The following is a 57,671-nucleotide window of genomic DNA, read 5'->3' on the forward strand; positions in this document are numbered from 1 at the left end:
GGTCCAGATCTGCAGCCGGGTGCCGTTGGCCGAGGACTTGCCGGTGGCGTCCAGGCACTTGCCCGAACCGGTGTTGACCAGTTCGCCGTTGCTGTACGTCCACTGCTGGGCGGCGGTGCCGTTGCAGTCGTAGAGCTGCACCTGGGCGCCGCTGGCGGTCGAGCCGCCGGTGACGTCCATGCACTTGCCCAGGGCCCGCAGGGAGTTGTCGGAGTTGCCGACGGTCCAGCTCTGGGCGGACGTGCCGTTGCAGTCGTAGAGCTGGATGGCGGTGCCGTTGGCGGTCGATGCGGCGGCCACGTCGACGCACTTGCCGCCGAGGCCGGTGATCGGGCCGGCGGTCGCGGCCGCCGCCTGGGTGGTGCCGAGCAGGCCGAAGGTGCCGGCGAAGCCCACGGCCGTGACCGCCGTGAGGAGTGTGGAACGCCGTCTCATGTGGGGGATCCTTAGCGCCTAGGGGAGTTGGTCCAGTCCAATGGGGGCGCGTGAGTTGGATAACACCGCCCCTCCCCCGCCGTCAACGCCCCCCGGGCCCACGGATCGCGCCGAGGGCGTACGGAGCGCGCTGGGCGTACGGCTCGTCGGCACGCGGAAGGGCCGGCGCCGGTAGGGGTCCGGCGCCGGCCCTGGTACGGCCGGCCGGGCGCCGCGCGCCCGGCCCATCCCCGAGGATCAGGCTCCTCGAAGGTCAGGCCCCTTGAGGATCAGGCCTCTCGAGGATCAGGCGCTGAGCAGCGCGATCTCCTCGGCGGTGAGGGTCAGGTCGGTCGCGGCGGCCGAGTCCTGGATGGTCGCCGGGCGGCTGGAGCCCGGGATCGGGATCACGACCGGGGACAGGGCCAGCATCCAGGCCAGGCACACCTGCTGCGGGCTGACCCCGTGCGCCTGCGCGACCTGCGCGAACGCGGAGTGGCTGCTGCCCAGCCGGTCGGCGTTGGTGATGCCGCCGAGCGGGCTCCAGGGCAGGAAGGCGATGCCCAGCTCGTCGCACAGGTCCAGCTCCGGCTTGCTGGACAGGAAGGCCGGGGAGAACTGGTTCTGCACCGACACCAGCCGGCCGCCCAGGATCTCGTTGGCCTGCCGGATCTGCTCGGGGTTGGCGTTCGAGACGCCGGCCATGCGGATCTTGCCCTCGTCCAGCAGCTCGGCGATCGCGCCGACGGACTCGGCGTACGGCACGGCCGGGTCGGGCCGGTGGAACTGGTACAGCCCGATCGCCTCCACCCCGAGCCGCTTCAGCGACGCCTCGCACGCCTCCTTGAGGTACTCCGGGCGGCCGTTCTGCGTCCAGGAGCCGTCTCCGGGGCGCAGGTGGCCGCCCTTGGTGGCGACCAGGACCTCGGACCCGGCGGGGTGCGAGTCCAGCGCCTTGGCGATCAGCGACTCGTTGTGGCCCACCTCGCCGGCCAGCAGGTGGTACGCGTCCGCGGTGTCGATGAAAGTGACGCCGGCGTCCAGGGCGGCGTGGATGGTGGCGATCGAACGTGCCTCGTCCGGGCGTCCCTCGATCGACATGGGCATACCGCCCAGGCCGATCGCACTGACCTGGACGGCACCGATTCGGCGGGTCTGCATGAGTGACATGCCTTTCTGCAGCTCTGCGGCAGCTCTACGGCTCTGCTGTTCGACGGCTCTGCGGCTGTATTGCGCTACGGCTCGGTGGCGCTTCGGTTCGATGGCCCTGTGGCCTGGTCGGGCGCCCGGCCCGGTGTGCCGCGGCCGGGCCGCGCGCCCTCGGGCCCCAGCTTCGCGCCGTCGCCGGCCAGCCGTCCAATAGAAGAAAACGAACGGATTGAGCGGCTAGGCTGCTCAATCATGGAACTGCGCCACCTGGAGTACTTCATAGCCGTCGCCGAGGACCGCCACTTCACCCGGGCCGCCCAGCGGCTGATGGTCTCGCAGTCGGGGCTGTCCGCCTCGGTGCGGGCCCTGGAGCGGGAGTTGGGCGCCCAGTTGTTCATCCGCAGCACCCGCAGCGTGGAGCTGACCGCGCCGGGCCGGGCCCTGTTGGTGGAGGCGTCCCGGACCCTGGCGAGTGTGCGCGCCGCCAAGGAGGCGGTGGCGGCGGTGCAGGGACTGATGCGCGGCACGCTGACCGCCGGCACCGAGCAGTGCGTGACCGGCGTCAACGTGCCCGCGGTGCTGGCCCGGTTCCGTACCGAGCACCCGCAGGTGCAGGTCCGGCTGCGGCAGGCCAACTCCACGGCGCTGGCCGAGGACGTCGCGGCCGGCCGGCTCGACCTCGCCTTCGTCGCGCTGCCGGGCGGCGCGCCGGAGGGCGTACGGCTGCTGCCGCTCACCCAGGAGCCGATGGTGCTGCTGTGCCACCCGACCCACCGGCTGGCGGGCGCCGCCGAGGTGGGCTGGGCGGACCTGGACGGCGAGACCTTCGTGGACTTCCACCCCGACTGGGGCTCGCGCGGCCTGACCGACGCCGCCTTCGCCGCGGCCGGCACCGCGCGCCAGGTGGCGATGGAGGTCAACGACGTGCACAGCCTGATCGACATGGTCGGCCACGCTCTGGGCATCGCCGTCGTCCCCCGGCCGATCACGCTCAAGGACCAGGCGGCACCGCTGAGTTCGGTGCCGCTGCCGGCCGGGCCGCTGTGGCAGGTCTCGGTGGCCGCGCCCGAGCCGGACCGGCTCGCCCCGGCCGCCCGCGAGCTGCTGTCCTACCTGGACCTGCCGCCGCTCTGACGGCCGCGGCATCGGCCCGGCGGGCCGGCCGCGGCATCGTGGAGGCCGCGACGCGGGCCTGCTCATACGCCGGATCGCCGCCTGCTGGGGCCGGGACGCAGGCCCTGACCGTGCGCCGGGCCACCCCGCTCAGGCCGGGACGCCGTCCGGCTCGGGCACGGTGCGCGGTTCGGGCGCGGTCCAGCGGATCCGGGTGCTGCACAGCGAGACCACGACCGCGCAGGCGGCGACCGCGCCCAGGCCCCACACCAGGCTGCTGGCGTTGGCGATGAAGCCGATGACGGGCGGGCCGGCCAGCAGGCCGGTGGTGCCCATGGTGGCGACCAGGGTGAGCGCGTCCGAGCCCTGGCCGGCCGCGGCGACGTACACGCACGGGGTCACCGCGGCGATGCCCAGGCCCACGCAGGCGAACCCGATCAGGGCCGGCACCACTCCGCCGCTGAGCAGGGCGAGCGCCAGGCCGAGGCCGGCCACGGCGCTGCCGGTGCGCACGATCCGGCCGTCGCCCCAGCGGCTGCGCCAGCCGTCGGCGAACAGCCGGGCCAGCACCATCATTACCGACACCACCGCGATGCCCATGGGCGCGATTTCCGCGGACGCCTTGGCGACGTCCTTCATGTACAGCGCCGACCAGTCGTTCATGGCGCCCTCGGTGATGGTGCCGAACGCCATGGCCAGGCCCATCCACAGCGTCATCCGCGACGGAAGCGTCCACCGGCCGCGGCTCTTGGGCGCCGCGGAGTCGGCGTCGCCGGGCGCGCCCTCCCCGGCCGGCTGCTGCGCCGCCGGCTGCTTGGCGGTCTGCTGCTCGCCGGTGAGCAGCCCGGTGCGGGCGAAGGCGACCAGTAGCAGCAACAGGGCGGCGCCGACCGCGAAGTGGACCAGCACGGTGGAGGTCAGCGCGTTCATCGCGGAGGCCAGCAGTGCCGCGGACAGCGAGCCGCCGCTGAAGGTGGCGTGCAGCTTGGCCATGGCGTTGCGTCCGTGCACGGCCTCCAGGGCGGCTCCCTGGGCGTTCATGGCGACGTTCAGGCAGCCGACCAGCACCCCGTCCACCGCCATGACCAGCAGGGCGACCGGGTAGTCCGGCAGGTCGGCCATCGCCAGGAGCAGCAGGGCCAGGCACAGGGCGGAGGCCAGGGACAGCCGCCGGGAGCCCATGGTGCGCATCAGCTTGGCCACCAGCGGGAAGGACGCGGCGGCGCCGATGCCGGTGGCCATCAGCAGCAGGCCCACCTCGGCCGCGGTCAGCCCGAGGTGGGCCTTGATCGCGGGCAGCCGGGACGCCCAGGTGGCGTACTGGAAGCCCAGGGCGCAGAAGAGGGCGGCGATGGACAACTGCCCGCGCCGGAAGGGGTCGGTGATCCGGTTCATATGCGTCTGCCCGATTCCTCGTGCGGGGTCGGCCCGTGCGGCACGGCGCCGTCGTGTCTGTGCTCCCCGGTGTGCTCCCCGGCCTGCTGCCCGGCGGTGGGCGCCGGCACCGGTACGGGCGCCGCGACCGGCCGGGACATGTAGACGGCGCCGGGGCCGTAGCCCTGCGGTCCGGCGTCCGGCCGGTCCGGCTCGTGGGCGGTGAACCCGTTGGCCGTCCAGAAGGCGCGGCTGCCGGCCACGGCGACCAGCGAGACCCGTGCGTACCCGGCGGCCGCGGCGGTCCCGGTCAGGTGCCGCACCATGCGGGTGCCCAGCCCCAGGCCGCGCAGGTGTTCGGCGATGACCAGGTCGTGCAGGTGCAGGTTGGCGGAGCGGACCGCGGGCGCCCGCGCGGCGGACAGCTCGGGGTACTCACCGTCCGGGTACGGCAGGGACAGCAGGTAGCCGGCCGGGCGTTCGTCCACGTCCAGGACGAAGCAGGTGGCCGGGGAGACACGGGCCTTGGCCTCCAGCGCGGCTCGCTCCTCCGACAGCCCGAGGGGGGTGTACGCGCCGGCCTCCAGCGCCGTGATGTGCGGCCAGTCGGCGCCGGTGATGTGCCGTATCCGCACGGAGGAGCCGGTCACCGCGCCGCCTCTCCGGCCACGGCCCCGTCCGTGACGGACCCGGCCGTACCGGACCCTTCCGAACCGGCCCCTTCCGTACCCACGAAGGAGTACGGCAGCGGGTCGAAGCCGTTGAAGCCGCGGGTCATGTAGCTGATCGCGTAGGCGCCGCTGGACAGCACCCACACCGGGTCGCCGGAGGCGAGGTCGCGCGGCACCTGGACCAGGCCCTGGTCGTACGGGAAGGCGTCGTCGCTGTCGCAACTCGGTCCGGCGACGACGGCCGGGACGCGCGGGGCAGGGTCGGGGTGGCCGGGGAAGACCAGCGGGTACTGGAGCTGGTCCATCTCGTACAGGCCGTTGAACTTGCCGCAGCTCAGGTAGAGCCAGCGCTGTTCCCGGCCGTCGGGGCCGCGGCGGACGGTCAGGCGGGAGACGTGGGCGCGGATGGCAGCGTTGTCAGCGACCAGGTAACGGCCCGGCTCCACCACGAAGTCCAGGTCGTGGCCGGCCGCCAGGCGGCAGTGCGCCATCCCGTCCCGGACGACGGCGAAGATCTTGTCGACCGGCGGGTCCAGCGGCAGGCCGTGCCGGTCCAGGTAGCCGAGGGCGGGCAGGCCGCCGCCGATGTTGACGTGATCGAGGGCGATGCCCTCCCGCGCGGCGGCGCCGATGACGGCGGTGATCGTCGCGAAGGCGTCCTGCCATGCCTCGGTGGTCATCTGCTGCGAGCCGACGTGCACCGACACGCCGGCCGGGCGCAGCCCCGCGGCCCGGGCGGCGACCAGCACGCGGACGGCGTCCCGCGGGGAGCAGCCGAACTTGTTGCTCAGTCCCCACAGGGCGCCGCGGCCGTCGGTGGCCAGCCGGACGAACACCCGGGCGCCGGGGGCGTGGGCGGCGATCGCCGCCACGTCCTCGGCGCTGTCGGTGGCGAAGGTGGTGATGCCCATACGGTGCGCGTCGGCGATGTTGCGGTCGGACTTGACGGTGTTGCCGTAGTGGATGCGTGCCGCGGGCACTCCGGAGCGCAGGGCCTGCGCGATCTCGTTGGGGCTCGCGGCGTCGACCCCGGCGCCGCGCGCGGCCAGCGCGGCGATCACCTCGTCGAGCGGGCAGGCCTTGATGGCGTACCGGACGGCGACGCCCGGCAGTTCGTCCCGCAGGTGGTCCAGGCGTGCGGTGATGCCCGCGAGGTCGAAGACGATGCGGTCCTCACTGTCCGAGGCGAGGTCGGAGGCGAGGGCGGCCGCCAGCGCGGCCGGCAGGGCAGTGGCGGCGGCCGTCATCGGCGGCTTCGGTCCGGCCGCGGCGGGAGCGCGCCGGGCCCGGCGGCCGCGGCGGCACCGGTCAGGGGCGCCCACGCCTCGATGAGGGTGGCGAAGTCGGCGATGTCCTGCGCGGCCTCGTCCAGCAGCCGCTCCCGGCGGGCCGCCAGCAGGCCGGCGACCTCCGCGTACTTGCCGCCCAGGGTGCGGTAGGAGCGGTCGAGGACGTCCAGCCGCTCGGTGTTCTCGGTCCGGTCCAGGCCGGCGCTCTCCCGCACCATGTCGGCGAGCACCGGCACGCGTATCCGGTGCTGTGCGTCGAGCAGGGTGTCGCCGGCCGCGGCCATCCGCTCGTACAGGTGGTTGAAGTAGAGCATCGACAGGAAGAACTTGGCGAACCGCGTCTGGTAGGCGAGGAAGCCCTCGTGGGTGCGGCGTTCGCCGGTGTAGTAGTTGACGATGGTGCGGTTGTGCAGCACGCCGGGCAGGCCGGCGTCGTGCACCAGGTGGATGAGGAAGTAGTCGCTGCCGATGGTGTCGGTGGCCGGCGGCAGCGGCACCTGCTCGTGGACGCCGTGGAAGGCGATGTTGCACATGTCGACCCGCATCGGGTCGACCAGGGTCAGCGTGGAGTGGTCGAAGACGAACGGCTCGGTGCCCGCGCCGGTGAAGGACTCCGCGACCAGTTCCCGCTTCTGCTCGGCGGTCCAGTGGCCGGGTGCCCACAGGCTCACCACGTCCTGGTAGACGCCGGAGTCCAGGCGCCGCATCTCCTCGATGTCGACGGACATCTCGCCGATGAAGGAGCTGCCCGCCATGCTCACCGGGCGGGCGGCCAGGCCGGGTTCGAGGTCGCTCTCGGTGACGCTGTGCGCCGCGGCGCCGGCCGCGCGGCCGAGTGCGGCCAGTTCGTGGTGGACGGGGTAGACCGGCACCCCGGCCACGGTCTGGTAGCGGCTGTCGGAGTCCCGGCGGTGCACGGACTCGCAGCCCAGCGCGGCGGCGATCAGGAAGGCGCGGTTGGTGCAGGCGCCGTAGGAGACGCGGTCCGGCAGCATCAGGTCGAGCATCAGCTCCGGCTTGGCGGTGCCGGCCGCGCCGATGACCTCGCGCAGGAAGGCGCGCTGGGCGTCCTCGTCGAAGTGGTGGACGACCACGCCGGGGGCGGCGGGCAGTTCGCGTACCGCCCGGGCGTGCTCGGCGCGTTCGGCCTCGGTGCCGGAGTCGAGGATCAGCAGGTGCGCCTCGACGCCGAACTCGCGTGCCGCGTAGGCCGCTTCGCCCGCGACGGCGAAAATGGTGGGCGCGCAGGCCCGGTTGGTGGGCAGGGTCAGGCAGATTCGGCGCACGCCTGCTCCCCGTTGTGCCGGTCGGTGTCGCCGGACCAGGACTTCAGGCCCAGCAGCTTGGCGCCGAGGTCGGTGAGCGCGGCCGGGCCGTAGCGCAGCGATTCGTGCCGGGTGGCGTCGCCGACCAGGGTCTTGTTCCACTCCGGGGTGCTCAGCGTGCGCCAGGAGTCGGTGCGGGACTCGCGCAGCGAGCGGTGCGTCTCCAGGGCGGGCATCATCGACAGGTACTGGGCCGACCGGACCCCGTCCGGCGAGGTGTTGGGGGCGACGCCGTGCGCCAGCAGGCCGTTCCAGATCAGCAGGTCGCCGGCCTTGAGTTCGGGGCGGACCACCGGGAAGTCGGCCGGGTCGGTGTTCGGGCGGATCGGGTCGCGGTCGTCGGGCTGGAGGGCGCGCCACTTCTCGAACCGGCGGAAGAGTTCGGGCGCGCACTGGAAGCCGCCCTGCTCCGCGGTGGTGTCGTTGAGCGCGATGATGCCCTGGACGCGCTGCGGCAGCACGCCGAGCGTGGTGTCCACGTCCCAGTGCAGGTTGATGTCGAAGCCGCGGTCGGTCGGGGCGATCAGCGCGCGGTCGCGGTTCTTGATGTTGGGCGGGTTGAGGTTGAGCCGGTCCAGGGTCACCCACAGCTCTTCGCAGTCCCACACGTCGACGAAGGCGTCGTAGACCCGCTGCGTCTGCCGGCTGTCCCACATCAGCTGGTGGTGGTAGGCCTCGACGAAGCCGTAGACGTGCAGTTCGCGGTCGAGGTCGGAGCGCCACTCGCGGTCGTCGTACCAAGTCTGCGGCCGCTGCGGGTCCAGGCCCTGGAAGTCCCAGGTGAAGTCGAGCAGTCGGCGGGCGTGGTCGGCGGGTATCGCCTCGCGGACCACGATGTAGCCGTAGGTCTGCCAGAAGGCGAAGTCCTCCTCGGACAGCACCCGCAGCTTCAGGTTCTTGCGGAGGTCTCTCAACTGGGTCTGCGCGAGATACGTTTCGCCGTCCGCGCTGAAGTACGGGACGTCGGAGGCGGCTCGGTGAAGGAAGGTTTCGGCCGGCATGCGATGGGCTCCAGGGTTCGGAGAGGCCAGGGTGGAAGGAGTTCGAAGGCGAGGGTCGTCGAAGGCGAGGGACATCGAGGGACATCGGAGGACAACGAAGGGCAACGAAGGACGTCGAAGGCGCGAGGCAGCGGCGCGCTCGCGGGCCGTCCCGGCGGGACGCGGGTGACGGGGCGCGGCGGTCAGGTCTGAGTCGTGGTTGTGGTCCGGGACGCTCTTCCCGGCGGTGCGGGGTCTCCCGGTGCTCCCGGAGGTCCCGGTCTTCCCGGACGCGGCACTGGCTTTCCCTGCTCCCTCACCCCTAGGGCACGGCGGTTCCGGGCCGCGGACGCCTGAGGAGCTCCCACACGTCCACCGGCCGACGTGCTCATCCGACAGGGGATGTCGGGGGCGATGCGCCTCGCAGATCCCTTGCTGAACTCGCGCCCCACTAAAGTGGACTAGACCAACTGCGCCTGTCAACAGGAGAGTTCGCAAAGCTCAGCCGACCCTGAGGCGACACGCGGGCGTCCCCGGCGCACAACACGGCGGCGGCCGGGCCGGCCCCCGGAACGATCTTCCTTGACACCGCCAATTGGACTAGGCCACTATCCGTTGGTCTGTACCAAGATGCTTCGTACCAAGATGCCTCCCCTGCCGTCCGGCGGGGGCGTCCCAGCGCATCGATTCGCCGGCACTACGCGGAAGGCCCAGCCGATGTCTCCAAGCCAGCCCTCCAGCAAGCAGAGCAAGGAGTTGCGACGCCTGGCGCTGTCCGTCCTGCAGCCGGGTTTCGTGGGCACCGAAGCGCCGGAGTGGGTGCTGCGGGCCATCGGTGACGGCCTGAGTTCCGTCGTCCTGTTCGCCCGCAACATCTCCTCGCCGGATCAGGTCGCGGCGCTCACCGAGCGGCTGCGCGCGGAGAACCCGGCGCTGATCGTGGCCATCGACGAGGAGGCCGGGGACGTCACCCGGATCGAATCGGCCACCGGCTCCACCCGGCCGGGCAACTTCGCGCTCGGCGCGGTGGACGACACCGGCCTGACCGAGTCGGTGGCACGCGACCTCGGCCGGCAGCTGCACGCCGCCGGGGTGAGCCTGAACTACGCGCCCAGCGTGGACGTCAACTCCAACCCGGACAACCCGATCATCGGGGTCCGGTCCTTCGGCGTCGACCCGGCGCTGGTCTCCCGGCACGCCGCGGCCTGGATCCAGGGCCTGCAGTCGGCCGGCGTCGCGGCCTGCGCCAAGCACTTCCCCGGCCACGGCGATGTCGCCGTGGACTCCCACCACGGCCTGCCCACCTACGACGCGGACCTGGACGCCATCGCCGCGCAGGCGCTGCCGCCCTTCCGGGCCGCCCTGGAGGCCGGGGTGCGCGCGGTGATGAGCGCCCACCTGCTGGTCCCGGCGTACGACGCGGATCTGCCGGCCACCTTGAGCACCCGGCTGCTGGGCGACCTGCTGCGCAAGGAACTCGGCTTCGACGGGCTGATCGTCACCGACGCGATCGAGATGGGCGCGGTGACGGACCGGTACGGCATCGACGGCGCCACCGTACGGGCCATCGCCGCCGGGGCGGACGCGATCTGCGTGGGCGGCGAGCACGCCGGGCAGGACACCGCCGAACTGCTCGCGGACGCGCTGGTGAACGCCGTCGCCGGCGGCCAACTCGCCCACGAGCGGCTGGCGGAGGCGTCCGAGCAGGTGCTGGCGTTCGCCGACTGGTCCTACCGGCTGGGCCGGACGGTGCCCGCCGACCCGGTGCGCGGCGACATCGGCTACGTCGCCGCCCGCCGGGCGATCCGGCTGGCCGGCCCGGCGCAGGACGTACTGCCGCTGACCGCGCCCCCGCACGTGGTGGAGCTGGTGCCCACCACCAACCTGGCGATCGGCAAGGAGACCCCCTGGGGCGTGGCCGGCCCGCTGCGCGAACGCCTGCCCGGAACCACCTCCGTCCGCGTCCACCACCGCCAACTGGCCGCCGGCTCCGGGGTGCTGGCGGAGTACGCGCTCGCCCCCGCCGCCGGCCGCCCGATGGTGGTCGTGGTCCGCGACGCGGCCCGCAACCAGTGGATGGGCGAGGCCCTGGCCGACCTCGCCGCCGCCCGCCCCGACGCGATCGTGGTCGAGATGGGCCTGCCCGCGCCGACCGCCCCGGGCGCGGTGCAGATCTTCACCCACGGCGCCACCGCCGCGTCCGGCGTGGCCGCGGCGGAGGTGCTGGCGGGCGGGCGCTGAGCACGAGCCGTACGGTCCCGGTCGGCGCCGTCGGGTGCCGCCCGGGCCGGCCGCCCTCCTCCGGCAGTGCCCGGACCGGGCGAGCGCGGCCCGGTTCGCCACAGTTCATGGCGCCGGCTGCGACCGGCGACGCCTCCGAGCCGCTGCCGCCGAGCTTGATGTACCGTACGACGCCCTCCTACAGTGGTCGGATGAGCACAAAACGGAGAGATCTCCGCCCATCTGGCGAAAGTACCGAAGAGCTCTCCGGTACGCGGGCGTCAGGGAGTGCGGCACAGTCCGCGGACGCCGTGGGCCGGCCCGCGGCGGGGGGCGGTACGGCGCCGGAGGCGGCGCACGAGCCGCAGCGCGCGGACGCGCTGCGCAACCGGGAACGGATCCTCCAGGTCGCCCACGACGCCTTCGCCGAGTCGGGCACCACCTCACTGAACGTGATCGCCAAACGGGCCGGTGTCGGCGCGGGCACGCTCTACCGCCACTTCCCGACCCGCGAGGACCTGATCCTGGCGGTCTACCGGCACGACGTGCAGCGGCTGGTCGACTCGGTGGACGACGTGCTGGCCACGCACACCGCGCTCGACGCATTCCGCGTCTGGTTCCGCACCCTGGCCGACTACGTCCGGCTCAAGCACGGCCTGGGCGAGGCGCTGCACACCGCCGCCGTCCAGGACGTGGTCAACGAGACGTACGCCCCGGTCACCGCGGCAGTCGGCGTCCTGCTGCGGGCGTGCGTGGCCGACGGCAGCGTCCGCCCCGGCCTGGACCCGGCGGACGTCCTGCTCCTGATGGGCTTCCTGTGGCGGGTCGGCCCGGGCGAGGAGGGCCGCGCCCAGGCCGAGCGGATCATGGAGCTGACCATCGACGGCTTCCGCCCGGGGCCGCGGGGCTGACGTCCGCCAAGCGCTACGTGAGCACGGAGCGCAGGGCGGCCGCGTACCGCTTCGCGACGGCGCCCTGGAGGCGGTGGCCGAGGGGGCCGGCGGCGCGGGCGTACCAGGCGGCCGGGCGGCTGATGGCGTGGACCGTGAAGAGGACCGAGCCGTCGGGCCGGCGTTCCACCACGAAGGCCTCCTCGCCGCTCTCGGGGTGGCCGGGCAGGGTGCCGTATCCGAAGCCGGCCCGGTTCTCCTCGTGCACCGTCCACACCACCTCGCACGGCGCCCGCACCGGCCCGAGCGCCAGCGTCAGGCGCACACCGGGCACGGCCCGCGGGGCATCGGGCCGTACCCGCAGGAAGGGCACCGCGCCGTGCATCCGCCAGGACAGCAACGCGTCGGCCGCCGCCTCGAAACTGCCCGGCGGCAGATCGGTGCGCATCCGCAGCTGGTGAAAGCCGATCGGTACGGCCGCCGGTGTCGGGCCGGTCGGGTCGGTGCGGCCCGCGAAGGGGTACGTGAGGTCGGGCACGACCGCACCGTACTCCCCCACGGGCCGCCGGGTTACGCCTCCGGTTCGCGCTGTTCGCCCTGCTCGCGCTGTTCGTCGGCCAGGAGCTGGAAGGCGACCGCGCCGTCCAGCGATTCGCGGATGATGTCGGCGTGGCCGGCGTGGCGGGCCTGCTCCTCGACGAGGTGGAGCAGGATCCAGCGGGCGGTGCGCTTGGCGTCCGGCGGGAACCAGGGCGCCTGAGGCAGCGGCACCAGGACGTCCAGGCTCGGCAGGGCGGTCACCGCGCGCTCGGTGGCGCGGGCCACCGCCGCGAAATCGGCCAGCACACCGGCCAGCGTCTCGCCGGGCAGGAGCTGGAACTCCGCGTTCCAGTCCGCCGCTTCCCAGCCCGCCTCGCCCGACCGCGCGTCCGTCGCCCCGCCCAGCACCTCCTGGATCCAGTGGTGCTCCATGTGCGCCGCGTGCTTCACCAGACCGCCCAGCGCCATGGCGCTCACGCTCGGGTGCGCGGCGGCCTGCTCGTCGGTCAGGCCGCGCACCGCCCTGCGCAGGCCCCCGCGCTGCGCTTCCAGGAACGCCAGCAGTGCCCCGCGCTCGTCGCCGACCTCGTCCACCAGACTCGGCATGACGCCACTCCGTTCTGTTCGTGTTCCGTTCCGTGTCGCCCGGCTTCTTCCGTCGCCGGCACTGCCCACGCTAGGAGCCGATGCGGTCAGGTTCGGTCCGCAAGGGGCCGGGCGGCGCGCCGGATGTCGTCGGAATGCCGCACCGAAGTGGCCCGCTTCCTGGCGGCGCGGGATCGTCGAGGCGGTCGGCGGCACCGGCTCACCGAACGGCCGGGCCGCGCACGCCGTACCGCCGCCGTACCGCCGTGCACGCGTGACCCGCGGGAGGTCGCCCGCCATGCCCGAGGAGATGTCCGTCACCGCGCAGGCGCCATGGGCGACGGCCCGCGGCCCGCGGGAGGCGGCGGGGGCGGCCCGGTGGCTGGGCGCGGTAGGCGCCGGCTACGTCCTGCTGCAACTGCTCCTGGTCGTGCCCGGCACCGGCCTGGCCTGGGACGAGACGGTATACACCAGCCAGGTGAGCGGTTCGGTGCCGGCCGCCTTCTTCAGCGCGCCCCGGGCCCGCGGCATCACGTTCCTCGCCGCGCCCGTCGCCCAGCTCACCACCTCGATGACCGCGCTGCGCGTGTGGATGGCACTGCTGTCGGGCGCCGGGCTGTTCCTGGCGCTGTGGGTGTGGCGCGCCCTGGTGCCGGTCCGCGTGCTCGCCCTGGCCGGGGCGCTGTTCGCCACCTTGTGGGTCACCGTCTTCTATGGCCCGCAGGTGATGCCCAACCTGTGGAGCGCGTACGGGGCGCTGGCCGCCGCCGGCTGCTTCCTGCGCGCGGCGCGCGACCCCACGGACCGCGGGGCCCTCAGCGGGCTGGCGGCGGGCGTCGCGGTGACCGGATTGATGCGCCCGCCGGACGCGGTGTGGCTGGTGCTGCCGCTCGCCGGGGCGGCCCTGCTGGTGCCCGCCTTGCGCCGCGGGCCGTGGCCGCTGGTCGCGATGGGCGCCGGCCTGGTGCTGGGCTGCGGGGAGTGGGTCGCCGAGGCGTACGTCCATTACGGCGGGCTCGCCGAGCGGCTGCGCACCGCCGGCCGGATCCAGGGCGGCATGGGCTGGAACGTCGCGGTGGGCGACCAGATCCGGGCGCTCGACGGGCGGGCCCTGTGCCGGCCCTGCGACGTGCCGTGGCGGCACAAGGTGACCGCCCTGTGGTGGTTCGCGCTGCCGCCGCTGGCCGTGGGCGGCGCAATGGTGGCGGCCCGCGCCGGCCGCCGGGCCGCCGCCTGGCTGCCGCTGACGACCGGGGTGAGCCTCGCCGTGCCGTACCTGTTCCTCGTCGACTACGCGGCCCCGCGCTTCCTGCTGCCCGCCTACGCCCTGCTGGCCCTGCCCGTCGCAGAGGCGCTGCACGCGCTGCTCACCCCGCCCGCGACTTCGGCCGTCACGGCATCGAACCGCAAAGTACGCACCCTGGTGCCGGCTCTGGTGGCGGCCGCCCTGTGCGCGCACCTGGCGGTGCAGTTGCGGGTCGCGGCCGGGGACGTCCGCACCAACCGGGCGATGCGCGCCACCTTCAGCGGCGCCGCGCAGCAGTTGCGCGGCGCCGGGGTGCGCCCGCCGTGCGTCGTGTCGGGTACGAGCTCGGTCCCGGTCGCCTTCTACGCCGGATGCGCCTCGCACGAGATCAGCGGCCCGGACACCAGCAGCACCCCGGCGGGCGTGGTGGCCGCCGCGCGCCGCGGGCCCGTCGCCTTCCTGGTCCCCCCGCACCTGCCGCCGCCCGCCTTCGTCCGGACCTGGACCCCGCTGGCCCTGCACGTGCCCGGCGTCCTGTCCGGCTACCGCGCGTACGTGGCGCCGCCGCCGGGCCGCTGACGACGTGCGCCCAGCCGCCGGTACGACCCCGCGCGGACCGTACGGACACCGGAGCGACCGGCCCCCACGATCAATCGGAGGGTCCTCCGTTTATGCTAGCCTGCCGTCACGGCCGTATCGGAGGAACCTCCGGATAGCGGCCCGCGACAGCGTACCCCCTCACCCCCAGGAGCACCGTCATGAGCAGCGCGGACAGCGCACCGAAGGCACCCGGCGGGACCGCCCTTCTGGCCGGGCGGACGGTCGCCCGGATCGGGCTCGGCGCGATGCAGCTCGCCGACCCGCCCGGCGGCCGCCCCGGACCGAGCCGCGAGCAGGCGGTCGCGGTCCTGCGCACCGCCGTCGCGCGGGGCGTGAACCACATCGACACAGCGCAGTTCTACGGGGCCGGCGCGTGCAACGAGGTCATCCGCCAGGCCCTGCACCCCTACTCCGACGACCTGTCGCTGGTCAGCAAGGTGGGCGCCGACCACGACATGGCGGCCGGCACCCTGGTGCCGGCCCAGCGGCCGGAGCAGCTGCGGGCGAGCGTCGAGGAGAACCTCGCGGCCCTGGGCACGGACCACCTCGCCGTGGTCAACCTGCGGCGCCTGGACGTCGCGCCCGGCCTGGTCGCCGAGGGCGACCAGCGGGTGGACCTCGACAGCCAGCTCGCCGAGCTGATGGCGCTGCGGGACGCGGGCACGATCGGTGGGATCGGGCTGAGCAATGTGGACGCGGCCCAGCTCCGCCAGGCCCTGCCGGCCGGGATCGTGTGCGTGCAGAACGCGCACAGCCCGCTGGACCGGGCCGCCGAGCCCGTGCTCGAGGTGTGCCGGGAGCACGGCGTCGCCTGGGTGCCGTTCTTCCCGCTCGGCTCGGCCTTCCCGGCCATCCCCAAGGTGACCGAGCACCCCGTGGTCGTCGAGGCCGCCGCCGCACTCGGCGTCACTCGGGCCCAGGTCGGCCTGGCCTGGCACCTGGCCCACTACGCCCGCACGCTGCTGATCCCCGGCACCGCCGACCCGGCCCACCTGGCCGACAACCTCGCGGCCGGCGCCGTCCGCCTCGACCCGGCCACACTCGCCGCGATCGACGCGCTCGCCCCGGCGGCCTGACCGCCGTCGCCCCCCGCGGGCCCGGCTCCGGCGCGCGGCTGTCCGCGTACCGGACCCGGGCCCGCGGTGTCGTCCGCGTGCCGTTGTTCGCGTGCCGTTGCCCCGCGTGCTGTTATCCGCATGCCGTTGTCCGCGTACTGCTGTCCGCGTACGTGAATCGCCCGCCCGGCGCCGCGCTCCCGCACACGCGCCACTCGTACCACGAACCCCGTGGCCAACTCCCCCTCCTTCCGCAACCCTTGACGCCCTCCGGCTCGCGGCCTACCGTCGGCTGACGAACGGCCCGTCCATGAATATGGCCTGACTTCATGTACGTGAATCGCAGTCGGATCCGCCGCTTCCCCCGCACGCCCCGCGGCGGACCGGGCCGTACGCGACCCCCCACACCCAGGAGGAAGTTCGTGACGAACTCCCGCACCCTCTCCGCGGCCACGGCTGCGGCCGTCGCCGTCCTCGGCCTCGGGCTGGCGTCACTGGCGTCCGGCACCGCCTCGGCCGCGCCGGCCGCCCGTACGGTGAACGTCTCCACCGCCGCCCAGCTCAGCGCGGCGCTGGCCGGCGCCCAGCCCGGCGACACCATCGCGCTCGCCGACGGCACCTACAGCGGCCAGTTCAAGGCCGCGGTCGCGGGCACCTCGTCCGCGCCCATTGTGCTCACCGGCAGCGCCAAGGCCGTGCTGACCTCAAGCGGCGGCAATGGTTACGGCCTGTGGCTGGACAAGGCGCCGTACTGGCAGGTCAAGGGCCTGACCGTGGCGAACGCGAACAAGGGCGTCGTCATGGACGCCTCCCCGCACGTCACCATTGACGGCATCACGGTCCACGACATCGGCTACGAGGGCGTGCACTTCCGCTCCGGCAGCGACCACGGCGTCATCGAGGACTCCACGGTCCACGACACCGGCACCACCCACCCCGAATACGGCGAGGGCGTCTACATCGGCTCGGCCAACAGCAACTGGGACCAGTACGCGGGCCCGACCGGAGTGGACGCCTCGGACTACGTCCAGGTGCTCAACAACCACATCGGACCGAATGTCGCCGCAGAGGGCATCGACATCAAGGAGGGCACCCACTCCGGTGTGGTGCGCGGCAACACCCTGGACGGCACCGGCGAGCAGAACCAGAACTCCGGCGACTCCACGATCGACGTCAAGGGCGACGGCTACGTCCTGGACGGCAACACGGTCGGCCACCCGTACACCGACGGCTTCCAGGTGCACAACGTGTACGCGTCCTACGGCTGCGGCAACAGCTTCACCGGCAACCACTTCACGCTGGGCTCCGCGCCCGGCTACGGCATCAACGTCACCGACAACAGCAAGTGCTCGGCGAAGAACACGGTGTCGGCCACCAACACCTCGAGCGGCGGCAAGGGCCTGACGAACATCACCGTGACCGGCTGATCCCCCCACGCCCCTCACCCGTGAAGCCCCGCACCGCGCGGCGGCCGGGACCCGTACCCCACGGTCCCGGCCCGCCGTCGCTCCCCCGTCGGCTCGCGGTCCACGCGTGGTCTACCCGTGCCGCCGGTAATTGGGGCCGCCCATCATGAACACCAGCGTGGCGACCGTGAAGGCGATCACGAGCAGTGAGAAGCCGATGGTCTCCAGCGCCCTCATCCCGGTCCTCCTCACCGCCGGCCCGAGGGGCCCGTACCGGCGCGGCCGGACCCGGCCCGACCCCACCACCGTCGCACGGCTGCCGGGTCCCGGCAGATCGGGGTCCACGGACCGGACCGGCGTCTCGGATGGTGGTCTCTGGCGGTCCGTGGCGGTCCAGGGCCGGGCCGAACGCCCCCGGACAGCGGCGAAGGCCCCGGGAGAGCGGCCGGGAACGTGTGCGCCCGGGACGGCCGCCCCGGGCGCACACATCGGGTTCCGGGACCGTCAGGGCGTGAAGACGTGCTGCCCCGGCGCGAGCAGCCGGTTCGGGTCGTAGCGCTGCTTGGCGGCGGCGAACTCCGGCCAGCTCCGGCCGTACTGCGCCCGCCAGTCGGCCGGGCTCATCGCGATGGTGCCCACCGGGTACTGGGTGCCGCCGGCCACGCGCACCGTCTCGTAGGCGGCGGCGTTGGCGGCGGCGCGCGCCTGGACGGCGGCCTGGTCGGCCGGGTCCATCGTCCACAGCACGGCCAGCAGGTAGGGGACGGGGTCGGCCGGCATCCGCAGCAGCGGGGTGCGCAGCCGGTCGCTCACCAGCGGGTAGATCAGCACCACTCCCCCGGGCCCGGTGTCCTGCCCGGCGATGCCGTCCAGCAGGGTGCGGGCGAGGGTCGCGGCACTGTCGCCGGGCAGCAGCAGGTTGAGCCAGGGGTGCGCCCAGGACCACAGGCCGGCCTGCTCCAGCGCGGCCACGCCCGCGGCGAGCCGGTTCAGGAAGTCGAAGTAGTCCAGGGTCTCGGCGGTGACCGCGCCGGAGGTGTCGTAGCGCAGGCCGGCCAGCAGCGCCGTGTCGTCCGGTTCGGGTCCTGCGGGCGGCCCGTAGGCGACGGCCTCCAGGACGTAACCGGTGAAGGCCCCGGCGGCGTCGGGGACGACCTCACCCTCGACGTAGGCGAAGCGGTCGTCCTCGGCGAGCAGCCGCTGGTCGTCGAGGAAGGTGGCCAGGTCGGTGTAGGGCAGCAGGAAGTGACGTACCGTCACGGGCGCGGTGACCAGGCGCAGGGTGGCCGAGACGATCACCGCGCACTGGCCGAGGCCGGCCAGCACCGCGCGGAAGAGGTCGGGGCGGCGGGTGGCGGAGCAGGTGAGCAGCTCGCCGGCGCCGGTGACGACCTGGAGCTGGGTGACGTTGTCGACCTGGGCGCCGTAGAGGTGGGTCTGGCCACCGAGGCCGCCGACCGACAGGGTGCCGCCGACGGACAGTTCGAGGTAGTCGGTGAAGACCGGCGGGGTCAGGCCCTGCGCCAGGGTGGCGTGGACGACCGCGCTCCACACGGCGCCGGCCTGCACGGTGACGGTACCCGTGCCCGCGCCCTGCTGCGCGCGGACCGGGCCGATCGCGTTCAGCGTCGCGGTCTCGACGATCAGGCCGCCGTCCACCTGGGCCTGGCCATTGGTGGCGTGCCCCTGGCCGCGGGCGGCGACCTGGATGCCCTGGTCGTTGCAGAAGCGGATCATGGTCACCACGTCGGCGACCGAGCCGGGCCGCAGGATCGCCGCCGGGGTGCGGTGGACGCTGTGGCCGAAGTCGTCGGCGTCGGCGGCCAGTGCCGCCGGGTCGGTGACCAGGGTGCCGTCCAGCGGCGGGACGTCGGCGAACGGCCCACCGGTGGTGGTGCGGCCGGTGGCGGGCGCCGGGTGTCCCGCCGCGGTGACCCAGGTCCGGGCCAGCGGATCGAACGCGATCACGGCGGCTCCTGCCGCCAGTCCGTGCAGGGCGGTGCGTCGGTTGAGCGGTTGCGGCAGGCGGTGCCGGTCGGGCATGCGGTGCCTCCTCCTGGGCCGGTGGACCGGTGGGTCGCGGCGGTACGCCGACACCGGGCGGCTGCGGCCCCGCGACCGGCGTCGATGCTATCCGCGGGGCCCACTCACCGGACCCCCCGCGGCACGGGCCGGACGCGCCGTCCCGGATCCCTCGATGATCACCCGGCCCGGCGTCCCCTTCCGCCCCGTACGTCCCAGTAGCGTGCTGCGCGCAGCGCAGTGTTCACACCCGCGCAGTCCGGTGGTGGCTGGGATGTCCCCCGCCGGTACTTGCCTGGAAAGGTCCGCGTGCCGTCCGGGGCGCGCGGACACCTCGGCGGGAGGGGCGGGATGGCACGGGACATCGGGCGGCGCAGATTCCTCACCGGGGCGGGAGCCGCGATCACCATGGCGGCCGTGGGCACTCCCGCGTACGCGACCGACGACGCGCGGGACGCGGCCACCGCCAACGACCTGGTGGATGTTCAGCTCCTCGACATCACCGACCTGCACGGCTACTTGCAGTCCGCGCCCGGCGGCAACAGCGTGATCCAGGGCGCCGGCGGCGCCACGTACACGGTGGGCGGGATCGGCTACATGGCCGCGCACCTGGAGCGGCTGCGGGCGGGGCGGCGCAATTCGCTGTTCTTCGCGCCCGGGGATCTCTTCTCCGGCTGGGAGTTCGACGCCATGAGCCTGGCCGACGAGCCGTCGATCGAGGCGCTGAACCGGCTGGGGCTGGACTTCGCGACGGCCGGCAACCACGAGTTCGACAAGTCGCCGTCCTTCCTGGTCCGGCACATGGAGCACGGCGTGCCCTTCCCGGTGGCCGGCCAGGACGACTCCTTCCCCGACTCGGCGGGGCTGCGCTTCAAGGGCGCGCGGTTCCGCTACTACAGCGCCAACATGGTCTGGGCGCACGGCGGCCGTTCGGTGCTGCCGCCGTACAACATCGAGTGGGTGGACGCCGGGAACGGCCGCCGGCTGCCGATCGGCTTCATCCACCTGACCGCGATCGGCACCGACACCGGCTCGACCTCGTACCAGCCGGCGCTGGCCTCGCTGGACGAGGTGGCGACCGCCAACCGGTGCGCCGCGGAGCTCAAGCGGCGCGGGGTCAACGCGATCGTGCTGAGCATGCACGACGGGGCGGTGGCCGGCAGCGACTTCAGCAGCGGCAGCGATCCGTCCGGGCCGGCCTACGACCTGGCGCTGAAGGTGTCGCCGGACATCGACGCGATCGTCACCGGGCACTGGCACTGCCGGTTCACCATGATGGTGCCCGACCCGAACGGGGTGCCGCGGCCGTTCGTGGAGGCCGGCTGCTACGGACAGGTCATCAACGAGATCAACCTGCGGCTGGACCCGCGCACCGGGGCGGTGGTGCGGGAGCTGACCACGTCGGTCAACCACCCCAACACCCGTGATGTGACGCCCGATCCGGAGCTCCAGGAGATCGCCGACTACTGGACGGGGTACGCGGCGAGGCGCGGCGCCACGGTGATCGGCCGGCAGACCGCGTCCTTCACCCGCACCCGCAACGCGGCCGGCGAGAGCACGATGGGCAACCTGGTGGCGGACTGGGCGTACTGGGCCGGACGGCAGCCGCTCGGCCCGATGAACGACGGCAACGACAACCCGAACGTGCCCGCCGACCTCGCCCTGGTGGCCGCGGCGCCGCGGGTCGGGCAGAGCGTGATCAGCCGCGACCTGACGCTGGACAGCGCGTCCGGCGGCGCGGTGACGCTCCAGCAGGCGTGGAACGCGGTCGGCTACGGCGACCCGATCCTCACCGTCACCGTGACCGGGCAGCAGATCCTGGCCGCGCTCGAGGAGCAGTGGTACGCGGCCGCCGACGGGTCCATGCGGTTCGCGCCGCTGGCGGTCTCGGCGAACGTCGGCTACTCCTTCGACGCCACCGCCGCGGCCGGCTCACGGGTGCGGGCGCAGGACGTCCTGATCGACGGCGCGCCGCTGCGGCCGGACGCCTCCTACCGGCTGGCGGCCACCGCGTACACGCTGCTGGGGGCGGACGGCTTCACGTCCTTCGCCGGTTTCGCCGCGCCGGTGCGGCACGTACGGGACTACGAGAGCTTCGTGGCGTTCGTACGCGCGCAGGAGTCGCTGACGCCGGCCGCGCTCGGCCGGGTGAGCGTACGCAACGCGGACGCGACGACGGCCCGGATCGGCGACATGGTCCCCCACGCGCAGTCCTGCGCGGCCTTCGCGGCCGGCCGGGACGCGCCGGCGGGCGCGGACGCCTCGGCGGAGTCCCGTACGGTCGCCGCCCAGCTCACCCGGGCCCGCCCGGCGGGCACGGCCGCCCTTCCGTGCTGACCCCTATCGGGTGATTTTCCCGGCCCCTGCGGCGTGTCCTACCGGGCCGCCTCGGGGGCCGCCGCACGGTGTCACCAGGCAGGGGTGTCTGCCTCCCCAGGGCCGAGTACCTGCCGCGATGGGAGGTGTGCCGTGCTGGCGGATGGTCTGTGGCGTACGGTGCAGCGCGCGATCGACTCACCGGGAAAAACCGCCCGCTTGATCGCGATCCTGGTCACCCTGGGCGGCTGCGCCGCGATGTGCGGCTGGGCCTGGCGACGAGGCTGAAGCCGGGCGCCTGCCCGCTAGCGGAACCGCCGCGCAGGGCTGGCCCGGCGCCACAACGCGCGGGTCAGCCCGCGGTCAGGGTGGGGCTGGATTGGCCAACGGAATCGGCGCCACTGATCGAAAAGGCGTCATGCTCCGGCTATGTGGCAGCAGTTGGGCGGCAACCATCGGCCTTCCCCACAGTTTGCCCGAGAGTAATCGTTCATGTGCCGGAAAATCGGCAGGCCGCCACCAGCTCCGAGGCGGCAATTCATGGTCAACTGCGGTCCCAGGCCTACGTCCCGGGTCTCCCGCGAGCTACTACCTCGGTCTGTTCATGATCCGGGATCAGCGCCGCGCCCTCGCCCTACGGTCCGCCACTTGCCAAAATGCACCAAATTATTTCCTGTCGTCAATGTTCACCAAATGCCACGCGGCGCACAATCAATGGCGGCATCACCGTCATTTTCCCGGACGTGTATTCAGTCCTGTCAAGCGCACCACTAAGGCCTCTCCCATTGACTCCGAAGTGGTTCGAAAATAGTTTGAGTCCTTCGCAATTTTACGCAGCGCATGCCGATATATGCGGCGCCATCCTTCATGGACGGGCGCACCACTCCCCCTCACGCCCGTGGCAAAATTGGTGAAACTGGGCATAGTGGACTCTCATTGCCTATGTCATATCCCATGGGTCAATAGTCCGCGCGAAACTGCGCAGCACGAAATCCCCCGAGGCATCCCTCCTCTTTGCGAGTCGCCGTGATCCCGACTTGCGTGATAACAATTACTTCACGTCGTCGTGCGCCATAGCGGTACACGGTCGCAGCGGGCGGCCATGCGATCGAATGCATGCACCCGGTACCCTCGAAAGGGCCCCTTGTGTCATTTGCACCTCCTCTGCCCCCTGTTCCAGAGACCTCAACGGTTCTCAACGTCGGGATCGCTGCCGACATGTTCAAGCCCGACCAGTGCATGCCGTCCCGCTCGCACGGAGCCGCCCTCGGCTACGGCCCGGCGTCGTACGTCGAGGCGTTGGGCAGCTTGCTGCTCCTCCAGGCGAAGAGCCCGGCGCAGGCCTGACTCGAGCCCGGCGAGAGGCTGAACGCGCTGCAAGAAAGGTGCAAGGCTGACACAAGCCGGCCGACCGCAGGGCTGGGCACCTCCCCCATCGGAAGACCTCACAACTGACAGAGGAGGGGGAGTTCCGAGGTGTCGGGGGAGGCAATGCCCGCGGAGAGAGTCACGGCGGGCGAGGCGGCAGCACGGGCTGACGGGAACGAATGGCTCACACTGCCGGCGCGCAAGAAGGTACTCGTGCCCGTGCACACCGAGGTGTACGGCAGGCGTCTGCGGGACCTGGTGTCGCTGCTCGAATCGGACTTGCGGATCGAGTTGGCGTGGACTGTCCCGCCTCATGCGTTCAACGGGGGTGTGGCCGAGTACCTGAGCGCACTGGGGGCGACGGTCCTGCCGTGGCCCGAAGCAGTCAACACGGAGTTCGACCTCGCCCTCGCGGCCGGTTCGAAGGGGATGGAGCAACTGAAGGCGCCCCTCCTGCGCGTTTCGCACGGCGCCGGGCACATGTCACTTGCCCGGGTGGCCCCTGGTCTGCCGCCGGGCGACCGGAACGACCGCGAGCCGGGCGGCATCACCGGGCGCGCGTATCTGACCTGGGAGGGGGCGGTGGTACCGCGAGCCATCGCACTGCCGCACCGGGACGACCTGGGGGCCCTGGCCCGCTGGTGCCCGGAGGCACTGCCGGTGGCCAAGGTGGTCGGGGACTCGACGTACGACCGGATCGCGGCCAGTCTGCCGTTCCGGGCTCGGTACCGCGAGGCGCTGGAGCTTGACGCGGACGAGCACTTGGTGCTGGTGACGTCGACCTGGGGCCGCAGGTCGTCGTTCAACCGGCTCGACGCGCTGCTGCCGCGGCTGCTCAGCGAGTTGCCACGACCGCGATACCGAGTAGCGCTCCTGGTGCATCCCAATGTGTGGTCGCTGCACGGCCCCTTCCAGGTGCGGGGCTGGCTCGCCGACTGCCGCCGGGCGGGGATCATGGTCCTGCCGCCGGCGGCGGACTGGCGGGCCGCGCTGGTGGCGGCGGACTCGGTGATCGGGGACTACAGCTCCACTACGCTTTACGCAACGATGACGGGCGCGCCGATTCTTCTGGCCCGCTACCCACAGCACGACGCAAACCCTGCCTCGCCGGGGGTTGACATGGCGCTCGCGGCTCCGGCATTGTCGCCCACTCGGTCACTGGCCGAACAACTCGCCTACGCCGCAGAGGTGTACCCGCGCCGCGAGTTCACCCGGATCGCCCGGCGGATCACGTCGGAGCCGGGCCGGTTCAACAGCAATATCCGTCGGCTCATGTACCGCATCCTCGGCATCGGCGAGCCGGCGTACGCGCCGGCAACCGAGCCCGTCGAGCCTGTACGGCCGGAGCCGCCGGCGTGAGCGGCCCAACACCGGTAGATTCTGTCGTGGCCGACCTGGACGGCGGCGCGGACGAGCGTCGACGGCGCTGCGCCGACGCGCTGTACGGCACGGGGAACCCGGACACGGCGGCCATGTGGCTCGACCGCTACCCGGGCTGCCTGATCGTCTCGGTGCGGGCGGCAACAGGCCGGTGCGTCACGATCACGCGCACCGGTGTCCGGATCACGGTTGACCCGGTCGGCAGCCCCCGGCAACACCGACTGCTGGTCCTGCTGCTGCATCAGTGGCTGGTGGACTTCAGCTCCGGTTCAGGGACCGCAGCCGATCCTCCAACCGCCCGGCATCTGTCGGGCTGAGCGGGGTGTACAGGGCCAGGGACTGCTCGTACCAGTCCCTGGCCTCCCCCGGATCACCCCGGTCGGCCGCCGTCCCGCCCAGCATCTCCATCGCATGAGCCTGCCAGTGGACCGAACCGGTACGCACGAACTCCGCCAAAGCTTGGCGCAAACATGCCTCGGCTGCCGGGAAGTCCCTAATGCCTTCTGCCGCGTGGGCGAGGCCGAGAAAGGCCAGCGCCCGCGCGGCGTCATAGGGGTCGGGAACGGCCAGCAGGGCGGCCCGGGCCCGGGTCAGCAAGTCGACCGCGCCCGCCGCGTCGCCGGAAGCGAGGGCGACGTCGCCCAGGCACAGTCTGCTGAGGGCCGCGCCGCGCGCGTACCCGATGGTCTCGCGCAGGTCGAGTGCCTGTCGGAACAGCCGTGCGGCCTGCTCCAACCGGCCAGCCAGCCGGTGGGACTGGCCGAGGCCGTGCAGGGCCTGCGCCTGGGCCCGCAGGTCGCCGTCCCGGCGGGCGCCCTCCAACGCGCGGGTGAACCAGGCGATCGCCTCGTCGTAGTCGCCGACGTTGTAGAAGCCGCTGCCTCCGGTGGTGAGCATACGGCTGACACCCTCCGGGTGACCGGCCCGCTCCGCCGCGGCCAGCCCGATACGATGCGCCTCGGTCCACAGATCGTACGGTCGCCGACGCAGGAAGAGCGGTTGCATGCTGTCCACCAACTGCCAAGCCGTGGCATCCCAGCCCCGCTCGGCGGCCAGCCGTATCGCGGCCATCAGATGAATCTGCTCGGTGTCCAGCCACATCAGAGCGGTGGCCTCGTCGGCGAAGGCCGGTACGTGCCCGGGCGGAAAGACGTAGTCGCGCCTCAACTGTCGGTGGGTGGGCGACAGCAGACGCCGTGCCGCGGTGGCGGTGGCCAGGTACCAGTCGAGGACCCGGCGCACCACGGCCCGGCGGGCATCGGGCTGCTCGTCCTCGGCGGCACGCAGGGCGGCGTGATCCCTGATGAGGTCGTGCAGCCGGAAACGATCATGGCCGAGCTCTTCGACAAGGTTCACATCGACCAGTTCGTCCAGTAATCGGACGGCGCCGCCGGGCGTCAGGTCGCAGGCCGCGGCGACGTGATCCGGGCCGAACTCCGGAACGACGAGCAACCCGAGTTGCCGGTAGCCTCGGGCGACGTCGGGCGGCAGAGCGGCGTACGAATCGTCCAGCGCCGTGCGCACCGCCCGGTCCCCGCCGGCGTCGAGGGCGTCGAGCCGGTCGTGATCGCTGCTCATCGCACCGGTCAGAACGGCCAGCGGCTGCCGCGGGCGGGCCGCCATCCGAGCCGCAGCAACGCACAGCGCGAGCGGCAGTCCACCGCACAAGCGGGCGAGCCCTTGCACGGCCTCGCGTTCGGAGGCGACGCGCTCGCGGCCCAGCCGGTGGGTGAGCAGTTCCACGGCGTCCTCGGACCGCAGGACGCCGATCTGGTGGAAGGCCGCGCCGTCGAGGCCGAGAGCGGGCAGGCGCCGCCTGCTGGTCATGACGGCAAGTGCGGCAGGCGAGGCGGGCAGCAACGGACGCACCTGTGCTGCGCTGTAGGCATTGTCGAGCATGACGGCGATCCGCAGGTCGGCGGTGACCGTACGCCACAAAGCGGTCTGCTCGGCGAGCGCGATCGGAACGTGGTCGACGCCGAAGGCCCGCAGGAAGCGGCCCAGTACCACCCCGGGATCGGCTGGATCGTCCCCGAATCCCTGAAGATCTGCGTACAGCTGCCCACCTGGGTACATGGGAGCGAGACCGCCCAACCATCGGGAGACCAGGGCCGTCTTGCCAACTCCGGCGGTTCCGCTGACCACGATCCGGACGCCGGTGTCCCGCTGAGCGGCGCGCAACCCGTCGAGTGCCGCCAGGTCCGCCTCCCGGCCGGTGAAATGGGCCGGCGCGGGGATGAGCTGGCGCGGGACCGGGAGCCGCGAGTCATGGTGACCGTACTCGTGCACGTGGATTCCACCGCTGATGTCGCGGGCCTGCACCGTGGTCCCGACGACACGGGCGCCACCCGTGATGATGTTGGCGGTGGAGACCGCCGCCCACTGCCGCAGGGCAGCGCCGAGTTCGGGCCTGGAAGCGGCGATCCGCGCCAGCCGGTGGGCCACGATGCGGACCGCTGCGGCATCATCGGGCGCCGGACTGCCGATGTCCTCGCCGGGCAGCAGACCGGCCAGCACGCGCCACGCAGCCTCATCGGCCCGCAGAACGGCGACGGTCATCTCCTCCACTGTCAGCTCGTCCATGGAGTCCCCTCCCCAGTGGCCGACACGGGCCCTCTTGTCAATTTACGGGTAACGAAGCGTGGATGGTTCTGATCAACCGCCCCGTCATGACCAAGAACGACCGCTAGTGCCCGTGTAAGAGGCGTTTCGGCCAACCCCGCATCAATGAACGAGCGACCCTTTTGGGCGATCTTGACGCGTGTCACTCTTGACTCAGACGGAGTGGTGACCGGGGCGAGGGGGATCCGGTGGACATCGACATCGTCGTCCTGGGGCCTGTGGAACTGCATGTACGCGGTCGGCTCGAACTGTCGGGCGCCGCCAAGGTGGTCCACCTGCTCGCCGCGCTGGCACTTGACGCGGGCAAGGCGGTTCCGCTGGAGACTTTGAGCCGGCGCATTTGGGACGATGTGCTGCCCGGCAAGCCCAGTGCGTCGCTGCACGCGTACGCCACTCGCCTGAGACGAAGACTCGGCGACGAGCGGCTGGTCCAGCAGCAGGCGCACGCGTACACACTCGACGTCCCGCCGCACGCGGTCGACTATCACCGGTTCGAGCACCTCGTGGTCCAGGCCCGGTCTCTGGCGTCCAGTGGAGATGACACGCAGGCCCTGGCCCTGTTGCGGAGGGCGGAGGCGCTGTGGCGCGGCGCACCGCTCACCGGCTTCACCGGTCTGTGGGCCCAACAGGTCCGGCGCGGGCTTGCCGAACGGCGGCTGGCCGCGACCCTTTTCCGCATCGAGATCGAACTTCGCGCGGGGCACTTCGCCGGTCTCATGGAGGAACTCTCCGGCCTGCTAGACCGGCATCCCACCGACGAGACGGTGGTCCGGCACTTCATGATCGCGGCCCATGGCAACGGCCGCCAGAGCGATGCTCTGCGTGCGTACGAGTCGGTCCGCCGGCGTCTGCGGCAGTTCGGGACCGAGCCGGGTGAGGCCCTGACCCAGGTGTACCGGCGGATCCTCGACCAGGTTCCGGCCGGCGAACTCGTCACCCCGGCGCCCCGGGCCGGCTCCGCCGCACCGGCTCCGCAGAATCTCCCTGCCCACAGCAAATTACTTGTCGGCCGAGCACAGGAACTGCGCGCGCTCCGGAACGCCGGCGCGAGCGTCGTCGCCTTCCAGGCGATCTCCGGCATGGCCGGGGTGGGCAAGACCCTCCTCGCCCTGCACGCCGCCCGCGACCTCGCCGATCAATACCCTGATGGTCAGGTGCACATCAACTTGGGGGCGCACGCCAGTCGGCGCCCACTGTCCCCGGAAGCCGCGCTGACCGCCCTCCTGCGTACTTTCGGAGTCCCGGTCAAGGCCCTCCCGCACGACCTCGACGGACTCGTCACATTGTGGCGGACCGTACTCGGGACTCGGCGGGCCGTGATCGTGCTGGACGACGCGGCCGATGCCGCCCAAATCCAGCCGCTACTGCCCGGCGACTCGCCCTCCCTGGTGCTCATAACCAGCCGCCGGAGGCTGACCGGAATCCCCGGGATCCATCACGTCTTCATCGATGTCCTGACACCCGCGGACGCCCAGTCGCTGCTCACCGAACGGGCCGGTCTCGCCCCGGGCCGGGCGTCCGAGGACATCGCCGCGCTCGCCCGATTATGCGGCAACCTGCCGCTCGCGCTGGAACTGGCTGCAGCCCGGCTGCGTTCGCATCCGGCTTGGACAGTCGGCCACTTGGTCCAGCGGATGTCCCAGGATTCCGACCGTCTGGCGGAGATCCGCGACGGCCGCTCGGAGATCGCCTCGGTCTTCGCCTTCTCCTATCAGGACCTCACCGCTGAGGAGCAGCGGGTCTTCCGGCTCCTCGCCCTCCACCGGTCGCACACCTTCGACATCTACGCGACCGCTGCACTCGTCGGCCTCCCCCTTGCGACCACGGAACGCGTCCTGGAATCGTTGCTGGATGCGCATCTCCTTCAGGAGCCGGCGGCCGACCGATACGAGTTCCACGATCTGATTGCCGTCTACGCACAGTCCCTGATGCTTTACGACCCGCATTCCGTGCGAGAACGGGCGCTGGAAGCGCTGACCACTTTCCATCTGTACGCCGTCGCCGCTGCCGACCGCCTGCTTCATCCACGACGCCGACACCTGGTCCTTCCCTCGCCTCCTGCAACGCTTCGGCTGCCCGAATGGTCCGGGCCGCAACAGGCGAAGGCTTGGCTGCTGGCCGAAATCGGGGCGGTCATCGACGCCGAGGCCCGTCTGCGCGAAGGCGGTGACCACGAGCGAGCCGCGTACCTGGCCGACGTCGCGGGCAGCTTTCTCGATGCCGAGGGCCTGTGGGGGCCGGCGGCGACCATGCACACCTATGCGGCACGGTACTGGGACGAGGTCGGCGACCGTTCCGCGCAGGCGCACGCGCTTCTGGCGCTCGCCTCGGTCCAGTCGCAGGCCGGACGGTACGAGGAGGCCGAACGCAACAGCCACCGGGCGCTCGCCAGCGCCAGAGCAGTGGCCGACGAGGACGCCGAAGCCGAGGCACTCAGATCTCTCTGGCTGGTGTGCTGGAACCTCGGAAGATTGAAGGAGTCGCAGATCCACCAGCAGCAGGCACTCGACATCCGGCTGCGGTCGGGCGACGTCTGGCAGATCGCCCGCGCCCGCAACAACCTCGGCATCTCGCTGTTCCAACTCGGGCAGCACGCCTCCGCCATGGAGTGCTTCGCCACCGCCCTCGACGGGTTCGTCCGAGCGGGGGATCCGCGGGGAGAGGCCCAGGCGCTGAACAACCTCGGTGATCTCCATCACCACATGGGACAGGAGGGCCAGGCCCGGATGGCCCTCAGCCGGTCCCTGGATCTGACCACCGAGTTCGGCAGCCGCGCAGAAAAGGCCATCCTGCAACTGAACCTGGCCAACACCATGCAGGAGCCGGGTGACCTGGAGCGGACACTGAACCTCTACCGAGAGGCCCTGGTGGCTTTCCGTCACATCGGCGACAAACGCAATGAAACCGTGACGCTCAATGCCATCGGCACCGCTCTCCACAGAGCCGGGCAGCACGCCGAGGCATCGGCGCACCACACGGTCGCGCTCGCCCTTGCCCGCGAAATAGGTGCCGCGCAGGAAGAGGTCCAGGCGCTAAGGGGCCTGGGCAGTGCGGAGTTCAGTTCCGGCCGCGGCGATTCCGGCGTGCAACAACTCACCGAGGCACTCGCGTTGGCGGAGCGCATCGGCGCCTCCGAGGAAGAGGCCCGCGCACATATGGCCCTGGCGGACCTGCACCTGGCAGCCGACCGTCGGGGCGAGGCGGTACGCCATCTCTGGCGGGCGCACGACCGGTTCCTCGCCCTGAACGAAGCCGAGTCCGCGGCCCTCCTGGCTCGGTTGCGGGATCTCGCCGAACCCGCCTAGGGGCAGCCCCCTTCGAGCAGGGCGGCGAGGCGGGCAGCCAGGGCGGAGTTCTTCGGGGCCAGGTGGGCGACGACGGTGTGGGCCGCGTCCGGGCTGTGGAGTTTGACGTAGTCGAGCTCGATGGGGCCCAGGGCCGGGTGGTGGAAGACGCGGGCCGTGGAGGAGAAGGCGGCCAGGTCCTTGCGGTGCCAGATGCGGGCGAAGTCCGGGCTTTCGGCCTGGAGTTCGGCGATCAGGCCGGCGAGCTCGGGGCGCAGGACGTCCTCGCCGGCCTGGGTGCGGAACAGGGCCACCGTCTGGGCCGCGTCGCGCTCCCAGTCGTCAGTGGTGGCGCGCAATCGGTCCGAGGTGAACATCAGCCAGAGGATGTTGCGGCGGTGCGCGGGGAACCGGGCCACGTCGGTGTAGAGCAGTTCACAGCCGCGGTTCCAGGCCACGATGTCGAACCGGCGGTCCAGGATGAAGGCCGGGTTCGGGTCGAGCTGGTCGAGCAGGACCGCGTACGGCGCCGGCACGGCGGCGGTGGCCGCGGGCGTCACGGCGGGGGTGTCCGGCGGCAGTTCGCCGGCCAGCCGGAACAGATGCCGGGTCTCCACCTCGTCCAGGCCCAGCACGCCCACCAGGCTGCCGAGCACCTGGCGGGACCCGCGGATCGGCCGGCCCTGCTCCAGCCACGTGTACCAGGTGACGCTGAGGCCGGCGAGGGTGGCGACCTCCTCGCGACGCAGCCCTGGGGTCCGGCGCCGCGCGCCCGGTGCCAGCCCGACGTCCTCGGGCCTGCGCCGCTCCCGGCGGCTGCGCAGGAAGTCCGCCAGCTCCTGACGCTGCTCGGCGCTGGACACCTGCCGCAACCCCTCTGTCTTCCGTCGGCCCGCACCGCAAACCCTACAAGAGGGTGCCCGGACGGGGCCCGGGTGGCGTACGATGTTAGACAGAATCCAAAGATAGAAGAAGTCGAAACTACAGCAGGGGCGTACTCCGGCGGTGCCCGCGGGCCCGGACGGCACCGGAGGGCGTACCCGAGCCGGCGGGAGAAGCACTGATGAGTCTCCAGACCCCCGACACCGACACCACCCCGTCCGGCGGCGCCGCACCGGACCCGCGCGGCGACCGGCAGGCCGCCGCCCGGTTCCGGGCCGCACTGGACGCCGAACGCCGCAGTGCGGCTCTGTACCGGGGCCTGGCGGCGGCCGCCGACCCCGACCGGCGGCAGATCTTCCTGGAACTGGCCGCCGTCGAGGAGCGGCACGCCGCGCACTGGGCCGCCAGGCTGACCGCGCTCGGCCGGCCCGTCCCCGCGCCCGGCCGGTCCGGCCTGCGCACCCGGCTGCTGACCCTGCTGGCCCGCAGGTTCTCCGTGGACACCGTGCTGCCGATGGTCGAGCGGGCCGAGCGGGCCGACGCCGGGCTCTACGAGGGCGACCCGGAGGCCACCGCCGCGATGGCCGCCGACGAGCGCTCGCACGCCCGGGTGATCACCGGGCTGCGGAAGCAGGGCGGCCGGCCCGAGCCCGCCGACGGCGGCCGCGGCATCGTACGGCGCGAGCGCTGGCACCGCAGCGACCGCTCCGGCGCGCTGCGGGCGGCGGTCTTCGGCGTCAACGACGGCCTGGTCTCCAACGCCTCGCTGGTCATGGGCTTCGCCGGATCCGGCGCCGCCGCCCGCACCGTGCTGTTCGCGGGCGTGGCCGGACTGCTGGCCGGCGCGTTCTCGATGGCGGCCGGCGAATACGTGTCGGTACGCAGCCAGCGGGAGGCGTACGAGCGCGAGATAGCCCTGGAGGCGGAGGAACTGCGCGAGGACCCGGAGTCGGAGGCCGAGGAACTCGCCCTGATCTACCGGGCCAAGGGGCTGCCGGCCGAGGACGCGCGGAACATCGCGGCGACCATCATGAAGGACCGGGACACCGCCCTGGAAACCATGGCCCGCGAGGAACTCGGCCTGGACCCGGACGAGTTGGGCTCGCCGTGGTCGGCGGCCGTCTCCAGCCTGTTCGCCTTCGCGCTCGGTGCGGTGGTGGTCGTGCTGCCGTACGTGTTCGGCAGCGGCGCCGCCGCCCTGGGCACCGCGGTCGGCCTGGCGGCCGGCGCTCTGTTCACCGTCGGCGCCGTCATCGGCCTGGTCAACGGCAAGGCCCCGCTGCGGGCCGGCGCCCGGCAGCTCCTGGTCGGCGGCGGCGCGGCGCTCGCGGTGTACGGCATCGGCCACCTGATCGGCAACGGCGCGGCCTGACCCGCGCCCGACGACACGGCGCCGCCCGCCCCGGGTGGCGCCGTCGTCATGCGTACGCGAGGGGCGCCGGTCCCCCGAACGGTTCCCCCCGGTGGCCGCGCCGCGGACCGTGCCGTGTAGTGGGCGTGAGCGGCCCCGGGTGAGGCGGGAGCGCCGCGGCCGCCTGCCCCAGGCGGACGGATCCGAGGGAGTTCTCATGAAGCACACCCGAGTTCGTGCCGCCGTCGGCGGAATCGTGCTGGCCGCCGCGGCGACCACGGCCTGCTCCACCGACAGCGGCGGATCGGCGGCCGCGCCCACCGCGTCCCCGTCCGACACCGGTACGTACGCGCCGGCCGACGTGGCGCACGAGGCCACCACCTCGCCCACCACCTCGCCCGGCGCGACCGGCACCGGTCCCAGTGCGACCGTCACGACCAAGTCGGTGCCGCTGGGTACGGTCCTCGTCAACAACAGGGGCCGGACCCTGTACGTCTTCCAGAAGGACACGACCAGCACCTCCACCTGCACCGGAACCTGCGCCGCGACCTGGCCGCCCCTGCTGACCAGCGGCAAGCCGGCGGCCACCGGCGGCGTCAAGAGCAACCTGCTGTCGACCAGCACGCGCAGCGGCGGCGCCAAGCAGGTGACCTACAACGGCCACCCGCTCTACATGTTCAGCGGCGACAAGACGGCCGGGCAGACCAACGGTCAGGGCCTCACCGCCTTCGGCGCCAAGTGGTACGTCCTGGGCACCAACGGCAAGCAGATCACCAAGACGTCGTCGTCGGCGTCGCCCACCAGCGGCACCAGCGGCGGTTACTGAACTCCTCGGGCGCTCGCGCTCCCCGGTGTTCCCGCCGTCCCCCGGCCGGCGGGGCGGGCCTCAGCAGCCGTCGCCGCCGGCCGCCGGCACCGTGTCGGGGTGCAGGCCCAGCGTCGCCCGGAGCAGGAGTTCGTACGCTCGCAGGCCCAGGGCGGGCGAGTACGAGGTGTACTCGTAGCAACCGCCCTGGTGCAGGCCGCCGATGAGGCCGACCACGTACGTCCAGGGGCTGCCGGGCAGGGCGGTCAGCCAGGGGCTGCCGCTGCTGCCGCCCACGAAGCCGTGGCAGTCGAAGGTCGGGAAGTCGCCGGTCCGGTAGACGGTGGTGGCGCAGCGCACCGGCTGGTCGCCGATCCCCGCGTTGTACGCGACGTCGGCGATCCGCTGCCCGGCCGGCGGAGCCTGGCCGAGGACGTTCGCGCCGGTCACGTCCTGGACGGCGACCGTACGCCCGCCGCGCGGGGCCTTGGCGACCTGGAGGATCGCGTAGTCGTACCGCGGGTCCTGCGAGAGCGTCCACTGCGGGTCGACGTAGGCGTGGGTCACCGTCCACACGCCGTAGGGGGTGCGGCCGGCGTCGTATCCGGGGGCGAACAGCCAGCCGGCGGCGGTGCCGGACAGGCAGTGCGCGGCGGCGAGCAGCAGGTCGTGGCGGGGGCTGGCGACGACGCTGGCGGTGCAACTGTGGGCGTGGCCGAGGCCGTCGGCGAAGAGCGGGCCGACCGTGGGCGTGCCGTCGAAGGGGGCCGCGGTGGGCGTCCCGGGCGGCGCGGGCGGATCGGCGGTGGCGGGCCCGGCCGACCAGGTCCCGAGGGCCACGAGGGCGACAGCGAGCAGCCCGGTCAGCGTCGCCCTGACGAACCTCGGCATGATGTGCGAAACCCCTCGTCGGTACGGGCGCCCGCCGACGGGCGTTGACCAGCCGTTCCTACCGGTCCCGGCGCACGGTCCGCAAGCCCCGCCGGAGCCGTGACGCGGTGCGGCAGGAACACGTACGGCCGGCCCGCGGGCACGAGGACCCGGGACCGGCCGTACGAGAGGTGTGCGGGAGCCGTGCGGTCAGGACGTGCGGTCAGGACGTGCGGTCAGGGCTCATACCGGCGGCTTCCAGACCTGGTTGGCGCCACCGTTGCAGTCCCAGATCTGCACCTGCGTGCCGTTGGTGGTGGACAGGTTGGTGTCGTCCAGGCACCGGCCGGAGTTGGGGTTGCGCAGCGAGCCGTTGGCCTGGCGCTGCCACACCTGCGCGACCGTGCCGTTGCAGGAGTAGAGGTCGACCAGGGTGCCGTTGGCGGTGCCCGCGGCCTTCACGTCCAGGCACTTGCCGGCCGCCCGGATCGTGCCGTCGGACTGCTCGGCCCAGGCCTGCCCGTTGGTGCCGTTGCAGGAGTAGACCTCGGCCTTGGTGCCGTCGGTGTTGTTGTCGCCGGCCACGTCCAGGCACAGGCCCTGGTAGCCGACGAGCGGAAGGGCGGGGGTGGCGTCGGCGGGCACGACGGTCCACAGGAAGGTCGTCACGCCCTGCGCCCCGGCCGCGTCCCGGGCGGTGACGTCCACGGTGTACGTGCCCGGCTGGCTCGGGGTGCCGGTGATCTGGCCGCCGGTGGAGATCGACGTGCCCGGGGGCAGTCCGGTGGCGCTGAACGCGGGGGTCTGGCCCGCGGTGGTGTCCTGCGCCGCGACCTGCACCGAGACGGCCGTGCCGGCCAGGCCCTCCTGGGCGCCGGGGTTGGTGACGGTCAGCGGCTTCCCGAGCTGCGCGGAGGTGACGTTCAGGGTGCCGGTCAGCGGGAGGTTCGCCGCGGAGTCGCCGACCGCGACGGTGTACGTGCCGGTGGCGGTGGTCCAGGCGTTGGCGGTGGCGTCGTAGGCGGACAGGGCGCGCTGGGTCAGCGGGAAGGTGACGGTCTGGCTGGCGCCGGGCTGGAGGGTGACCCGGGCGAAGCCCTGGAGCTGCTTGGGCGGTTCGCCGGCGGAGGCGGGCTGGCTGACGTAGAGCTGCGCCACGTCCGAGCCGGCCCGGGTGCCGGTGTTGGTGACGGTCGCGGTCACGGTGGCGGTGCCGCCGGCCGCGAGGGTGCCCACCTGGAGGTTGCTGAAGGCGAAGCCGGTGTACGACAGGCCGTACCCGAACGGGAACAGCGGGGTCAGGTGGTTGGCGTCGTACCACCGGTAGCCGACGTCCACGCCCTCGCTGTACTGCACGGTGCCGCCGCTGCCCGGCCACTGCGCGGTGGTGTGGGCGGGCACCTGGGACAGGGACGTCGGGAAGGTGACCGGCAGGTGCCCCGACGGGTTGGTGTCGCCGAACAGCAGGGACGCGATGGCGGTGCCGTCGCCCTGGCCGGAGTACCAGGCCTCCAGGACGCCCTTGACGGAGCCGGCCCAGGGCATGGTGACCGCGGAGCCGGTGTTCAGCACGACCACGGTGTTGGGGTTGGCGGCGGCGACCGCCGAGATCAGGTTGTTCTGGGCGCTGGACAGGTCGATGCCGCCCAGGTCGCTGCCCTCGGACTCGAAGTCGCTGACGAAGACGACCGCGACGTTCGCGGCGGCCGCGGCGCTGGCGGCCGAGCTGGTGCTGGAGCCGTTGTTGTACGTGACGGTGGCGCCGCTGCCGGCCCGGGCCTGGATGCCCTGCAACGGGGTGACGGTGCCGCTGGAGTTGACGGCCGCGCTGCCGCCGCCCGCGCTCTGGACGCTGGTGGAGGCGTCGGCGCCGATCACCGCGATGGACTTGGTGGCGGAAGTGAACGGCAGGACGTTGCCGCTGTTCTTCAGCAGCACCGTGCCCTCGGCGGCGAGTTGCGTCGCCGAGTTCTGGTTCGCGGTGGAGGTGGCGGTCTGCGCGGGCGATCCGCTGGGCGCCTTGTCGAACAGGCCGAACGCGAACATCTCGGTCAGCACGCGGGAGGTCATCGTGTTGAGCGTGGTCTGGCTGACCTGGCCGGAGTTGACGGCGTTGGTCAGCGCGCTGCCGTAGAAGCCGTCGTTGCCGGGCATGTCCTGGTCCAGCCCGGAGTTCGCGGAGGCCGCGGTGGAGTGCGTGGCGCCCCAGTCGGAGGTGACGAAGCCCTGGAAGCCGAACTGCTGCCGCAGCGCGGAGTTCAGCAGCGTCGGGTTCTGGCAGGCGTAGGTGCCGTTGACCGTGCTGTAGGAGCACATCACGGAGGAGGCGGCGCCCTGCTGGACCGCGTCCTGGAAGGCGGGCAGGTAGATCTCCTGCAGCGCCTTGGCGCCGATCACCGCGTTGTCCGAGGTGGTGTTGCGGTTGGTCTCCTGGTTGTACACCGCCAGGTGCTTGACCTGCGCCATCACTCCGGTGGACTGCACGCCCCGGATGTTCGCGGCACCGAGTTGGCCGTTCAGGTACGGGTCCTCGCCCACCGACTCGAACGCCCGGCCCCAGCGCGGGTCCCGGTCGATGTTGATGGTCGGGCCCAGGTCGATCGTGGTGCCCTTCGCGGCCTCCTCGGCGCCGATCAGGGCGCCGTACCGCTGCTCCGCGGCGGTGTCCCAGGTGGCGGCGAGCGCGACGGGCGCGGGCAGTTGGGTGACGCCGGTCATGCCGTCGGCGACACCCGCCGGGCCGTCCTCCAGGTTGATCGCGGGGATGCACAGTGAGCCGATCGCCGGGGTGAACCCGACGTAGCTGGACCCGCCGGAGCCGGTGGCGAGCTGCACCTTCTGCGCGGTGGTCATCTTGGCCAGCACCTGGCCGACCCGCTGCGGGATCGGCGCGGTGGAGTGCACCCAGGGACAGGCGGCCGGGACCGCCGCGCTCGCCGCGGGCGCGCCCACCGCCGCGAGCAGCCCGGAGCCGCCCGCGATCAGGGCGAGCGCGGCCATCACCGCTGTTCGCCGTCGTTTGGGCATACGGAAGCTGCGCACGATGCCTCCAGATCTGAGGCCGGCCCGGAACGTTGAACGCGCCCGGAACCGGGTGCTGGTGGGGGGAAGTCAGGTGCCCGTACACGTTTCCGGAAGGATTGAACCGGTGCCGCGGTACGCGGTCAAGGTCCGGACCAATCGAAAGTGAAAAGCGGCGAAAAGCGCGGCCGCCGGAGCCACGAGGGCGTCCGGCGGCCGCTGGGATCCAGTGGGATCAGTGCCAGGGGTTATTACCAGGGCGACCTGTCAGTTGTCGTCCGGGCACAGGTGGAGCGCCAGCACGTTCCCGCCGCTCACCGCGACGTGGACACGGCCGAGGGCGCCGGTGTCACCGCCGTTGGCGACGCGGAAGTCGGTGCCGGCGTTCTCGCCGTTGCCGAAGGCCGCGTCGTCCACCGTGAAGGTCGCGGTCTTCCAGGTGTCGGTGCCGGTCTTCTGGACCGCCGGGGTGGACTTGTAGTGGTTGCCCACGGCGTCGTACTGCAGGCTCCAGTTACCGGTGCCGTGGTCGTAGTAGTCGATCGTGACGGTGGCGTGGTACGTGCCGCCGGGCACGATCGTGTTGTTGATGTCGAAGTACTCGTACGGCGACCCGGGCGTGGTGGAGCGTCCGGACCGGCCGCCGAGGGTGACCGCGACGGTGTGGCCGTCGCCGTTGTCGCGCAGCCGCAGCCCGCACTCGGTGTCGGTGGTGCCGAGCGTGTCGCAGGCGGTGGCGGTGGCGTCCGCGGCGGGCACCGTGATCACGACCGCGCCGCCGGGCAGGCTCACCCCGGAGTCGGTGGTGAACGCGACCTTGACCGGGTGGTAGCCGGACGGGGTGCCCGCGGCCACGGCGATGGTCACCGGCACCTGGGCGGTGGCCGCGCCGGTCAGGTCCAGCGTGCCCGAGGACGGGGTGACGGTCACGCCGGGGACGTCCGAGGTGGCCGTCCAGTGCACCTTGCCGGCGTGCCCGGCGAGCTGCGAGACGCCGACCGTGCCGGGCAGGCTGGTGCCGCCGGGGGCGAGCTGGTTGCCGGTCGGGGTCAGGTAGCCGACCGCGGGGACCTCGTGGGCCCGGTACGACGGCGGGGCGTCCTGCGGCGCGGTGCCGCGGTGGGTGTTGGGCTGGGTGGACAGGTCGAACCGCAGGTTGCCGCCGTCGGTGGCGAAGGAGTCGGGCAGCGCGTTGTGGTCGTACCGCTTCCCGCCGAGCGTCATCGAGGTCACGTAGGGCGCGTCGTCCGCGGCCTTCGGGGCCTGGATGGTGATGGTGTGCCCGGTGCCGAGCTTGATCACGGCGTGCTTGACCAGCGGGCTGTTCAGGGCGATCGTCGGCGTGCCGGGGGTGGCCGGCATCATGCCGAGCGCGGCCCACACGTACTCCGAGGACAGGGCGCCGTTGTCGTCGTTGCCGGGCAGTCCGTCGGGGGCCGTGGTGAACAGCTGGGTCTCGAAGCGCCGGGTGACCTCCTGGGTCTTCCAGGGCTGGCCCACGTAGTCGTAGACCCACGGCGCGGTGGTGTCGATCTCGTTGCCGGCCCAGTCGTAGGGGGCGTTGCCACCCGCGTTGAGCTGGGAGAAGAAGTCGTCCAGCCGCGGGATCACCTTCGCCGGGCCACCCATCGCGGCCACCAGGCCGGCCAGGTCCTGCTGGACCGAGAAGTTGTACTGGGCGGCGTTGCCCTCGTCGTAGCCGTCCTGGCCGAAGGCCCCGGCCGGCGGGGTCTGGAAGCCGGGACCTGCCGGGAAGGCGCCGTTGTCGTCACGCGGGCGCAGGTAGCCGGTGCTCGGGTCGAAGATGTTCTGCCAGTTCTGGCCGCGCGCGGCGTAGGTGTCGGCGGTGGTGTGGTCGCCGATCGCCGAGGCGAGCTGGGAGATCGTGAAGTCGTCCAGCGCCCATTCCAGGGTCTCCGAGGCGCCCTGCAGGCCGTGGTCGCCCTGCGAGTTGGCGTCGTTGGGCGCGTAGCCGAGCTTGACGTAGTCCTCCACGCCGGGCCGCTCCACCCAGCCCCAGCCGACCTTCTCGGAGTGGTTGGCGGCCTTCTCCATGATCGGCAGGGCGTCGCGGATGTCCACGTCCTTGGCGCCGTAGGCGACGTACTGCGCGAACAGCGGTACGCCGTTGTCGCCGTTCATCACGTTGCCGGTCATGTTCTGCGAGGGCCACTTGGGCCACCAGCCGCCCTGCTGCTGGGCGTCGCGCAGCAGCGAGTTGGCCATGTCGCCGGCCTTGTCGGGGTAGAGCATGGTCTGCAGCGGGGCCAGCGAGCGGTAGATGTCCCAGTCGGAGAAGGTCGCGTACTGGGTGTGGCCCGCGGGCACCTGGTGCACCACGTTGTCGAAGCCGATGTAGCGGCCGTCGACGTCGTTGAACACGCTCGGCGACTGGAAGCTGTGGTACAGCGCCGTGTAGAAGGTGGTGAGTTCGTCCGCGGAGGCGCCGCCCACGTCGACCCGGCGCAGCACGTCGCGCCAGTCCTTGCGGGTCTGGTCCTGCACCTTGGCGACGTCCCAGCCGGGGATCTCGGCGGCCCGGTTGAGCGCGGCGCCGGCGGTGCTGACGTACGACATGCCGACCTTGGCCGTCACCGTGCGGTCGGAAGAGGTGTCGAAGGTCAGGTACGCGCCGGAGCCCGAGCCGCTCGCGCTGGAGGCGTCGGGGGTGACCGTGCCGCCCTGCCAGGTACCGTGCGCGGTGAACGGGCGGCTGAACACGATGTCGAAATACATCGTGTACTGGCTGTTGCTGCACAGCCCGCGCGGGGTGGTGGTGCCCGCGATCTCGTGGTCGTTGACCACGTCCACCTGCGCCTTGAGGTCGCCGCCGAGGCTGGTGCCCGACTTCACCAGCACCTGGGCCTGGCTGCCGGCCGGGTACTGGAAGGAGGCGATGCCGGTGCGCTGGGTGGCGCCGAGTTGCACCTGCACGTCGGAGTCGGTGAGGTGCACCGCGTACGAGCCGGGGGACGCGCTCTCCTCGCTGTGCGTGAAGTGCTCGGTGCGGGCGGCCGGGTCGCTGCCGACCGCGCCGGTGACCGGCAGCAGCGGGATGTCGCCGAAGGACGAGCAGCCGCCGGAGAAGTGGTCGAGGCTGAACCCGCGGATCGCGGAGTCGTCGTAGTTGTAGCCGGTCCCGCCCGAGGTGGTGTCCGGGCTGAACTGCATCATGCCGAAGGGCGCGGTCACACCGGGGAAGATGTTCTCCCAGTCCACGCCCTTCTTCGTGCCGATGAAGTTGTTCACGTAGGCCGTCGGGTCCGACACCAGCCCATCGCTGCCGGGCGCCGAGGCGGCCACCGCGGCGGCGGGGGCGGTGCCCGCGACCGCCGCGAGCACCGCGACCACGGTGCCCGCCCTGCTCCATCGGTTCCATCTTTTACGTGTTCCGCGCAGCCGGTCCGGTCTGCCGGGAAGCCGAAGCGCCATTGCGTCGCCTGACCCTTCCGTCGTCAGCTTGGAAAACAACTGGCTTGACATCGTTGTCAGCGCCTCGGGCAGTCTGGCTGTACCCACAATACGGCGTCAACCCTCGTGCAGCGCCGAAGGATTTCGCCACACGTCGGCGCAACTCAGCCGCAGCTCAGGGTCAATTCGACCGCGACTCCACCGCACTTCGACCGCACCTCGTCGGTGTCCCGACCGTGTCCCGACCGCGGTTCGATCGCAACGGGCCCGCGCCTCAGCCGGGCAGAGCCGCCGTCACCAGCCGCCGGATCGCGTCCAGGTCGACGTCCTCGGCCAGGCGCTCCTCCTCGGGCATGTCCTTGACCGCCTCCTCCACACCGAGCAGGGTGCGCATCAGCTTCGGCAGGACGGCGCGGCCGAGCAGGCCCTCGGCGAAAGCCGCGCTGTCGGCGGGGTCCATCGCGTACCGCTGCGCGACATAGCCGGCCAGTCGCTCGTAGGTGGTGGCGAAGGTGGCGTCGAAATAGGCGCCCGAAATGCCGGGCAGCCGTTCGGCCTCGGCGATGATCAGCCGGGCGGTACGGACCTGGGACTCCCACGACATCAACTGCAGGAAGCGGCCGCAGAACCGCGTCACCGCCTCCACGGGATCCTCGGCGTACGCCTCCGGGGTCCGCAGCCGGCCCAGGTACAGCTCGCGGACCAGGTCCATGACCGCGCGGAACAGCTTGTCCTTGCTCTCGAAGTGCGCGTAGAGCGACCGCTTGGAGGTGCCGGCGCGCTGCGCCACGACATCCATCGACGCGCGCTCGAAACCGCTCTGCAGGAACACGTCCTTGGCCACGAACAGGATGTGGCGGCGCAGTTCCTCGCCACGGCGCTGCTCGCCACGGCGTCGCGGCTCGGTCTCTCGGCTCATCGACTTGCATCCTCAAAAGTAAACGGTACGGTGGAGTTTACTTGGTCAGGCATTCGAGCCCCACCCATGGAGATTCCGCATGATCGTCATCACCACTCCCACCGGACACATCGGACGCCAGGTGCTCGGCCGCGTACTGGCCGGCGGAGAGCCGGTCCGGGTCGTCGTACGCGATCCCGCCCGGCTGCCGGACGCGGTCCGGGAACAGGTGGAGGTCGTCCAGGGCTCGCACGGCGATCCGCAGGTCGTCGCCCGTGCCTTCGAGGGCGCCGACGCCCTGTTCTGGCTGCTGCCGACCGATCGCCACGCCGTCAGCGTAGACGAGGCCTACGTCGGCTTCACCCGTCCCGCCGCCGAGGCGATGCGCGCCTGCGGCGTCAAGCGGGTCGTGGACGTGAGCGCGCTCGGCCGCGGCACCCCGCCTGCCGCCCGGGCCGGGCACGTGACCGCGTCGCTGGCCATGGACGACCTGATCGCCGGCACCGGCGCGGCGTTCCGGGCGCTGACCATGCCCTCGTTCATGGACAACGTGCTGCGGCAGGTCCGCGGGATCAAGACGCAGGGGGTGTTCTACGACGCCGTCTCCCCCGACCGCGCCATGCCGCTGGTCGCCACCCGCGACATCGCCGCCGTCGCGGCCCGCCTGCTGCTCGACTCCTCCTGGACCGGGCAGGAGGAGGTCCCGGTCATCGGCCCCGAGGACCTGTCCAACAACGACATGGCCGCCGTCATGACCGACGTGCTCGGCTTCCCGGTGCGGTACGAGCGGATGCCCTACCAGGCGTTCAAGGACCTGTTCACCGGCAACGGCGCCTCCGAGGCGATGGCCCGGAGCATGGTGGACATGGCGGTGGCCAAGGTCGACGGCCTGGACAACGGCGTCGTCCGCACCCCGCGGCACGCGATCGACACCCCCACCACCTTCCGGCAGTGGTGCGAGGAGGTGCTGCGGCCGGCGGTGCGGGCCGCCTGAGCCCGGGCCGGCCCGCTTCGGTCGCGTACGCGGTCCCGGCCGGACGCTGGGCGTACGTGATCGACGCCGCACGGGAGCGAGGTTGAACACTCAACAATATGGGTTAGGCTCTGGGACGGGACCGGTTCTCCTGCATCGTTCCGTCTAGAGCAAGGACATCACCATGCCTGTGCCCGCGAAGGTCGCGGTCGTCTACTACTCCTCGACCGGCACTGTGTACGAGCTCGCCCAGTCGGTGGTGGCGGGCGCGAAGAACGCCGGCGCCGAGGTGCGGCTGCTCAAGGTTCCCGAGCTCGCGCCGCAGGAGGCCATCGCCGCCAACCAGGGCTGGGCCGACCACGTCGCCGCCACCCAGGACGTGCCGGTGGCCACCACGGACGACCTCGAGTGGGCCGACGCCGTGGTCTTCGGCACCCCGACCCGGTTCGGCAACGTCGCGAGCCAGCTCAAGCAGTTCCTGGACACGCTCGGCGGCATGTGGGCCGAGGGCAAGCTCGCGGACAAGGTCTACAGCGGCTTCACCGCCACGGCCACCGCCCACGGCGGCCAGGAGTCCACGCTGCTCGCGCTGTACAACAGCTTCCACCACTTCGGCGGGATCGTCGTGGCGCCCGGCTACACCGACCCGGTCAAGTTCGCCGACGGCAACCCGTACGGCACCAGCCACGTCAACGGCAACGGCACGATCCCGGTGGACGACACCGCCCGCGCCTCCGCCGAGTTCCAGGGCAAGCGGGTGGCCACCATCGCCGCCGCCCTGCAGGCGGGCCTGGCCGCGGAGTGACCGGCCGTTGAATTCGCGTCAAAGGGTGCGGGGCCCGGCAGAAGCCGGGCCCCGCACCCTTTGACCAGCTCTTAATGTGACCTATACATGTCAGAGGTTCACGCCGTCCGGGCCCTGTGTCGTACTTGAGGGCGCTACGCGCGTTGCACGATGCCCGCTACCGTCAGGAGACAGCTCCGATGGGCGTGACCCGACGTCTGATACGCACCCTGGCCGCAGGTGCCACCACCGCGGCCCTGGCCCTCACCCCGCTGACCGCGCACGCCGCGGGCGGCACCTATTCGCTGGTGGTCCTGCCGGACCAGGGCGAGAGCGCGATCTACTCCTTCGTCAACTCGGCGACGGCGTCGATCGACGTGACGATCTACGAACTGCGCGACACCACTTTGGTCAACGACCTGGTGACCAAGGAGAAGGCAGGCGTGAAGGTCCGCGTGATCTTGGACGCCCAGCAGACCTCCGTCAACGGCTCCGCCTACAGCACGCTGTCCGCGGGCGGCGTCGGCGTGACCTACTCCTCCTCGGCCTTCGTCTACACCCACCAGAAGACGATCACCGTGGACGGCGCGAAGTCGTACATCAGCACCGGGAACTTCGACACCACCTACTACTCGACCTCGCGCGACTACGGCGTCTTCGACACCGACAGCGCCGACGTGGCCGCGATCGAGCAGGTCTTCAACGCCGACTACGCCAAGACCTCGGTGACCCCCTCGGACGGCACCGACCTGGTGTGGTCCCCCACCGACTCGCAGAGCCGGCTGCTGTCGCTGGTCAACGGCGCCCAGCACAGCCTGGACGTCGAAGAGGAGGAGTTCGGCGACACCGCGCTGGTCAACGCGATCGTCGCGGACGCGCAGCGCGGCGTGGCGGTCCGGGTGGTGGCCGAGAACGAGAGCAACTCCTACACGACCCAGCTCAACCAGGTCACCGCGGCCGGCGGCAAGGTGAAGACGTACACGAGCTCCACCGGCTACTACATCCACGCCAAGGCGATCGTGGCCGACTACGGCACCGCCATCGCCAAGGTGTTCGCCGGCTCGGAGAACTTCTCCGACAACTCCCTCAACCACAACCGCGAACTCGGCCTGATCATCAGCGATTCGGGCGTGATCGGCGGTATCGAGTCCGCGTTCGACGCCGACTTCGGCAGCAGCGCCCCGACCGGCGTGACCGTGACCGCCCCCGGCGATCGGACCACCCCGGTCGGCACCGCGGTGAGCCTGCAGATCTCCGCCTCGGACACCGCCGGCGGCACCCTGTCGTACTCGGCGACCGGGCTGCCGCCCGGCCTGTCCGTCAACTCCGGCACCGGGCTGATCTCCGGCACCCCGACCACCGCGGGGAGCTACGCGGTCACCGTGAAGGCCACCGACAGCACCGGCCCTTCCGGAACCGCGTCCTTCACCTGGACCGTCGGCTCCTCCGGCGGCACCGGCTGCACCCCGGCCCAGCTGCTCGGCAACCCCGGCTTCGAGACCGGCACCGCCGCGCCCTGGACCGCCAGCAGCGGCGTGGTCAGCAACTCCACCGGCGAGACCGCCCACTCCGGCTCCTGGAAAGCGTGGATGGACGGCTACGGCAGCACCCACACCGACACCCTGTCCCAGACGGTGACCGTGCCGAGCACCTGCACGACGTACACCGCCGGCTTCTGGCTGCACATCGACACCGCGGAGACCAGCACCTCCACGGCGTACGACACGCTCACCGCCCAGCTGCTGAACAGCTCCGGCACGGTGCTGAAGACGCTGGGCACCTACTCCAACCTCAACCACAACACCGGCTACACCCAGCACACCTTCAGCCTGTCCGGCTACGCCGGGCAGACGGTCACGCTGAAGTTCACCGGCAGCGAGGATTCCACGCTCCAGACGTCGTTCGTCATCGACGACACCTCGTTCAACGTGAGCTGACCACGTACCCCTGAGGCGTACCGCTGACGACGAGCGTGGCCGCCGGTTCCGATCGGGGAGACCGGCGGCCACGTGCCCGTCAGGCGGTACGGCTCAGGGCCTCCGTCGCGGACAGGCGGTGGACGGCGCCGCGCTCTTCTGGGGTGGCGCGGCTCGCGGCGGCGGCGCGGGACTGCGGCGCGGCCAGGGTGGTACGGGCCGCCGCCGGGGCCGGCGGATCGGCGGGGCGCTGGTCGTGCCAGTCGGTGACCGCCTGGTAGGCGGCCGCCACCTCCAGCAGCAGGTCCTCCTCGTACGGCTGGCCGCCCAGGATGGTGCCCACCGGCACCTTCGGGTTGGCGCCGACCGCCTGGAAGCCGATGGGCAGGGCCAGTTCGGGCAGGCCGATCTGGTCGAACTGGGTCGGGCCGGTCTGCAGCACCACGTCGCACTGGCCGAACACGCCGTCCAGCACCTCGCGCAGCAGCCGGGTCTTGGCGCGCTGCCCGGTCACCCACTCGTCGCCGGACAGGAACAGGCCCTGCAGCCAGGACAGCGAGGAGACCCCGAGGAGCTTGGGGTCCCGCTGGAGGAACGGCAGCATCTCCTCGGTGCGTTCGCTGAGCCGGACGTTGTTGAACACCCCGGTCATCAGGTCCCAGTCGTCCGGGTAGGTCACGTCCACCACGGTCGCGCCGGGTATCGCGGCCATGGTGGCGAGGAAGGCGCGGCGCAGGGCCAGCACGCCCGCTCCGGCGGAGGCGGCCAGGTAGTCCGGCGGCACCCCGATCCGTACCCGGCGGCGCATCACCACCTGCTTGCCGCGGCGGACCGGGAGCGCCGAGGTGATGTAGTCGGCCGGCGCCGGCAGCCCCTGGGTGCGTACGTCATTGGGGTCGGGCCCGGCCATGACCGCGAGCATGATGGCGGCGTCCAGGGCGGTACGGGCCAGCGGTCCGCTGTGGTCGCGGGTGTAGGACAGCGGGATGACCCCGTAGATCGAGGTGCGGCCCATGGTGGGCTTGAGCCCGGTCAGGTTCTGGGCGTTGGAGGGGTTGACGATGCTGCCGCCGGTCTGGGTGCCGATCGCGGAGGTCGCCAGGCGGCCGGCCACCGCGCAGCCCGGCCCGGTGGACGAGCCGCCCGGGTCCACGGTGATGTCGGTGGGCGTCCAGGCGTTGACCGTGGTGACCGTGCCGTTGGGCGTGGTCGCCCGGGTGGTGGCCAGCGGCCCCATCTGCCCCTTGCCCAGCACGATGCCGCCGGCCGCCTTCAGCCGGGCCACGGACGTCGCGTCGTAGGGCGGCACGAAGTCCTGGAAGACGAAGGAGTTCGCCGTGGTGGGCAGCCCCGCCGTGTAGTAGTTGTCCTTGATGCACAGCGGGATGCCGCCCAGCGGGCCGGTACGGCGGCGGTCCTGGGCCCGCGCGGCGGCGGTGGCGCCGTCCGCGTCGATGGCGTTGAAGGCCAGGTACACCGGTTCGTACGTGCCGATCCGGTCCAGCAGCGCGTGCACCAGGTCCAGCGAGGTCAGCTTCCCGCGGCGGATGAGCGTGACCGCCTCGGCGAGGGTCGCTTCGGTCGGGTCGGCCAGCACCTGCGGCCGTACGGCCACGTCGGGGATCTTCACCTCGGGCGCGCGGCCGGGCGCGAAGGCGGGGGCGGCCTGCGCGGCCGTGGCGGTACCGAGCAGCGGCACGCCGACGCCCGCGCCGACCCCCGCCGCCACTGTGGCCGAACCCGCCAGGAAGGCACGGCGGTTCACCTCGCGCGCGCTCATGCCCCGACCGCCTTCCCGGTCCACGCCTCGGTGATCGACGGATACTCCAGCGGCGGATACAGCATCTGGCTGAGCATCGCCGCGTTCTGCGCGGTCGCCTTGGGGTCGGCGGGCCGCCAGGTGTTGATCACGGCCGGATTCGTCCGGATGAAGCCGCGCAGCGACGACAGGACCTGGTCCTGCGTGGGCGCCCCGGTCACCGGGTCGGGCGTGGCCGGGAAGAGGGACAGGTCGATGCCGGAGATGACGAGTCGGGCCTTGATATAGGCGTTGAGCTGGTCGTCGGTGAGATTGGCTGGGCTGACTGACACCTGGGATCTCCTTAGCGCTCACGGCCGGGGGGAGAAGCCGCGCCGCCAGGATGATCAGTGGGTGTTTCGCCGGAATGACCGCGGCGTACCGTCGCCGGAGCCACCCGCTCACCGGTTCCGGCCACCGTCAACGCGCCCGTAACACAGGTGTTCGGGCGCGTGCCGGACGTTCGATGTCAGTTCTGGTAGGGGTTGCCCTGGTACGGCGCGCCCTGTCCGCCGCCCTGGCCGTACGCCTGGGGAGCGGCGGCCTGCGACTGGGCCGGCTGCGGCTGGCCCTGGGCCTGGAGGCGGAGCTGTTCGGCCTGTTCCTTGGGCAGGGCGTGCTCGGCGCCGCAGAAGGTGCACTGCGTGGAGTACTTGGTGCTGATCGGGAACAGCGGCACGAAGAAGAGCGTGAACTTCATCACCCGCTTGCGGAGCGTGTGCGCGGCCGGGTTGCCGCAGGCCCCGCACAGCAGGGTGATCATGGCCAGCCGGTACAGATAACTACGGGTACCGAAGAGGATGAGCATGGACGGGTCCCCCCTCGTCATTGGTGGCCGTCCCCGCGGGACGCCCTTGTCGAGGAGAGTGTGCCGCACCCGGCCGCGGCGGACGCGGCCGGGGGGCAGAAGTTGATCACACCGGGTCGATCACGCAGGGACCGGCGGGGCCGGGATCAGGGCCCGGGATCAGCGCAGGGATCAAGGCAGGGTCCACTGCTGATTGGCGCCGCCGGTGCAGTCCCAGATCTCCAGCTGGGTGCCGGGCGTGGTGGACCAGCCGGTGTCGTCCAGGCACTTGCCCGAGGGCGGGTTGAGCAGCGCGCCGTTCGGCTGCGGCACCCACACCTGCGCGGCGGTGCCGTTGCAGGTGTAGAGGTCCACGGTGGTGCCGTTCGCGGTGCCGGAGCCGTACACGTCCAGGCACTTGCCGAAGTCCCGGACCGTACGGTCGGCGCCCACCGTCCAGTTCTGGGCGCCGGTGCCGTTGCACGTCCACACCTGCACCGGGTTGTAGTCGGCGGTGTTCGAGGAGGCGTCGTCCACGCACAGGCCGCCGTAGCCGGTGATCCGCCCGGTGCGGTCCGCCGGGGCGACGGCCGCGTTCATCAGATCCAGCGCGCTCTGCTGCCGCGCCGCCTGCTGGGTGTCCCACGGCCCGGCCCAGTGCAGCCCGTACACGTCCAGGCTGTTGCGGTCGGCCGCGTAGGCGGTGTCCGCCTGGTGCTGGAGCCAGCCGGTGTACGGGTGGCCGGAGACCACAGCGTTCAGATCGGCCAGCCCCCGGACGAACGCACCCTTGAACGACGGCCCGTCGCCGCCGCAGTCACCGCCCTCGCACGGCTCGGTCAGCACGCCGCCCGGATTCAGGTACGTGGAGGTGGTCGCCGCGTCCGCGATCTGCCGGGCCGAGGTGAGCAACGAGCCCTGCCCGGTGGCCTGGTAGAGCGCGCTCAGCCCGCCGAGCAGCACACCCTGGTTGTACGTCCAGGTCACCCCGTTGTTGTTGGCGCAACTCGCGGTGTCCAGGCCGTCGTTGACCAGGTGCGAGCCGTTGATCATGCCGGAGGAGCTGAACCAGGACCACTCCTGCCGGGCCCGGGACAGATACGTGGTGTCGCCCGGCAGGTACAGGTGCAGCTTCGCGGTCAGCTCCAGGTACAGCTCGTTGGCGATGGCGTTCTTGTACGTCCGGTCGTTGCGCCACCACACCCCGCCGCCGCAGGTGCCGTCCCAGAAGCCCGCCATGTAATCGGCGTCGGCCCGGGCGGTGTTCAGGTACCGGCTGTCGCCCGTCAGGGCGTACGCGTCCAGCCAGGCCAGTCCCCACCAGCCGGTGTCGTCGATGTACTCGTTGGTGAAGTTGCCGCCGCCCTGGTCGGCGTAGGTGGTGGAGATCGCGTACGAGTAACTGGGCATGCCCGTCACCCGGATGTCGTCGATCAGCGCGGTCAGGGCGTTCGCGGAGTTCCACCAGCCGGTGGTGTCGAACAGGCCGGTGCCGCGGTTGTAGAACGTCATCATGCCGGTGGCGGCTGCGGTCGGCCGGCTCCAGGCGTTCCGGTTCACCCGGGCCCACGCGGTGCACGCGATCCCGGTCTGCCCGGCCGGCTGCCCGCAGGCCCGCAGGGCGCCCACGCCCTGGTTGTTCCAGTCGTCCACGTTGTACATGAGGGTGCGCCAGCCGCCGGTGCCGGCCGGCGCCGAGGTGTCGCCCAGCTTGCTGCCCGACCCCCACGTCCGGCCGCCGTCGAACGACCGGTCCAGCCAGACCTCGTCGCCGGCCCCGCCGTTGCCGGTCTCCGCCCAGCCCATGACATCGTTGTCGGACAAATGAAGGCGCAGGGTGCGGCCGGCGATGGTCGCGGTGACCGGCACGCGGTCCTGGGTGGCGAGGGCCGGGTCACGGCCGTCGCAGTAGGTGTCGCAGATCGTGGTGGCGGCGGCCGTCGCGGCTTGTCCCTTGGCCTGTTCCCTGGCATGCGGCGCGGCGGCCGCGGCCGGCGCCGATGTCGCGATCACGGCCAGCAGGGCGGCCGCTCCTGCCCATTTCGCACGTACCCGAGCCCACATCCACACGCTCACCGGCATCAGCTCCTCGGCGCTTGGCGCCATCGGGCCCGGGAGGCGCACCCCGCGGGCCGCCGCGGACAGGCGTCAGCAGGATGACGAGCGTGACGTGCTCAAGTCAATAATGCTCAAGTCACTGATGCGGGTGGGGTGCGGGAGGGACGGCTCGTACCGGCGAGGACGCGGATCAACTCGCGGTCCAGTGACGGAGTTTCTCGGGGTTGCGTACCACCCAGATCCGCCTGATCCGGTCGCCCGCGACGTCGAAGGCGAACACTGTCACGGTGACGCCGTCCTGCTCGGCCACCAGACCGGGCTGACCGTTGACCGTACGCTCCAGGAACGTCATGTCGGCGGGCCTGCGGCGGGCGATCTCGATCCAGGCGTGCGCGATCCGCTCGCCGCCTGCGATGGGGTGCGGGAAGGTCGTGGCGAGTCCGCCACCGTCGGCGACCGCTATGGCATCGGGGTCGAGCAGGCCGATGAGGGCGTCGATGTCCTTGGCTTCCCACGCCTGCTTGAAGTCCCTGACGACGCCGGCGCGTCGGTCCGCCGGAGTCGCGGTGGAGGGCCGCGCGGCCCGGACCCGGCGGCGGCCCGAGGAGGCCAGCTGGCGACACGCCGCCGGAGTACGGCCGACGATCGCGGCCACCTCGGCGAAGGAGTGGCAGAAGACGTCGTGGAGGACGAAGGCCACGCGTTCGGCCGGGGTCATCGATTCGAGCACGACCAGGAAGGCCAGACTCACCGACTCGTCCAGGGTGACCCGGTCGGCCGGGTCGGCGGTGGTGCCGTCCGGCCGCCCGGTGCTCCACTGCGTGCTTTCGGGCAGCGGCTCGGGGAGCCATTCGCCCACGTAGATCTCCCGCCGGACCCGGGCGGAGCCGAGCAGGTTGAGGCAGATGCGGCCGGCGACCGTCGTCAGCCAGGCGCCGGGGGACGCGATGGCGTCCCGCTGCCGCGGCGACATGGCGTACCAGCGGGCGTAGGTCTCCTGGACGGCGTCCTCGGCCTCGGCCAGGGAGCCCAACAGCCGGTAGGCGACATTGATCAGCCGACGCCGCTCGCTCATGATCGCGTCGAGGCCCGGATCGAGCCGGCCCCGCGCTGGATCAGCAGTGTCCGGCCCGGATCGGGTGGTCATGGTGCCGACGGCTCCCTCGGTCGCTTCTGCCCTCACCTGTTCGACACAACAGCGCACCCGAATGTGAGGCCGGTGCATCGCCTCACATTCCGGAGGGCTGCGCTGTCGAACCGCTGGGACCAACACATCATCCAGCGGACAGGAAGCTCGCAGACATCATGACGACCTCAATGCCGGCCACACCCTCACCCTTCGCCGACCCGGCGCCCGGGCAGCGCCTGGAACGGGCGGCCACCGCGCTGGCCGCGCACGGCTTCACCGTGGAAATCCTCGACGACGCCGCAGCCGCGCGTACCCGCATTCAGGATCTGATACCGGAGGGCGCCGAAGTCTTCACCGCGGCCAGCGAGACCCTCCGCCTGTCCGGCATCGACGAGGACATCAACGCCGGCGGACGGTACCGGGCCATCAAGCCACGCGTCCTGGCCATGGACCGCGTCACCGGCGCCGACGACATCCGGCGGCTGCTGGCCGGCCCCGACGTCATCGTGGGCAGCGTCGCCGCGCTCACCGAGACCGGCTCCCTCGTGATCGCCTCGGGCAGCGGAAGCCAGTTGCCCGGCTACGCCGGCGGCGCCGCCCGCGCGATCTGGGTCGTCGGCGCGCAGAAGGTGGTGCCCGACCTGGACACGGCGCTGCGGCGGGTCGAAGAGCACTGCCTGCCCCTGGAAAGCGCCCGCACCCAGGAGGCCTACGGGTGGGACAGCGCCGTCAACCGCCTGCTCGTCCTCAACGCGGAACACCGCCCCGGACGCGGCACCGTCCTGCTGCTCCGCGAAGCGATCGGGTTCTGAACCACGGGAAGTCCTCCGCGGCCGCTCCCCCGCCGGCAGGCGTCCCGCCGACGTGCGCGACGGCCAGGCGTCTGCCGGCGTCCGGGGGCAGGGGCCGTTGGCCGACCCGTCGCCGATCAGCTTCCGTTGTCGAGGAGTTGCGGCGCGTGAGCCGAGAGGAACGAGTCCACCTCCGCTCGGGCGGGCGGGGCAAGGGAACCGAGAATGCGCGGCTCAACAGCCCCCAGGGCGAGCCAGATCTCGGCGATCGATTCGCCGGCGGTCGCCACCAGGACTTCGTCCTCGTCCGTGGAACACGCGATCCGGGCCAGCGCGTCGACGACCGCCGGGGCGGGGTAGCGGCCAAGGTAGCCGGCCGCGTCGTCCCGCTCGTCGGCGCGTGCGCCGGTATCCAGCAGGATGTCCACCAGCAGCCTCGCCCTCGGATCCGTCACGGCAACGAAGCGTAGTCCGGGGGAATATGGTCGGTCTCCGACCGCTCGGCTTCCTGGCCTGTGCGCGGATCGACGCACGTGCGTGACGCGTGGACCTTCCCGAGGAGAGGAACGCCGATATGAAGGACATGTCACCCGAGGACCCGCCGCGAACCGCCGAGGACTGGCGGGGCTATCTCGCCGAGTACGGCAGGCTCTACGTGGCGACCGCCAATGAGTACCAGTACGAGAACCTGACCGCCGAGCAGATCGAGAGCGGCTGGCTCGGCGCCGGGCCCGCGGGCGAGCAGACCATCGCGGCCGCCGAGCAGCGCCTGGGCATCCGTTTCCCGCCGAGCCTGCGGGCCTTCCTGTCCGTCACCGACGGCTGGCAGGGGCTCGGCGCGTGGGTAGCGGGGGTCAGTCCGTGCGCCGGGATCGACTGGATGCGGAACATCGAGGACGGCATGGACCTGATCAACCTCTACGCAGCGGCGAACGAGGGGGACGACGGCGGCCCCGAGGAGCTGCTGACCCTGTTCCGGCGCGCCCTGTTGATCGCCGGCGGCGAGGAGGATTTCTGGCTGCTCGATCCCGCCCAGCCCGGTCCGGACGGCGAGTGGACCGCCTACGAGTTCCAGCCCAAGTACGGCGAGGCCGACGAGTACCCGAGCTTCGCCGAGCTGTTCCACGCGAGCAAGGAATTGATGACCGCCGAGGATTGAGGCATGCGGCCTCACAACTCCTCAGGGTGAGCCCCAGCTTGGTTTGTCGACCAACAGCCCGATGAAGCCCCGATGATCGAGCCCAGAAAGCATCAGCTCGCCCGGGATCGGTCGTGACCCGCACGGGGCATTGCCGCCCGAGTCCACTGGACAAGGCGGTCAAGAACCGCCAACACGACTTCTTGGCGCTGAGGAGGAAGAAAGGGCCACGTCAGCCATGCCGGCGCGGAGAGCAATACGACCACCAACAGAGGCAGCAGGAACAAGACAACGAGAAAAGGGCGCGACAGCCACACGGGCATGATGAGTCAACCTCCAGGACTTCCCCGGAAAGGGAACCGTGCTGGACGGCGACGCAAACTGGGCACCCCAGGCGCACGCGCGCATGGGATCTCCGGCGAGAGCCGACATCCAAAGACCGCTCGAATCGTACCCTCAACGTCAGCTGCACAACCGTGAGTTCAAGCACTACGGGGTCCGACGTCTTCTACCGCATCCCGGCGGTGAGGGCGCCCACGAAAAGGGCGGATGGAGCGCGAGAGAAGCAGGTTCCATCGCAACCAGTTGGCCGGGCGGCCACTTCGGCGGCAACCTGGACGCCCTGGCCGACTGCCTGCGCGGCACCTTCGGCTACACCCCTCCTGCGCCCTGACATCGGACGGCCGGCCGTACTACCTGTTCGCCGAAGTGCTCGATGTCGCGGCCGAGGGCGGGATGCGCGTCACCCTGGCGTGGCCCGGGAAGCGCCCCAGCCGCGCGAGCGGCGTGCGACGAGTCACCGGGGATCGGGGGCGGCCTGCCGCAGGGAGAGGGTCAGCCTGCGCCGCACTTGGTCGATGTCGGTGGCGACGACGGTGACCTCATCACCGACCCGCACGACTTCTTCAGGGGTGTTCACGCTCTCCCATGTGAGTTCGCGGAGATGGACCAGTCCCTCGATGCCGTCGGCGACCTGGACGAAGGCGCCGAACGGGACCAGCTTGGTGACCTGTCCCGCCAGCCTCTGCCCCACCGCGGTGCGGTCCGCGAACGTCTGGAAGGGGTCCGGCTGCGTCGCCCGCAGGGACAGTCGGGCCTCCATGTTCGATGTGTCGAACTGGAGGAACTCACATGAGACGCGCTGACCGATGTGGACGACGTCCGAAGCTGCTTCGAAGCGCCGCCAGGACAGCTCGGGCATGGTGATCAGCCCGACTCCGGGGAAGTCCGGGTGGTCGGGCCCGTCGTCCAGTGCCACGAACACGCCGAAGGATTCGATTGCCGCGACCGTGCCGGAGAGCAGTTGGCCGGACTGCAGTGATTCCAGGAACGCCCGGAGCTCCGGGTTATCGGACCGTTCTTCCATGCTGTCCAGCTTGTCACGGGGTTGTCGGCTCCTGATCCCGGGCAGAGGTGGGGGCAGCCGGAGGCTGGATCCGCTGGAGCATGTTCTGGATGACCGGGAGCGGCAGCGACGAGTGCCCGGCGGCGGTTTCCGCGGTGTCGGGGTCGCGCAACAGCCGGACCATCACCCGGGCAGGCAGCCCAGGGTGTACGGAAGCCGCGCGGCGCACGCGCTCGTGCGGGTCGTCGAGCAGCCGCACGGCCGACGCGGGTGTCAGCCGGTGGTCGGTGGCGGCCCGGTGGCGCACTTCCGCGTTCTCGTCCCGGCTGTAACGCTCGACCATTTCCGGCGTCGATTCCGGGTCGTCCAAGACGAGTCGGCGCATCCGCGGATTCGGGTCGTCGGCGTATCGGAGCAGGTCGCGGCGGGGGAAGTGGGGATGACCGTGCGGGCGGTCGGGGAAGGTGAGGCTGCCGGTCCACCACAGCCACACCCGGAGCAGCATGTCGGCGGGGGCGTCGTCGCAGGATTCGGCGAGGAAGAGCTGTACAACTCGGTCTTCGTCACGGGCCAGGCGTTCTACGACGTCCGGCGGCAGGTGTCGGGCGCGGGCGACGCTTCTGCGTACGAGGGGGTGGGAGGAGGCGGCCAGGCGGCGCATGGCGTCGGCGTCTTCGTGCAGCGCCACGACCCAGGCGAGCGAGGAGTGGTGAATCCCCGGATCGAAGGAGATGCGGATGCCTGCCCGTTGTTCCTCGGTGAGATCGGGACGCTTGGACACCTCGAAACGGACGTGCTCATCGCGATCCTGAGCAAGGAGAAGTACCAGATCCAGGTCCAGGTACGGGTTGGCCGCGAGGGAACGGCGCTGGGTGCAGGCGCCGTGCCGGGCCAGGTGTTCGGCAAGGCCGCGTTCCAGGCGGCGGGTTTCCACCGCGTGGTCGGTGAATTCCTCGGAGTCGAACACCGATCGCGGCATCGGGTGATCCAGGTGGTACGCGAGCAGCGCCTCGACGCGGACCTTGCCGTCGGGGTCGCCGAGAAGCTCGTTCTGCGCCCGGCTGTCCAGGTGCGGCCACGCCCTCCCACAGGCCATGGCACGTACGGACGGATCGGCGTCGGCAGTCAGGGCGGTGAGGAGGGGGACGGGCAGCCCGGGAAAGCGAGCAACCTCCTGGCGGATCCCTACGGAGGGATCCGCGGCGAGCTGCTCGTAGGCGGCGTCGGTGAATTCGGCGCGCCGGTCCGCCGCGTGCATGGTGAGGACCCAGCGGTGCCGGGCGTCCTGCTCACCCAGGATCAGGCGAGTCCACTGATCGGGCGTGATGTCCGGCTGGACTTCGGCCAGCAACTGCCGCACTTTCCAGTCCGGGTGGACCATCGCTGCCTCGACGACCGCAGCCGGCAGGTGGCGCCACAGGAGATGGTGTGACAGGCCCAGGAGGCCGGCGCGCAGGTCGTCCGGTGTGGCACGGTTGCGTACCAGCCCGTGCGCCCACGACTGGCCCAGTTGCTTCGAGGGCGCCGGTCCTTGTACCAGGGATTCCCAAGCAGCTGCGCGTTCCTCGGGCGTCTCCTGTGCCGCCGCCCGCGCGGCTGCCTCCTGCCGCTGTGCAATGCGGTCCAACACGATGAGCCGGATCTCGCGTTCCTCGACGGTCACCCCGATCAGGGCGCTCCCGTCCGTGGAGACCGTGACGAACTCCGCATGCTCCGGCTGCTGCTTCAGAACGCCGGCGAGATCCCACGGATCGGTGAGCCTCACCCTCGTCCAGTTCCGGGGTGCGCCGGCCGTCCAATGGCCGGCTACGTCGATCAGGAACACGCCGTCCTCACCGAGGATCCCGCTGCCGGCTGCCAGCCGGTGCCACTGCGCGTTGAGCTCGGTGCCCAGGTCGGGCAGATCTTCCGGCACTGCCACAGTGGGTACGGCTTCACCCGGGATCACCATGCGCCAAGCGGCTTTGGGTGGCAGGACCTCCTCGGCCCGCCGGTCCCCCACGACTTCCAACCCGGCACGCTGCAGCAGCTCTACGAGCCTGTCCCTCCTATGTGTCACGGCAACCAATCCTGCCCGAGCCGGCCCCGGAAGGTCTGCGGCGGGCACAGTGAATCCGACGACGAGGGTCCTGGCGGGCGGTCAGGCGGCGAGGTGCTCGGTGAAGAAGGCGGTGAGTTCGGCGACGGCGGGGGTGACGTACTCGTCCTTGTCGTAGAGGTCGATGTGGGTGGCGCCGTCGATGACGACCAGTTGCTTGGGTGCAGCGGCCTGCGCGATCGCCTCGCGGCTGAAGTAGGCGGTCTCCGCCTGCGAACCGGCGATCATCAGGAGGGGGCGGGGGGAGATGAGCCGGATCATCGCGTACGAGTCGTACTGGGCGAGCAGGTCGACGCTGCGCAGCACCCAGCCCTGGTTGGCGCGGGGGTGGTGGCCGCGCGGGGTGCAGTAGAACTCGAACGTCTCCCGGAACTGCCTGGTGGCGGTGTCCAGCAGTTCCTCGGCGTTGTCGGGAATCCAGGCCTCCAGCTGCGGGGCCGCGCCGCGTGCTTCCGCGGTGCGCAGTGCGCCGGCCCGGTCGAGCAGGGCCCGGAGGATCGCCGGGTCCTGCGTGCGGCCCAGTCCCTCCCGGATCACCGAGCCCATGTCCACGGCACTGACCGTGGCGACGCTCTTGATGCGGTGGTCGGTCTGCGCGGCGTAGGGCACGTAACCGCCGGACGCGCAGATGCCGAGGGCCCCGATGCGGTCCGGGTCGATGTCGTCCCGGGTGGTCAGGTACGTCACGGCGGACTTGATGTCCTCGGCGCGCTGGAAGGGGTTCTCCAAGCCGCGCGGCTCGCCCTCGCTCTCGCCCTGGTGGGCGGCATCGAAGACGAGCGCGGCGAACCCGGCACGGGCCAGCCGCTCGGCGTAGATGCTCGGGCTCTGCTCCTTCACGCCGCCTCCCGGATGCGAGATGACCACGCCCGGCAACCGGCCGTCGGTGTGGTCGTCCGGGGTGAAGAGAATTCCGGCGAGGGCGAGATCGTTGCTGCGGAAGGTGACATCGGCCTTCATGTTCTGTGTCTCCTGGGTGCGGTGAGGAAGTGCTGGCGAGAAAGTGCTGCGGGGGGCTGCTCCGGCCCGGCCCGCCGTCCGGCGGCGGTCCGTCCGCCGGCCACGTCTTCGACACTGCCAGGCGTTACGGGGGTGGGTAAGGGGCGTCCTGTGTCCCCGGACAGCCCTGTCCTGGGACACGCCAGGCCCCTGTTACGGGCATGGCTCTTTGCCACACTGGGGGCCATGAGCAGCAGCAATGCGCACCACAGCGAGCTGGGCGCCTTCCTCAAGGCGCGGCGCATGGAGCTGAGCCCGGCCGAGGTCGGGCTGCCCGATGCGGCCGGCCGGCGCAGGGTCAAGGGTCTGCGCCGGGAGGAAGTGGCCCTGCTGGCGTCGATCAGCCCCGACTACTACACGCGTCTGGAGCAGGGCCGCCGTCAGGCTTCCGGGCCGGTGCTGGACGCCCTTGCCCGGGTGCTCCGGCTCGACGACGGCGAACGTGCCTACATGTTCGATCTGTCCGGCAAGGACGCCGCCCGGCCCCGTCGGCGCACCGCGCAGAAGGTGCAGCCGCAGTTGCAGCGGCTGCTGGCCGACCTGCCCACCACACCGGCCGTCGTCCTGGGCCGGCGCACGGACATCCTGGCCTGGAACCCCATGGCCGCCGCCCTGTTCACCGACTTCGCGCGGATTCCGGAGCGGGAGCGCAACTTCGTACGGCTGGTCTTCCGCGACCCGGCGATCAGAGGGCTGTACCCGGACTGGGAATGGGTGGCGCAGATCAGCCTGGCGCAGCTGCGCATGGAGGCCGCCCGGGACCCGAGG

The 57,671-nt window shown here is 71.8% G+C and carries 44 protein-coding genes and 2 pseudogenes (1 of these 46 only partly in view); 20 read left to right on the plus strand and 26 right to left on the minus strand.

Annotated elements, in window-relative coordinates; translation table 11 throughout:
- Positions 1–21: 21 nt before the first annotated feature.
- Positions 22–435 (minus strand): annotated as a pseudogene (locus ITX44_RS43135) (ricin-type beta-trefoil lectin domain protein); the annotation flags it as partial.
- A gap of 285 nt (positions 436–720) precedes the next feature.
- Entirely contained in the window at positions 721–1,575 is an 855-nt protein-coding gene (locus tag ITX44_RS29570) for an aldo/keto reductase (protein WP_205360850.1), read from the minus strand.
- Positions 1,576–1,815: 240 nt separating this feature from the next.
- On the opposite strand from ITX44_RS29570, the gene ITX44_RS29575 reads away from it, so the two are divergent.
- Positions 1,816–2,697, plus strand: a complete 882-nt coding sequence (locus ITX44_RS29575) for a LysR family transcriptional regulator (protein ID WP_205360852.1) — start codon at positions 1,816–1,818, stop codon at positions 2,695–2,697.
- A 129-nt stretch (positions 2,698–2,826) separates the two neighbouring features.
- Here ITX44_RS29575 and ITX44_RS29580 read toward each other — a convergent pair whose 3' ends face one another.
- Genes ITX44_RS29580 through ITX44_RS29600 form a run of 5 tightly spaced genes read right to left on the minus strand, consistent with a single transcriptional unit; the run spans position 2,827 to position 8,336 of the window.
- On the minus strand, positions 2,827–4,071 hold the full coding sequence (locus ITX44_RS29580; protein ID WP_205360854.1) for an MFS transporter: 1,245 nt from the start codon (positions 4,069–4,071) through the stop codon (positions 2,827–2,829).
- Positions 4,068–4,700, minus strand: a complete 633-nt coding sequence (locus ITX44_RS29585) for a GNAT family N-acetyltransferase (protein ID WP_307795548.1) — start codon at positions 4,698–4,700, stop codon at positions 4,068–4,070. The genes ITX44_RS29580 and ITX44_RS29585 overlap by 4 nt, the downstream gene beginning before the upstream one ends.
- On the minus strand, positions 4,697–5,968 hold the full coding sequence (locus tag ITX44_RS29590) for a type III PLP-dependent enzyme domain-containing protein (protein ID WP_205360855.1): 1,272 nt from the start codon (positions 5,966–5,968) through the stop codon (positions 4,697–4,699). The genes ITX44_RS29585 and ITX44_RS29590 overlap by 4 nt, the downstream gene beginning before the upstream one ends.
- Positions 5,965–7,296, minus strand: coding sequence for a DUF6271 family protein (locus ITX44_RS29595; protein WP_205360858.1), 1,332 nt, complete (start codon positions 7,294–7,296; stop codon positions 5,965–5,967). Before ITX44_RS29595 ends, ITX44_RS29590 begins: the two co-directional genes overlap by 4 nt.
- A complete protein-coding gene (locus tag ITX44_RS29600) occupies positions 7,278–8,336 on the minus strand; it encodes a phytanoyl-CoA dioxygenase family protein (RefSeq protein WP_205360860.1) in 1,059 nt (352 codons plus the stop codon). The genes ITX44_RS29595 and ITX44_RS29600 overlap by 19 nt, the downstream gene beginning before the upstream one ends.
- Positions 8,337–9,032: 696 nt before the next feature.
- Between ITX44_RS29600 and ITX44_RS29605 the strand changes: the two genes are divergently transcribed.
- A complete protein-coding gene (locus tag ITX44_RS29605; protein WP_205360863.1) occupies positions 9,033–10,556 on the plus strand; it encodes a glycoside hydrolase family 3 protein in 1,524 nt (507 codons plus the stop codon).
- Between the two features lie 290 nt (positions 10,557–10,846).
- Positions 10,847–11,446 (plus strand): TetR/AcrR family transcriptional regulator, encoded by a 600-nt coding sequence (locus tag ITX44_RS29610; protein ID WP_307795549.1) that lies wholly within the window; start codon positions 10,847–10,849, stop codon positions 11,444–11,446.
- Positions 11,447–11,459: 13 nt separating this feature from the next.
- Here ITX44_RS29610 and ITX44_RS29615 read toward each other — a convergent pair whose 3' ends face one another.
- Both ITX44_RS29615 and ITX44_RS29620 read right to left on the minus strand, forming a co-directional pair.
- A complete protein-coding gene (locus tag ITX44_RS29615) occupies positions 11,460–11,963 on the minus strand; it encodes a DUF1990 domain-containing protein (protein WP_307795550.1) in 504 nt (167 codons plus the stop codon).
- A 32-nt stretch (positions 11,964–11,995) separates the two neighbouring features.
- A complete protein-coding gene (locus ITX44_RS29620; RefSeq protein ID WP_205360867.1) occupies positions 11,996–12,571 on the minus strand; it encodes a DinB family protein in 576 nt (191 codons plus the stop codon).
- A 277-nt stretch (positions 12,572–12,848) separates the two neighbouring features.
- On the opposite strand from ITX44_RS29620, the gene ITX44_RS29625 reads away from it, so the two are divergent.
- From ITX44_RS29625 to ITX44_RS29635, 3 genes are all read left to right on the plus strand, one after another.
- Entirely contained in the window at positions 12,849–14,375 is a 1,527-nt protein-coding gene (locus ITX44_RS29625; RefSeq protein ID WP_236061947.1) for a hypothetical protein, read from the plus strand.
- Between the two features lie 179 nt (positions 14,376–14,554).
- The gene (locus tag ITX44_RS29630) at positions 14,555–15,472 is read left to right on the plus strand and encodes an aldo/keto reductase (RefSeq protein WP_205360869.1); all 918 of its coding nucleotides are present in this window, start codon (positions 14,555–14,557) and stop codon (positions 15,470–15,472) included.
- Positions 15,473–15,873: 401 nt separating this feature from the next.
- Positions 15,874–16,878, plus strand: coding sequence for a right-handed parallel beta-helix repeat-containing protein (locus ITX44_RS29635; protein WP_307795551.1), 1,005 nt, complete (start codon positions 15,874–15,876; stop codon positions 16,876–16,878).
- A gap of 483 nt (positions 16,879–17,361) precedes the next feature.
- Here ITX44_RS29635 and ITX44_RS29640 read toward each other — a convergent pair whose 3' ends face one another.
- Positions 17,362–18,900, minus strand: a complete 1,539-nt coding sequence (locus ITX44_RS29640) for an FAD-binding protein (RefSeq protein WP_236061948.1) — start codon at positions 18,898–18,900, stop codon at positions 17,362–17,364.
- A 330-nt stretch (positions 18,901–19,230) separates the two neighbouring features.
- Between ITX44_RS29640 and ITX44_RS29645 the strand changes: the two genes are divergently transcribed.
- The 5 genes from ITX44_RS29645 (at position 19,231) to ITX44_RS29655 (ending at position 24,260) form a co-directional block, all read left to right on the plus strand.
- Positions 19,231–21,216 (plus strand): bifunctional metallophosphatase/5'-nucleotidase, encoded by a 1,986-nt coding sequence (locus ITX44_RS29645; RefSeq protein WP_205360872.1) that lies wholly within the window; start codon positions 19,231–19,233, stop codon positions 21,214–21,216.
- 132 nt (positions 21,217–21,348) lie between these two features.
- Positions 21,349–21,483, plus strand: coding sequence for a hypothetical protein (locus tag ITX44_RS42365; RefSeq protein WP_265934330.1), 135 nt, complete (start codon positions 21,349–21,351; stop codon positions 21,481–21,483).
- Between the two features lie 930 nt (positions 21,484–22,413).
- Entirely contained in the window at positions 22,414–22,542 is a 129-nt protein-coding gene (locus ITX44_RS42370; RefSeq protein WP_265934331.1) for a hypothetical protein, read from the plus strand.
- Positions 22,543–22,776: 234 nt separating this feature from the next.
- Positions 22,777–23,922 carry a CDP-glycerol glycerophosphotransferase family protein gene (locus tag ITX44_RS29650; protein WP_307795552.1) on the plus strand — a complete coding sequence of 382 codons (1,146 nt, stop codon included), beginning with the start codon at positions 22,777–22,779 and terminating at the stop codon, positions 23,920–23,922.
- A 26-nt stretch (positions 23,923–23,948) separates the two neighbouring features.
- Positions 23,949–24,260, plus strand: coding sequence for a hypothetical protein (locus ITX44_RS29655; protein ID WP_205360876.1), 312 nt, complete (start codon positions 23,949–23,951; stop codon positions 24,258–24,260).
- Here ITX44_RS29655 and ITX44_RS29660 read toward each other — a convergent pair.
- A complete protein-coding gene (locus tag ITX44_RS29660; RefSeq protein ID WP_236061949.1) occupies positions 24,202–26,526 on the minus strand; it encodes an ATP-binding protein in 2,325 nt (774 codons plus the stop codon). The two genes, ITX44_RS29655 and ITX44_RS29660, sit on opposite strands and share 59 nt — an antisense overlap.
- Before the next feature lie 227 nt (positions 26,527–26,753).
- On the opposite strand from ITX44_RS29660, the gene ITX44_RS29665 reads away from it, so the two are divergent.
- Complete coding sequence (locus ITX44_RS29665) at positions 26,754–29,870, plus strand: AfsR/SARP family transcriptional regulator (RefSeq protein ID WP_205360893.1); 3,117 nt, start codon at positions 26,754–26,756, stop codon at positions 29,868–29,870.
- Here ITX44_RS29665 and ITX44_RS29670 read toward each other — a convergent pair.
- Positions 29,867–30,712, minus strand: a complete 846-nt coding sequence (locus tag ITX44_RS29670; protein ID WP_205360894.1) for a helix-turn-helix transcriptional regulator — start codon at positions 30,710–30,712, stop codon at positions 29,867–29,869. The genes ITX44_RS29665 and ITX44_RS29670 overlap by 4 nt on opposite strands.
- Before the next feature lie 200 nt (positions 30,713–30,912).
- On the opposite strand from ITX44_RS29670, the gene ITX44_RS29675 reads away from it, so the two are divergent.
- Positions 30,913–32,103, plus strand: a complete 1,191-nt coding sequence (locus ITX44_RS29675; protein ID WP_205360895.1) for a VIT1/CCC1 transporter family protein — start codon at positions 30,913–30,915, stop codon at positions 32,101–32,103.
- Between the two features lie 196 nt (positions 32,104–32,299).
- Positions 32,300–32,908 (plus strand): COG4315 family predicted lipoprotein, encoded by a 609-nt coding sequence (locus ITX44_RS29680; protein ID WP_205360896.1) that lies wholly within the window; start codon positions 32,300–32,302, stop codon positions 32,906–32,908.
- Between the two features lie 60 nt (positions 32,909–32,968).
- Here the strand turns inward: ITX44_RS29680 and ITX44_RS29685 are convergent, their stop codons facing one another.
- The 4 genes from ITX44_RS29685 to ITX44_RS29700 all read right to left on the minus strand — a co-directional run bounded on the left by ITX44_RS29685 (position 32,969) and on the right by ITX44_RS29700 (position 41,108).
- A complete protein-coding gene (locus ITX44_RS29685) occupies positions 32,969–33,778 on the minus strand; it encodes a trypsin-like serine peptidase (RefSeq protein WP_205360897.1) in 810 nt (269 codons plus the stop codon).
- A gap of 222 nt (positions 33,779–34,000) precedes the next feature.
- Positions 34,001–36,799, minus strand: coding sequence for a glycoside hydrolase family 3 C-terminal domain-containing protein (locus tag ITX44_RS29690; protein WP_205360898.1), 2,799 nt, complete (start codon positions 36,797–36,799; stop codon positions 34,001–34,003).
- A gap of 246 nt (positions 36,800–37,045) precedes the next feature.
- Positions 37,046–40,129, minus strand: coding sequence for a GH92 family glycosyl hydrolase (locus ITX44_RS29695; protein ID WP_307795553.1), 3,084 nt, complete (start codon positions 40,127–40,129; stop codon positions 37,046–37,048).
- 334 nt (positions 40,130–40,463) lie between these two features.
- Positions 40,464–41,108, minus strand: a complete 645-nt coding sequence (locus ITX44_RS29700; RefSeq protein ID WP_205360900.1) for a TetR/AcrR family transcriptional regulator — start codon at positions 41,106–41,108, stop codon at positions 40,464–40,466.
- Between the two features lie 79 nt (positions 41,109–41,187).
- Here ITX44_RS29700 and ITX44_RS29705 point away from each other — a divergent pair, with 79 nt between their 5' ends.
- From ITX44_RS29705 to ITX44_RS41665, 3 genes are all read left to right on the plus strand, one after another.
- A complete protein-coding gene (locus ITX44_RS29705; RefSeq protein ID WP_205360902.1) occupies positions 41,188–42,081 on the plus strand; it encodes an NAD(P)H-binding protein in 894 nt (297 codons plus the stop codon).
- A 163-nt stretch (positions 42,082–42,244) separates the two neighbouring features.
- On the plus strand, positions 42,245–42,865 hold the full coding sequence (gene wrbA / locus ITX44_RS29710) for an NAD(P)H:quinone oxidoreductase (RefSeq protein ID WP_205360903.1): 621 nt from the start codon (positions 42,245–42,247) through the stop codon (positions 42,863–42,865).
- A gap of 179 nt (positions 42,866–43,044) precedes the next feature.
- Positions 43,045–44,781 (plus strand): phospholipase D-like domain-containing protein, encoded by a 1,737-nt coding sequence (locus ITX44_RS41665; RefSeq protein ID WP_205360905.1) that lies wholly within the window; start codon positions 43,045–43,047, stop codon positions 44,779–44,781.
- A gap of 79 nt (positions 44,782–44,860) precedes the next feature.
- Here ITX44_RS41665 and ITX44_RS29720 read toward each other — a convergent pair whose 3' ends face one another.
- From ITX44_RS29720 to sigJ, 6 genes and pseudogenes are all read right to left on the minus strand, one after another.
- Positions 44,861–46,540 (minus strand): amidase, encoded by a 1,680-nt coding sequence (locus tag ITX44_RS29720; RefSeq protein WP_205360907.1) that lies wholly within the window; start codon positions 46,538–46,540, stop codon positions 44,861–44,863.
- The gene (locus ITX44_RS29725) at positions 46,537–46,851 is read right to left on the minus strand and encodes a hypothetical protein (protein WP_205360909.1); all 315 of its coding nucleotides are present in this window, start codon (positions 46,849–46,851) and stop codon (positions 46,537–46,539) included. Before ITX44_RS29725 ends, ITX44_RS29720 begins: the two co-directional genes overlap by 4 nt.
- A gap of 176 nt (positions 46,852–47,027) precedes the next feature.
- Complete coding sequence (locus ITX44_RS29730) at positions 47,028–47,387, minus strand: zinc ribbon domain-containing protein (RefSeq protein WP_236061951.1); 360 nt, start codon at positions 47,385–47,387, stop codon at positions 47,028–47,030.
- Between the two features lie 150 nt (positions 47,388–47,537).
- A complete protein-coding gene (locus tag ITX44_RS41670) occupies positions 47,538–47,945 on the minus strand; it encodes a ricin-type beta-trefoil lectin domain protein (RefSeq protein ID WP_236061970.1) in 408 nt (135 codons plus the stop codon).
- Positions 47,934–49,409 (minus strand): annotated as a pseudogene (locus tag ITX44_RS29735) (glycoside hydrolase family 76 protein); the annotation flags it as partial. The pseudogene ITX44_RS29735 and the gene ITX44_RS41670, both read right to left, overlap by 12 nt.
- Before the next feature lie 184 nt (positions 49,410–49,593).
- Positions 49,594–50,550, minus strand: a complete 957-nt coding sequence (gene sigJ / locus ITX44_RS29740; protein ID WP_205360911.1) for an RNA polymerase sigma factor SigJ — start codon at positions 50,548–50,550, stop codon at positions 49,594–49,596.
- 158 nt (positions 50,551–50,708) lie between these two features.
- Here sigJ and ITX44_RS29745 point away from each other — a divergent pair, with 158 nt between their 5' ends.
- On the plus strand, positions 50,709–51,344 hold the full coding sequence (locus ITX44_RS29745) for an LUD domain-containing protein (protein WP_205360913.1): 636 nt from the start codon (positions 50,709–50,711) through the stop codon (positions 51,342–51,344).
- A 116-nt stretch (positions 51,345–51,460) separates the two neighbouring features.
- Here the strand turns inward: ITX44_RS29745 and ITX44_RS29750 are convergent, their stop codons facing one another.
- Entirely contained in the window at positions 51,461–51,778 is a 318-nt protein-coding gene (locus ITX44_RS29750) for a hypothetical protein (protein WP_205360915.1), read from the minus strand.
- Positions 51,779–51,897: 119 nt separating this feature from the next.
- Between ITX44_RS29750 and ITX44_RS29755 the strand changes: the two genes are divergently transcribed.
- Positions 51,898–52,482 carry an SMI1/KNR4 family protein gene (locus ITX44_RS29755; protein ID WP_205360917.1) on the plus strand — a complete coding sequence of 195 codons (585 nt, stop codon included), beginning with the start codon at positions 51,898–51,900 and terminating at the stop codon, positions 52,480–52,482.
- A gap of 775 nt (positions 52,483–53,257) precedes the next feature.
- Here the strand turns inward: ITX44_RS29755 and ITX44_RS29765 are convergent.
- The 3 genes from ITX44_RS29765 to ITX44_RS29775 are packed head-to-tail and all read right to left on the minus strand — an operon-like array spanning position 53,258 to position 56,864.
- Positions 53,258–53,827, minus strand: a complete 570-nt coding sequence (locus ITX44_RS29765; protein WP_205360919.1) for a S1 RNA-binding domain-containing protein — start codon at positions 53,825–53,827, stop codon at positions 53,258–53,260.
- Positions 53,828–53,840: 13 nt separating this feature from the next.
- Positions 53,841–55,913 (minus strand): PE-PGRS family protein, encoded by a 2,073-nt coding sequence (locus ITX44_RS29770; protein ID WP_307795554.1) that lies wholly within the window; start codon positions 55,911–55,913, stop codon positions 53,841–53,843.
- A gap of 33 nt (positions 55,914–55,946) precedes the next feature.
- The gene (locus ITX44_RS29775; protein WP_205360922.1) at positions 55,947–56,864 is read right to left on the minus strand and encodes an alpha/beta hydrolase; all 918 of its coding nucleotides are present in this window, start codon (positions 56,862–56,864) and stop codon (positions 55,947–55,949) included.
- A gap of 225 nt (positions 56,865–57,089) precedes the next feature.
- Here ITX44_RS29775 and ITX44_RS29780 point away from each other — a divergent pair, with 225 nt between their 5' ends.
- Positions 57,090–57,671, plus strand: partial view of a helix-turn-helix domain-containing protein gene (locus ITX44_RS29780; protein WP_205360923.1) — the 5' portion only. 288 nt of this gene lie beyond the right edge of the window; 582 of the gene's 870 nt are visible here — the first part of the coding sequence; its start codon is at positions 57,090–57,092; its stop codon lies off the right edge, out of view.

Source organism: Actinacidiphila acididurans (assembly GCF_016918855.1).
Classification (GTDB): Bacteria; Actinomycetota; Actinomycetes; order Streptomycetales; family Streptomycetaceae; genus Actinacidiphila; species Actinacidiphila acididurans.

Coding starts and splice junctions, on each gene's coding strand:
- ITX44_RS29570 (WP_205360850.1), bottom strand. CDS start 1,575: ATGCAGACCCGCCGAATCGGTGCCGTCCAGGTCAGTGCGATCGGCCTG.
- ITX44_RS29575 (WP_205360852.1), top strand. CDS start 1,816: ATGGAACTGCGCCACCTGGAGTACTTCATAGCCGTCGCCGAGGACCGC.
- ITX44_RS29580 (WP_205360854.1), bottom strand. CDS start 4,071: ATGAACCGGATCACCGACCCCTTCCGGCGCGGGCAGTTGTCCATCGCC.
- ITX44_RS29590 (WP_205360855.1), bottom strand. CDS start 5,968: ATGACGGCCGCCGCCACTGCCCTGCCGGCCGCGCTGGCGGCCGCCCTC.
- ITX44_RS29600 (WP_205360860.1), bottom strand. CDS start 8,336: ATGCCGGCCGAAACCTTCCTTCACCGAGCCGCCTCCGACGTCCCGTAC.
- ITX44_RS29605 (WP_205360863.1), top strand. CDS start 9,033: ATGTCTCCAAGCCAGCCCTCCAGCAAGCAGAGCAAGGAGTTGCGACGC.
- ITX44_RS29620 (WP_205360867.1), bottom strand. CDS start 12,571: ATGCCGAGTCTGGTGGACGAGGTCGGCGACGAGCGCGGGGCACTGCTG.
- ITX44_RS29625 (WP_236061947.1), top strand. CDS start 12,849: ATGCCCGAGGAGATGTCCGTCACCGCGCAGGCGCCATGGGCGACGGCC.
- ITX44_RS29630 (WP_205360869.1), top strand. CDS start 14,555: ATGAGCAGCGCGGACAGCGCACCGAAGGCACCCGGCGGGACCGCCCTT.
- ITX44_RS29640 (WP_236061948.1), bottom strand. CDS start 18,900: ATGCCCGACCGGCACCGCCTGCCGCAACCGCTCAACCGACGCACCGCC.
- ITX44_RS29645 (WP_205360872.1), top strand. CDS start 19,231: ATGGCACGGGACATCGGGCGGCGCAGATTCCTCACCGGGGCGGGAGCC.
- ITX44_RS42370 (WP_265934331.1), top strand. CDS start 22,414: ATGTTCAAGCCCGACCAGTGCATGCCGTCCCGCTCGCACGGAGCCGCC.
- ITX44_RS29660 (WP_236061949.1), bottom strand. CDS start 26,526: ATGGACGAGCTGACAGTGGAGGAGATGACCGTCGCCGTTCTGCGGGCC.
- ITX44_RS29675 (WP_205360895.1), top strand. CDS start 30,913: ATGAGTCTCCAGACCCCCGACACCGACACCACCCCGTCCGGCGGCGCC.
- ITX44_RS29680 (WP_205360896.1), top strand. CDS start 32,300: ATGAAGCACACCCGAGTTCGTGCCGCCGTCGGCGGAATCGTGCTGGCC.
- ITX44_RS29685 (WP_205360897.1), bottom strand. CDS start 33,778: ATGCCGAGGTTCGTCAGGGCGACGCTGACCGGGCTGCTCGCTGTCGCC.
- ITX44_RS29700 (WP_205360900.1), bottom strand. CDS start 41,108: ATGAGCCGAGAGACCGAGCCGCGACGCCGTGGCGAGCAGCGCCGTGGC.
- ITX44_RS29705 (WP_205360902.1), top strand. CDS start 41,188: ATGATCGTCATCACCACTCCCACCGGACACATCGGACGCCAGGTGCTC.
- wrbA (WP_205360903.1), top strand. CDS start 42,245: ATGCCTGTGCCCGCGAAGGTCGCGGTCGTCTACTACTCCTCGACCGGC.
- ITX44_RS41665 (WP_205360905.1), top strand. CDS start 43,045: ATGGGCGTGACCCGACGTCTGATACGCACCCTGGCCGCAGGTGCCACC.
- ITX44_RS29720 (WP_205360907.1), bottom strand. CDS start 46,540: ATGAGCGCGCGCGAGGTGAACCGCCGTGCCTTCCTGGCGGGTTCGGCC.
- ITX44_RS29730 (WP_236061951.1), bottom strand. CDS start 47,387: ATGACGAGGGGGGACCCGTCCATGCTCATCCTCTTCGGTACCCGTAGT.
- ITX44_RS41670 (WP_236061970.1), bottom strand. CDS start 47,945: ATGAACGCGGCCGTCGCCCCGGCGGACCGCACCGGGCGGATCACCGGC.
- sigJ (WP_205360911.1), bottom strand. CDS start 50,550: ATGACCACCCGATCCGGGCCGGACACTGCTGATCCAGCGCGGGGCCGG.
- ITX44_RS29745 (WP_205360913.1), top strand. CDS start 50,709: ATGACGACCTCAATGCCGGCCACACCCTCACCCTTCGCCGACCCGGCG.
- ITX44_RS29755 (WP_205360917.1), top strand. CDS start 51,898: ATGAAGGACATGTCACCCGAGGACCCGCCGCGAACCGCCGAGGACTGG.
- ITX44_RS29765 (WP_205360919.1), bottom strand. CDS start 53,827: ATGGAAGAACGGTCCGATAACCCGGAGCTCCGGGCGTTCCTGGAATCA.
- ITX44_RS29775 (WP_205360922.1), bottom strand. CDS start 56,864: ATGAAGGCCGATGTCACCTTCCGCAGCAACGATCTCGCCCTCGCCGGA.